Source organism: Flavobacterium sp. CG_9.1 (assembly GCF_015751645.1).
Lineage (GTDB): Bacteria > Bacteroidota > Bacteroidia > Flavobacteriales > Flavobacteriaceae > Flavobacterium > Flavobacterium xanthum.
Genome location: NZ_JADOVC010000016.1, coordinates 1 through 57,671 on the forward strand (window position 1 = coordinate 1; position 57,671 = coordinate 57,671).

General features: G+C 34.1%; 50 protein-coding genes, 1 other RNA gene and 1 pseudogene. 18 read left to right on the plus strand and 34 right to left on the minus strand.

From position 1 onward, the window contains the following. Positions 1 to 3,164: DUF11 domain-containing protein (locus IWX83_RS09870; RefSeq protein ID WP_196829373.1), on the minus strand; the 3,164-nt coding region annotated here is incomplete at its 3' end. A 33-nt stretch (positions 3,165 to 3,197) separates the two neighbouring features. Continuing rightward, positions 3,198 to 3,692 carry a hypothetical protein gene (locus IWX83_RS09875; RefSeq protein WP_196829375.1) on the minus strand — a complete coding sequence of 165 codons (495 nt, stop codon included), beginning with the start codon at positions 3,690 to 3,692 and terminating at the stop codon, positions 3,198 to 3,200. Positions 3,693 to 4,180: 488 nt separating this feature from the next. Here IWX83_RS09875 and IWX83_RS09880 point away from each other — a divergent pair, with 488 nt between their 5' ends. The 3 genes from IWX83_RS09880 (at position 4,181) to IWX83_RS09890 (ending at position 7,734) form a co-directional block, all read left to right on the plus strand. After that, entirely contained in the window at positions 4,181 to 4,666 is a 486-nt protein-coding gene (locus IWX83_RS09880) for a histidine phosphatase family protein (RefSeq protein ID WP_196829377.1), read from the plus strand. Then, positions 4,663 to 6,750 (plus strand): polyphosphate kinase 1, encoded by a 2,088-nt coding sequence (ppk1, locus tag IWX83_RS09885; protein ID WP_073355503.1) that lies wholly within the window; start codon positions 4,663 to 4,665, stop codon positions 6,748 to 6,750. Before IWX83_RS09880 ends, ppk1 begins: the two co-directional genes overlap by 4 nt. A 93-nt stretch (positions 6,751 to 6,843) precedes the next feature. Beyond that, positions 6,844 to 7,734: a Ppx/GppA phosphatase family protein gene (locus IWX83_RS09890; protein ID WP_073355504.1), complete on the plus strand. Its 891-nt coding sequence runs from the start codon at positions 6,844 to 6,846 to the stop codon at positions 7,732 to 7,734. A 15-nt stretch (positions 7,735 to 7,749) separates the two neighbouring features. Here IWX83_RS09890 and IWX83_RS09895 read toward each other — a convergent pair whose 3' ends face one another. From IWX83_RS09895 to IWX83_RS09905, 3 genes are all read right to left on the minus strand, one after another. Then, a complete protein-coding gene (locus IWX83_RS09895) occupies positions 7,750 to 8,166 on the minus strand; it encodes a DNA polymerase III subunit gamma/tau (protein WP_073355505.1) in 417 nt (138 codons plus the stop codon). Between the two features lie 233 nt (positions 8,167 to 8,399). Continuing rightward, the gene (dnaX, locus tag IWX83_RS09900) at positions 8,400 to 9,485 is read right to left on the minus strand and encodes a DNA polymerase III subunit gamma/tau (protein WP_073355506.1); all 1,086 of its coding nucleotides are present in this window, start codon (positions 9,483 to 9,485) and stop codon (positions 8,400 to 8,402) included. Between the two features lie 240 nt (positions 9,486 to 9,725). Then, on the minus strand, positions 9,726 to 10,022 hold the full coding sequence (locus tag IWX83_RS09905; protein WP_196829379.1) for a hypothetical protein: 297 nt from the start codon (positions 10,020 to 10,022) through the stop codon (positions 9,726 to 9,728). A gap of 118 nt (positions 10,023 to 10,140) precedes the next feature. Here IWX83_RS09905 and rnpB point away from each other — a divergent pair. Then, positions 10,141 to 10,467: RNase P RNA component class A (rnpB, locus tag IWX83_RS09910), an RNA gene on the plus strand. 79 nt (positions 10,468 to 10,546) lie between these two features. Here the strand turns inward: rnpB and IWX83_RS09915 are convergent. The 5 genes and pseudogenes from IWX83_RS09915 to IWX83_RS09945 all read right to left on the minus strand — a co-directional run bounded on the left by IWX83_RS09915 (position 10,547) and on the right by IWX83_RS09945 (position 17,220). Then, complete coding sequence (locus IWX83_RS09915; RefSeq protein WP_073355508.1) at positions 10,547 to 12,331, minus strand: chloride channel protein; 1,785 nt, start codon at positions 12,329 to 12,331, stop codon at positions 10,547 to 10,549. 42 nt (positions 12,332 to 12,373) lie between these two features. Continuing rightward, positions 12,374 to 13,042: pseudogene (locus IWX83_RS17230) on the minus strand (DNA alkylation repair protein). 53 nt (positions 13,043 to 13,095) lie between these two features. Next, complete coding sequence (gene ggt / locus IWX83_RS09935; RefSeq protein WP_196829385.1) at positions 13,096 to 14,781, minus strand: gamma-glutamyltransferase; 1,686 nt, start codon at positions 14,779 to 14,781, stop codon at positions 13,096 to 13,098. An 18-nt stretch (positions 14,782 to 14,799) separates the two neighbouring features. Next, the gene (gene ggt, locus IWX83_RS09940; RefSeq protein ID WP_196829387.1) at positions 14,800 to 16,485 is read right to left on the minus strand and encodes a gamma-glutamyltransferase; all 1,686 of its coding nucleotides are present in this window, start codon (positions 16,483 to 16,485) and stop codon (positions 14,800 to 14,802) included. Positions 16,486 to 16,635: 150 nt separating this feature from the next. Next, on the minus strand, positions 16,636 to 17,220 hold the full coding sequence (locus tag IWX83_RS09945) for an ACP phosphodiesterase (protein ID WP_196829389.1): 585 nt from the start codon (positions 17,218 to 17,220) through the stop codon (positions 16,636 to 16,638). Positions 17,221 to 17,338: 118 nt separating this feature from the next. Here IWX83_RS09945 and glmM point away from each other — a divergent pair, with 118 nt between their 5' ends. Further along, positions 17,339 to 18,727 (plus strand): phosphoglucosamine mutase, encoded by a 1,389-nt coding sequence (glmM, locus tag IWX83_RS09950; RefSeq protein ID WP_196829391.1) that lies wholly within the window; start codon positions 17,339 to 17,341, stop codon positions 18,725 to 18,727. Positions 18,728 to 18,798: 71 nt separating this feature from the next. On the opposite strand, the gene IWX83_RS09955 is transcribed toward glmM, so the two are convergent. The 3 genes from IWX83_RS09955 to IWX83_RS09965 form a co-directional block, all read right to left on the minus strand. Beyond that, entirely contained in the window at positions 18,799 to 21,252 is a 2,454-nt protein-coding gene (locus IWX83_RS09955) for a carboxypeptidase-like regulatory domain-containing protein (protein ID WP_370568407.1), read from the minus strand. Positions 21,253 to 21,322: 70 nt separating this feature from the next. Next, on the minus strand, positions 21,323 to 22,237 hold the full coding sequence (locus IWX83_RS09960; RefSeq protein ID WP_196829395.1) for a FecR family protein: 915 nt from the start codon (positions 22,235 to 22,237) through the stop codon (positions 21,323 to 21,325). A gap of 61 nt (positions 22,238 to 22,298) precedes the next feature. Next, positions 22,299 to 22,814 carry an RNA polymerase sigma factor gene (locus IWX83_RS09965; protein ID WP_196829509.1) on the minus strand — a complete coding sequence of 172 codons (516 nt, stop codon included), beginning with the start codon at positions 22,812 to 22,814 and terminating at the stop codon, positions 22,299 to 22,301. Between the two features lie 260 nt (positions 22,815 to 23,074). Here IWX83_RS09965 and IWX83_RS09970 point away from each other — a divergent pair, with 260 nt between their 5' ends. From IWX83_RS09970 to IWX83_RS09980, 3 genes are all read left to right on the plus strand, one after another. Further along, positions 23,075 to 24,118, plus strand: coding sequence for a hypothetical protein (locus IWX83_RS09970; protein ID WP_196829397.1), 1,044 nt, complete (start codon positions 23,075 to 23,077; stop codon positions 24,116 to 24,118). A gap of 86 nt (positions 24,119 to 24,204) precedes the next feature. Then, on the plus strand, positions 24,205 to 24,981 hold the full coding sequence (locus tag IWX83_RS09975; RefSeq protein WP_196829399.1) for a membrane metalloprotease: 777 nt from the start codon (positions 24,205 to 24,207) through the stop codon (positions 24,979 to 24,981). 232 nt (positions 24,982 to 25,213) lie between these two features. Beyond that, a complete protein-coding gene (locus IWX83_RS09980; protein WP_196829401.1) occupies positions 25,214 to 26,701 on the plus strand; it encodes an aminotransferase class V-fold PLP-dependent enzyme in 1,488 nt (495 codons plus the stop codon). A 193-nt stretch (positions 26,702 to 26,894) separates the two neighbouring features. Here IWX83_RS09980 and IWX83_RS09985 read toward each other — a convergent pair whose 3' ends face one another. Continuing rightward, complete coding sequence (locus IWX83_RS09985) at positions 26,895 to 27,764, minus strand: lysophospholipid acyltransferase family protein (RefSeq protein WP_073355315.1); 870 nt, start codon at positions 27,762 to 27,764, stop codon at positions 26,895 to 26,897. 115 nt (positions 27,765 to 27,879) lie between these two features. Here IWX83_RS09985 and IWX83_RS09990 point away from each other — a divergent pair, with 115 nt between their 5' ends. From IWX83_RS09990 to msrB, 8 genes are all read left to right on the plus strand, one after another. Then, a complete protein-coding gene (locus tag IWX83_RS09990) occupies positions 27,880 to 28,518 on the plus strand; it encodes a rhomboid family intramembrane serine protease (protein WP_073355316.1) in 639 nt (212 codons plus the stop codon). A gap of 51 nt (positions 28,519 to 28,569) precedes the next feature. Further along, positions 28,570 to 29,259 (plus strand): SIMPL domain-containing protein, encoded by a 690-nt coding sequence (locus IWX83_RS09995; RefSeq protein WP_196829403.1) that lies wholly within the window; start codon positions 28,570 to 28,572, stop codon positions 29,257 to 29,259. A 223-nt stretch (positions 29,260 to 29,482) separates the two neighbouring features. Then, complete coding sequence (locus IWX83_RS10000; protein WP_196829405.1) at positions 29,483 to 30,181, plus strand: DUF2064 domain-containing protein; 699 nt, start codon at positions 29,483 to 29,485, stop codon at positions 30,179 to 30,181. A gap of 42 nt (positions 30,182 to 30,223) precedes the next feature. Then, the gene (locus tag IWX83_RS10005) at positions 30,224 to 33,199 is read left to right on the plus strand and encodes a TonB-dependent siderophore receptor (RefSeq protein WP_196829406.1); all 2,976 of its coding nucleotides are present in this window, start codon (positions 30,224 to 30,226) and stop codon (positions 33,197 to 33,199) included. A gap of 170 nt (positions 33,200 to 33,369) precedes the next feature. Beyond that, complete coding sequence (locus IWX83_RS10010; RefSeq protein ID WP_196829408.1) at positions 33,370 to 34,359, plus strand: phosphotransferase; 990 nt, start codon at positions 33,370 to 33,372, stop codon at positions 34,357 to 34,359. Between the two features lie 243 nt (positions 34,360 to 34,602). Continuing rightward, on the plus strand, positions 34,603 to 35,565 hold the full coding sequence (locus IWX83_RS10015; protein ID WP_196829410.1) for a nucleoside hydrolase: 963 nt from the start codon (positions 34,603 to 34,605) through the stop codon (positions 35,563 to 35,565). A gap of 137 nt (positions 35,566 to 35,702) precedes the next feature. Beyond that, a complete protein-coding gene (gene msrA, locus IWX83_RS10020; protein ID WP_196829412.1) occupies positions 35,703 to 36,335 on the plus strand; it encodes a peptide-methionine (S)-S-oxide reductase MsrA in 633 nt (210 codons plus the stop codon). 5 nt (positions 36,336 to 36,340) lie between these two features. Continuing rightward, the gene (msrB, locus tag IWX83_RS10025) at positions 36,341 to 36,883 is read left to right on the plus strand and encodes a peptide-methionine (R)-S-oxide reductase MsrB (RefSeq protein WP_196829414.1); all 543 of its coding nucleotides are present in this window, start codon (positions 36,341 to 36,343) and stop codon (positions 36,881 to 36,883) included. 80 nt (positions 36,884 to 36,963) lie between these two features. Here the strand turns inward: msrB and IWX83_RS10030 are convergent, their stop codons facing one another. The 19 genes from IWX83_RS10030 to IWX83_RS10120 all read right to left on the minus strand — a co-directional run bounded on the left by IWX83_RS10030 (position 36,964) and on the right by IWX83_RS10120 (position 53,298). Further along, entirely contained in the window at positions 36,964 to 37,653 is a 690-nt protein-coding gene (locus tag IWX83_RS10030; RefSeq protein ID WP_196829416.1) for a haloacid dehalogenase type II, read from the minus strand. 14 nt (positions 37,654 to 37,667) lie between these two features. After that, complete coding sequence (locus tag IWX83_RS10035; RefSeq protein WP_196829418.1) at positions 37,668 to 38,696, minus strand: hypothetical protein; 1,029 nt, start codon at positions 38,694 to 38,696, stop codon at positions 37,668 to 37,670. A gap of 69 nt (positions 38,697 to 38,765) precedes the next feature. Continuing rightward, positions 38,766 to 39,446 carry a hypothetical protein gene (locus tag IWX83_RS10040; protein ID WP_196829420.1) on the minus strand — a complete coding sequence of 227 codons (681 nt, stop codon included), beginning with the start codon at positions 39,444 to 39,446 and terminating at the stop codon, positions 38,766 to 38,768. A gap of 127 nt (positions 39,447 to 39,573) precedes the next feature. Further along, the gene (locus tag IWX83_RS10045; protein ID WP_196829422.1) at positions 39,574 to 40,122 is read right to left on the minus strand and encodes a carboxymuconolactone decarboxylase family protein; all 549 of its coding nucleotides are present in this window, start codon (positions 40,120 to 40,122) and stop codon (positions 39,574 to 39,576) included. Positions 40,123 to 40,211: 89 nt separating this feature from the next. Beyond that, positions 40,212 to 41,066 carry a helix-turn-helix transcriptional regulator gene (locus tag IWX83_RS10050; RefSeq protein WP_196829424.1) on the minus strand — a complete coding sequence of 285 codons (855 nt, stop codon included), beginning with the start codon at positions 41,064 to 41,066 and terminating at the stop codon, positions 40,212 to 40,214. A 71-nt stretch (positions 41,067 to 41,137) separates the two neighbouring features. Further along, on the minus strand, positions 41,138 to 41,407 hold the full coding sequence (locus IWX83_RS10055) for a hypothetical protein (RefSeq protein WP_196829426.1): 270 nt from the start codon (positions 41,405 to 41,407) through the stop codon (positions 41,138 to 41,140). Positions 41,408 to 41,430: 23 nt separating this feature from the next. After that, complete coding sequence (locus IWX83_RS10060) at positions 41,431 to 42,012, minus strand: sigma-70 family RNA polymerase sigma factor (protein WP_073355223.1); 582 nt, start codon at positions 42,010 to 42,012, stop codon at positions 41,431 to 41,433. Positions 42,013 to 42,049: 37 nt separating this feature from the next. Then, complete coding sequence (locus IWX83_RS10065) at positions 42,050 to 43,378, minus strand: glycosyltransferase 87 family protein (protein ID WP_196829428.1); 1,329 nt, start codon at positions 43,376 to 43,378, stop codon at positions 42,050 to 42,052. Continuing rightward, positions 43,375 to 44,856 (minus strand): cellulose synthase family protein, encoded by a 1,482-nt coding sequence (locus tag IWX83_RS10070; protein ID WP_196829430.1) that lies wholly within the window; start codon positions 44,854 to 44,856, stop codon positions 43,375 to 43,377. Before IWX83_RS10070 ends, IWX83_RS10065 begins: the two co-directional genes overlap by 4 nt. Before the next feature lies 1 nt (position 44,857). Next, entirely contained in the window at positions 44,858 to 45,550 is a 693-nt protein-coding gene (locus IWX83_RS10075) for a glycosyltransferase family 2 protein (RefSeq protein WP_196829432.1), read from the minus strand. 101 nt (positions 45,551 to 45,651) lie between these two features. Then, positions 45,652 to 45,948 carry a toxin-antitoxin system YwqK family antitoxin gene (locus IWX83_RS10080; protein WP_231379928.1) on the minus strand — a complete coding sequence of 99 codons (297 nt, stop codon included), beginning with the start codon at positions 45,946 to 45,948 and terminating at the stop codon, positions 45,652 to 45,654. A gap of 1 nt (position 45,949) precedes the next feature. Then, positions 45,950 to 47,542 carry a 4Fe-4S dicluster domain-containing protein gene (locus IWX83_RS10085; protein WP_196829434.1) on the minus strand — a complete coding sequence of 531 codons (1,593 nt, stop codon included), beginning with the start codon at positions 47,540 to 47,542 and terminating at the stop codon, positions 45,950 to 45,952. A 1-nt stretch (position 47,543) separates the two neighbouring features. Beyond that, positions 47,544 to 48,839 carry an NAD(P)/FAD-dependent oxidoreductase gene (locus IWX83_RS10090; RefSeq protein ID WP_196829436.1) on the minus strand — a complete coding sequence of 432 codons (1,296 nt, stop codon included), beginning with the start codon at positions 48,837 to 48,839 and terminating at the stop codon, positions 47,544 to 47,546. An 88-nt stretch (positions 48,840 to 48,927) separates the two neighbouring features. After that, the gene (locus tag IWX83_RS10095) at positions 48,928 to 49,683 is read right to left on the minus strand and encodes a DUF6503 family protein (RefSeq protein ID WP_196829438.1); all 756 of its coding nucleotides are present in this window, start codon (positions 49,681 to 49,683) and stop codon (positions 48,928 to 48,930) included. A gap of 65 nt (positions 49,684 to 49,748) precedes the next feature. Further along, on the minus strand, positions 49,749 to 50,441 hold the full coding sequence (locus IWX83_RS10100; protein ID WP_196829440.1) for a TIGR04283 family arsenosugar biosynthesis glycosyltransferase: 693 nt from the start codon (positions 50,439 to 50,441) through the stop codon (positions 49,749 to 49,751). Continuing rightward, positions 50,434 to 51,192 carry a DUF547 domain-containing protein gene (locus tag IWX83_RS10105; RefSeq protein ID WP_196829442.1) on the minus strand — a complete coding sequence of 253 codons (759 nt, stop codon included), beginning with the start codon at positions 51,190 to 51,192 and terminating at the stop codon, positions 50,434 to 50,436. The genes IWX83_RS10100 and IWX83_RS10105 overlap by 8 nt, the downstream gene beginning before the upstream one ends. 65 nt (positions 51,193 to 51,257) lie before the next feature. Then, positions 51,258 to 52,130 (minus strand): sterol desaturase family protein, encoded by an 873-nt coding sequence (locus IWX83_RS10110; RefSeq protein WP_196829444.1) that lies wholly within the window; start codon positions 52,128 to 52,130, stop codon positions 51,258 to 51,260. Between the two features lie 63 nt (positions 52,131 to 52,193). Then, a complete protein-coding gene (locus tag IWX83_RS10115) occupies positions 52,194 to 52,814 on the minus strand; it encodes a TIGR04282 family arsenosugar biosynthesis glycosyltransferase (protein WP_196829446.1) in 621 nt (206 codons plus the stop codon). After that, positions 52,804 to 53,298, minus strand: coding sequence for a rhodanese-like domain-containing protein (locus tag IWX83_RS10120; protein ID WP_196829448.1), 495 nt, complete (start codon positions 53,296 to 53,298; stop codon positions 52,804 to 52,806). The genes IWX83_RS10115 and IWX83_RS10120 overlap by 11 nt, the downstream gene beginning before the upstream one ends. Positions 53,299 to 53,538: 240 nt before the next feature. On the opposite strand from IWX83_RS10120, the gene IWX83_RS10125 reads away from it, so the two are divergent. Continuing rightward, entirely contained in the window at positions 53,539 to 54,015 is a 477-nt protein-coding gene (locus IWX83_RS10125) for a hypothetical protein (protein WP_196829450.1), read from the plus strand. 462 nt (positions 54,016 to 54,477) lie between these two features. Here IWX83_RS10125 and IWX83_RS10130 read toward each other — a convergent pair whose 3' ends face one another. Further along, the gene (locus IWX83_RS10130) at positions 54,478 to 55,008 is read right to left on the minus strand and encodes a CIA30 family protein (RefSeq protein ID WP_073355250.1); all 531 of its coding nucleotides are present in this window, start codon (positions 55,006 to 55,008) and stop codon (positions 54,478 to 54,480) included. Positions 55,009 to 55,352: 344 nt separating this feature from the next. Between IWX83_RS10130 and IWX83_RS10135 the strand changes: the two genes are divergently transcribed. Then, complete coding sequence (locus IWX83_RS10135) at positions 55,353 to 56,630, plus strand: amidohydrolase family protein (protein WP_196829452.1); 1,278 nt, start codon at positions 55,353 to 55,355, stop codon at positions 56,628 to 56,630. Positions 56,631 to 57,671 lie beyond the last annotated feature (1,041 nt).

Here is a 57,671-nt window from a genome sequence, read left to right on the forward strand (position 1 = left end):
TCATTAAAAGTCCAAGTGATGGTGTAGGTTCCTTGAGTGGTATAAGTTAAAGGATCAGAAGTAGTTCCAACAATTGCATTTCCACTACAAACATCTGTAGTTGTTGGAGCAGTAACAGTCGCAGCACATTCTCCGGTTACATCTGCCAAAACAGGTTTAACAGGCGCAACAGTATCTTTTACAATTACTTTTTGAGTAGCGGTCGTTGTATTTCCGTTTCCATCATTAAAAGTCCAAGTGATAGTGTAGGTTCCTTGAGTGGTATAAGATAAAGGATCAGAAGTAGTTCCAACAATTGCATTTCCACTACAAACATCCGTAGTTGTTGGAGCAGTTACAGTCGCAGCACATTCTCCGGTTACATCTGCCAAAACAGGTTTAACAGGAGCAACAGTATCATCTATTATAATCTTTTGAATTAATGTAGTTTGATTATTACATTTGTCAGATATTGTATAAGTTCTAGTTATTAAAGTAGGTAAATTTCCACTACTAACATCTGAACTGGAAACACTGATGTTTGAATCACTTGTGCAATTATCGCCAATTGATAAACCTAAGGATTCTAAAGTAGCTACTGTTTTTAAAGCAGGAGGAAGGTCGTCAAGGGAACAGCCTTCTATATTTGAATCAGATAATGTACCTGTGATAACTGGTGCGGTAGTATCTTGAATTTTAATAGTTTGTTTTGCTACAGTAGCACCACAAATTGTTGTGATTTTGTATACTCTTTCTACTACTATTGGACAATCTCCATTTTTTGAATCCTGATAAGAAATAGAATATGTTCCAACAGAATTATTATTTGTAAATGTCCCTCCTGCCGTTGTAAACTGTGATAGTGTAATGTTGACCTCAGTTTCGCTGTATGTTAAACCTGTTATTGCACTCGTTTCACATCCTTCAAATGTTTTGATTGCAGGTGCAGTAACCATTGGTTTTGGATAAATAGTTACTTTAATTGGTTTTTTAGGACCAATACAAGAATTAGTTTGACCTTCTGCAACATAGAATGTGGTTTCGCCAACAGTTGTTGATGAAGGAGTAATAGACATTTGAGCTGATGAAGTTTCACTGGTGTAATAATATAAATTATACGAAGGATTACTTGCTGTAGCACTTAAAGGTACTGTATTCTCTCCAATACAATATTTTACATCTGTTACAGTAGGTAGAGATGTAATGCTTGAAACTGTAATAGTAAATTGAAAATAGCAACCACTACTTACCCCCGGAGGTACAGCATAATAGGTAGAAGTCCCTACAGTTGCAGGAAATGGTTTATTTATTGTATACTGAATTGTTGTTCCACTTACAACTGGATACGAGTTGTAAAATGTTGCTCCAGTTGGAAATGCTCCGGCTACAGCGGTAATTGGAATGGAACTACCAGCGTTACAAAATGTAAAAGCAGTGATTGGTGGAGTAGCTTGACAATTTGCATTAACATAATTTGCAGCATCAATTGTTGTTATGTATGGTGTTGGAATGGCAGTTCCTTGACAATTACCTCCTGAGGTATAGCCTTGAATTAAAGATTTGTCTATAACTTTTACTGTAGATACTGATCCGGCACCGCTTAAAAAACCTATTACTGAAACAACATTATTACAATTAGCATTTTTTAATAATGTACAATCTTCGGTTACTTTAAATTTAAAACTAAGTTCTGCTAATACACTATTGATATCGCCATTAGAAGGAAGCGGTAAAGTACCAAAATCCCAAACAATTGAACCATTTGCTCCAACTGTAGGTTCATAAGTTAAAGTATTAGGAGAAGGGTTAGGGGTGAAATTAATGATTTTAGAAGCACTATTTGGAACATAAGTGACATTGTAAGGTATTGGAATAACAACTTTTGTATTGTTTATGGCTTCAGTACCCCTATTTTTTATTTGAATTTTATACTCTAACTCTTCACCAGGTAAAGCGGTTGTCGGGTTAGTGCCTGAAACAGGAAGGTTATTGATTTTAGTGGCAGTGATAATACCTTCTATATCTGGCACATAAGCATCAACGGCCATTGCTATTGCAAAAATTACATAAGTATCCTGTGTTGAACCGTATTTGAATTTTGTTGATGTCTGGTTATTACCGATTATTGAATTATCTGTGTTAGGAATGGTAAACATGTTAATGTCTAATCCCGTATTATTCAGTAAAGATGGATTCCTTTGATTCCCTCCGGTCTGTATCGAAGAATTGAAAAAATTGTTTGTGGAGTTTGAGCTGTGGTTGAGAGTTACATAGTCAGTAGAGTTCTTTTTTTGTATCTGAAAATAATCCCCAGATATTCCTCTATCGCCTTCTCCTGCAATCATTCCAAGTTTAACTCCTACATTTCCAGAAGGAACAGCATTAAAACCTGTTACATCAATCTGGTGATTTATTGTTGTAGAACCTTGAACATAAGCATGACCATCAAAAATAGTGATATCACGATTCTTCATGCTTGAATTTTCGTAAATTACAATTAATCCCCAACCGCCATAAAAACCAGTTCCACCGCCATTACCTTGTTTAAGAGCAATATCTGCAGCAAAATATTCTCCAACTCCATGATCTTTGACATATTGTGTAACCTCTGCATAAGCAGAATACATGTACCCATCTGAAGTAGTTGGGTAGTAAATTTCATTAACATTTCCAATTGAACTTGCAGTTATATTAGTATAATTGGACTCTCCAGGCCCTTTTAGGGAAATGTTTCTTTTGTCGAAATCTCTATTGGTATTGCCTTTAGTTGCAGTTACAATATAACCACTTGTATTACTGTCTGATGCTCTACCTGTCCAATATAATCCTGCATAAACAATGTTTGAACATGAAGATGCAACTCCATTATCTGTAGGTAATGATAATGTTGAAGAAGATGAATTCCAAGTATTTGAATCATTATCGATATCAACATAAACCATTGGGTTATTATTGGTTTCATTGTCGGCGTAATTTTGTAATGTTAGATTGGTATTACCAATCATGGTGAAATCACCTTTTACATTATACGTTTTCTTTAGTGGTGTAAACGTTGAAGTTCGTTCTTTAAAAGGAACTTTTACCTGAGCATTTAAAGAAAATGCAAGTCCTAAAAAAAAGATTGCTGTAAAAATAATTCGATTTAATGGATAAACTATTTTAGATTTGGAGTATAGTTTTTTCATAATAATAATTGTAGGTTGTTATCTAATCTAGTTTTATTCGCTTTTGTCTATTTTGTAAAAAACAGTATATCCTGGATTTATGTTTTTTATAAGCTTAATGATTGAAGTGTCAGTGGTACTAATATTTGACAAGATGTAAACGTAATTTAACTTTGAGAAGTTAGAAAGTACTGATAAATCAATTGGAATATTCAAATCAGCGGTGTCATCAATTTTAACAGTTAAAATTTCAATATTTTCGACGCTAATGTTTGACGAGGCAATTGAACTCAAAGAACTTGCATCTGTAAACAATGAATTTGGTTTATTTCCATAACTTTTAACTTTTCCAGAATAAAAGTAAATGGTCTGTTGAACGTCATTCAATAAATTCTCCAAACGTTTAGATTCCGAGTTAGCTGATCTTAAATTTTGCTCAGATTTTTTCATTGCAGCAATCAAAGATTTTACTTCCATCACTTGCGGCGTTTTATCATTCGATTTTGATACTTGAGCGGTTAGTAAAGTCGTCAATAAAGTGAAACACAACAAAACTAATTTTTTGAAAATTTGATCGAATGAGTTTTCAAAGAAATTACAAAATTCGACGTAGAAATTTTTTGAGGTAAAGTATTTTTTTATCATGTAGGTTGATAGTATTAGATTTGTATTTTTATTTTAAACAGGGCGACGTTCAAGGAGCCAAATTAAATGTAAAAAGTTAGAGTTAACTTTTTTTTCTATAAACAACACAAAAAGTCGTTTAAGTACATTTTTATGTTAATTCAATCTTAAAAAATTATATAATATATGTAAAAATCGCTATTACAGAGATATACTTGCTAGTATATTTTTTTTGTTTTTAACATTAATTACATGAAGATTATAATAGCTGTAATTAAATAAAGTAGATTTTTAAGAAACAGCATTTATACGTTATTACAGAATAAAAAGTTAAAAACAAGGATAATAAATTTTAGTTTTGTAAATTGTATTTAATAAATTTTAGTAGTTGATAACAAAATTATTTTCCACTCATGAAAAACTTATTTTTGGTTCGCCATGCAAAATCAAGTTGGGAAGTCCCCACACATGATAAAGATCGCGGTTTGACTTGTCAGGGTGTAAAAGATGCTCATCTAGTATCGTCCGAAGCTAAAGATTCAATTCCGAAAGCGTATGTAATTTTTAGCAGTACTGCAAAAAGAACAACAAACACAGCGTTAATTTTTGCTCAAAATTTAGCCTATCCTATCGAAAGTATCATTTACAAAGATGATCTTTATACATTTGATGAAAATGATTTAGAGAAAGTGATCAAATCCTATAGTAATTCTTATGAAAGTGTCATTCTTTTTGGACATAATGGAGCAATTACAGATTTTGTTAATAAATTTGGGGATGTTTATATCGAAAATGTTCCAACTTCAGGTTTTGTTCATTTAAAATTTGAAGCAGAGGATTGGAAAAAAATAAAGAAAGGTAAAATTGAAAAAATAATATTCCCCAAAAATTTAAGATGAATAAAGTATTAGAATATAAATATATTGATAGAGAAAAAAGTTGGTTGGCTTTCAACGCACGTGTATTACAAGAAGCAGGCGATAATTCAGTTCCATTATTAGATCGTTTGCGTTTTTTGGGTATTTTTTCAAATAATTTAGATGAGTTTTTTCGAGTTCGTTTTGCAGCTATTAGACGATTAAGTTTAACTGGCATCTCTGGAGAAAAATACTTAGGAGGGATTTCAGCACAGCAATTAGTTAAGGATATCACTGAAATTGTTATTCAACAACAATCAGAAAGTTTACGAATTTTAAATATTATTGAAAGTGAACTGGAGACTAAAAATATATTTATTATAACAGAAACTGATATTACTTTTGAACAGGAAATTTTTCTAAAAGATTTTTTTATTCAAAAAGTGAGTCCTGAGTTAGTTACCATTATCTTAAATGATTTGGCAGAATTCCCGGTATTAAAAGACACTTCAGGGTATTTAGCTATTAAATTAGTTATGAATAAAAATTCAGAGGTTCGTTATGCAGTAATCGAAATTCCTAAAACAATTAATCGTTTTGTTGTATTGCCATCCAATAATGAAAAACAGTATATTATACTTTTGGATGACGTAATCAGACATAATTTGAGTAATATTTTCAATATTTTTGATTACAAAAGTGTTTCTGCTCACATGATAAAAATTACGAGAGATGCGCAATTGGATATCGATAGTGATTTGAGTAAAAGTATGATCGAAAAAATATCATTGAGTGTAAAAGACCGACGAATAGGAGAACCGGTTCGTTTTATTTATGACCAACTCATTGAAGAAGATACCTTGCAATTTTTTCTAGATAAAATGAAAATTGTCTCTACAGATAGTATTATTCCAGGAGGAAGATACCACAACAGAAGAGATTATATGGATTTTCCAAATCTAGGTCGATACGATTTATTATACCAAACTAACGATCCATTACCCATTCCAGGATTAAGTTTGGAAGGGAGTATGCTAGAAAAAATAAGTGAAAAAGATTATTTATTGAATGCGCCTTATCAATCCTTTTCCTATTTGACCAAGTTTTTACGTGAAGCGGCGTTGGATCCTAAAGTAATTTCCATAAAAATTACCTTGTACCGATTGGCAAAAAATTCTCAAATCATTAGTTCTCTTATCAATGCGGCTAAAAATGGTAAGAAAGTTACCGTTCAAATTGAGTTGCAAGCTCGTTTTGACGAGGCCTCTAATATTTCCTATGCAGAGCAAATGCAGTTGGAAGGTATTGAACTTATTTTTGGAATAAAAGGGCTTAAAGTACATAGCAAAATATGCGTTATTGAAAGATACGAAAATGACAAAATAAAGCGATATGGTTTTATTTCTACAGGAAATTTCAACGAATCTACCGCTAAAGTGTACACTGATGTTACCCTTTTTACCAGTCATCAACAAATTCTAAAAGATATCATGAGGATATTTGAGTTCTTTGATATCAACTATAGAGTACATCGCTACAAACATCTTATCGTTTCTCCGCATTATACCAGAACAAGATTTGTCAAGTTAATTGACAGAGAAATTACACACGCGTTAGCAGGAAGGAAAACACATATTAAGCTAAAAATGAATAGCTTATCTGATTTTGCAATGATTGATAAATTATATGAAGCCAGTAGAGCAGGTGTAAAAATTCAACTTGAAGTCAGAGGAATTTGTTCGTTGATTCCCGGAATTCCTGGAATGAGTGATAATATTGAAGCAATTAGTATTGTAGATAATTATTTGGAACATTCCAGAATTTATATTTTTGGTAATGCGGGGCAAACAGAAGTGTATATTTCATCAGCGGATTTCATGACCAGAAATCTAGATGGTCGGGTTGAAGTAACATGCCCAATTTATGATCAAGGTATAAAAAACGAACTAATTGATAATTTTGATATTGGTTGGAAAGGTAATGTAAAAGCCCGTTTTCACTCTTACAAATTAGATAATAAGTACCGATATCGCAATCACAATCCTATTTTTAGAGCACAATTAGAAACCTATAAATATTATCAAAGAAAACTCCAAGTAGAGTCCCAAATTGAAACTAAAGTTTAATTATTTAGGGAAGGGTAGGTAGAGCTTTTTTTAAGCAATGATTCAGGAGTGAATAAAATAATTTAGGTAGGAAATAAACGAATTGAAACGAAGATGATTAAAATAAAAAAATATGCAGCAATTGATATTGGTTCCAATGCCATGCGTTTGTTAATTGCAAATATTGTAGAACAAGAAGGAAAAGAGCCTCAATTTAATAAAAGTTCACTGGTTCGCGTTCCCATTCGTTTGGGGCAGGATGCATTTACGGTTGGAGAAATTTCGGAAGAGAATATTGAAAGAATGTGTGATGCCATGAAGGCTTTTAATCTTTTAATGAAGGTGCATAAGGTAGAACGCTACATGGCTTTTGCAACCTCAGCGATGCGAGAAGCGTACAACGGAAAAGAAGTTGTCGAAATAATAAAGAAGAAAGCAGATATAAAAATAGAAATTATTGATGGTAAGAAAGAAGCAGCCATAATTGCTTCTACTGATTTACATCATTTGTTGAAAACTGATCAAACCTATCTTTTTGTTGATGTTGGTGGAGGAAGTACTGAATTTACGTTGTTTTCTAATGGTAAAATGATAAATTCTAGATCTTTCAAAGCAGGAACGGTGCGTTTGTTAAATGATATGGTGTGCGATGTAGTGTGGGATGAAATTGAAAAATGGATTAAAATAAATACACAAGAATACGACGAAGTCACACTGATAGGTTCTGGTGGAAACATAAATAAGTTATTTAAAATGTCTGGCAAATTGCAGGAAAAACCTCTTTCATATATTTATATGAATTCGCAATATGCTTTTTTAAATTCATTATCCTATGAGCAAAGAATATCCGAATTAGGGTTGAATCCAGATCGTGCCGATGTAATTATTCCAGCAACACGAATCTATCTAAATGCTATGAAATGGAGTGGTGCAAGAAATATTTATGTACCTAAAATAGGACTTTCAGATGGTATTGTAAAAGCGATGTATTACAACAAAATATAATTTGTAACTATCCCATTATACATCTAAATCTAATCCAAATGTTGAACGTAATAGTTCAATATTTGGATTTATTTCTAAAAATCTATTATACCTGTCCTGGTCATTAAAACTTCTTTTATTTTCTACGCTTTCATTAACCATCACTTCAATTGTAATATCATGATTGTGTAAATGTCCTTTTAAATGACCTAAAAGCCCATGTATTTCTTTTTCAAAATCTAATTTTGATCCTTCATTTGGTAATTCAATTGTGATGGCAGTTCCATTTAATTTAGGATCGTTAATGAGTAATAAGGATTCCATAATTTTATAGCCTTTCTCCCCTAAACGTTGCGCATATTTATTCCAATACAACAACATTTCTGTTTCGGTGAAAGATTCCGTGGGTAAGTGAAGTACTTCTTTTATTATTCCTTTACTACTTTCTTCCAATGCTTTCTTCGCACGAATACTCGATAATGAAAACGCAGAAACCTTTGGTCCTTCGGATTGTAGAATACTACTTTTTGTTGCGGGAGTAGGAACTGGAATTGACGGAACAGTAGTTGTCGTTTTCAGTTCTTTTGATAGAACTGATTCAACAACTTGTAAAGCAGGTTTCGGATCTTCAATTTTCGGTTGAACCGTTATTGAATAATCATTCTTTCTATAATAAGTAGGTGGAATTATATATTGCTCAACTTTTTTTTTTCTCCATCATAAGTGATAGAGGCCAGTTGCATTAGGCAAAGTTCAACAAGAAGTCGTTGATTTTGACTTAGTTTGTATTTTAAATCACAATCATTTGCAATCTCGATTCCTTTCAAAAGGAAGTCTTGACTGCATTTTTGTGCTTGCACCCCATACATTTGCTGCGCTTGTTCCCCAACTTCTAATAAAGTTAAAGTTGCAGGTGTTTTAGAAACTAATAAATCTCTAAAATGAGAAGCCAATCCGGATACAAAATGGTGCGCATCAAAACCTTTAGCTAGAATTTCGTTGAAAGCCAACAATAAATCTGGAATTTTGTTTTCCAAAAGCAAGTCGGTGATGTTGATGTACGTTTCGTAATCCAACACATTCAAATTCTCTGTAACGGCCTGACGTGTTAAGTCTTTTCCACAAAAAGAAACTACTCGGTCAAAAATAGACAAAGCATCGCGCATGGCACCATCAGCTTTTTGAGCAATAATGTGCAAAGCGTCATCTTCAAAAACTACTCCTTGACTGGTGGCTACTTCGGCAAGATGTTCTTTGGCATCTTTTACGGTAATTCTTTTGAAATCAAATATCTGACAACGAGAGAGTATCGTTGGAATAATTTTATGTTTTTCGGTCGTTGCCAAAATAAAAATGGCATGTTTTGGCGGTTCTTCCAATGTTTTTAGGAAAGCATTAAAAGCTGCCGAGGACAACATATGAACCTCATCGATAATATAGACTTTGTATTGTCCCGTTTGTGGTGGAATCCGCACTTGGTCAATAAGATTCCTAATATCATCAACGGAGTTGTTAGAAGCGGCATCTAATTCGAAAACATTAAAGGCAAAATCTTCAGTGGGATCATCGTATCCTGGCTGGTTAATTTTACGAGCCAAAATACGGGCGCAAGTCGTTTTTCCAACGCCACGAGGTCCTGTAAATAACAATGCTGAAGCTAAGTGATTGCTTTCTATGGCATTCAATAAAGTATTAGTAATGGCTTTTTGTCCTACAACATCTTTAAATGTTTGAGGACGATATTTACGGGCCGATACAACAAATTGTTCCATAGAAATTTTATTCGAAAGCAAATATAGGTTTTAATTTAAAGATGCAAAAATTTAAGGATTGAAAGATTTTATAATTTTCAGAATGGTTTTTATTTCCCAAATTCCCTAGCCCAGATAGAAGTGAAAATCCTTATGCGCCGGGGTTCGGCGGATAAGATTGTAACGAATAGCTGGAAATAGCTTCTAAAAAAAATTGATTATCAACTCTGATTTTTTTAATTCATTTGCTAAAAGGATTTATTATTTTCTTCCTTTGATGGTCAGATCAATTAAAACTCTTGCGGCACCATTATCCGAATTTGCAGCATATCCGGCGACAAACACTCCTTTTTTACCTGAAGAAGATTTGATGCCATAAACTGTTGCCTCATCATCTGGATTGGTGTCTCCTTCGTAACGGTAAATATGCTGAATTTCATAATGACTTGGATTTTTTACAATATCTTCCTCATGAAGATTAAAATCAAAGGTAAATCCCATCTCATTCAAATCATCTAAGGCTTTAGAAACGGTGGCATAATGATACATATTTGACATAATAGAGATTTTTTAGTTATTTACTAAAGGTAACTGTTTTATTATGAATTCATTGTAAAAGGGATGTTAAAGTAAGGAATCTTAAATGTAAAAAAAGAATTAAATAGTGTAAATTTGCACCGCAGACCGCCTTATCGCCGTTTTGAGTAATCAAGAGGGAGGAAAGTCCGGACACCATAGGGAAGCATAGCGGGTAACGCCCGTCGGTTCGCCTCGGCGAATTAGGACAAGTGCAACAGAAAGTATGTACAGGTAATGCTGTAGTGAAACCAGGTAAACTCTATGCGGTGAAATATCAAGTATATCAGCATTTAAGGGCTTCTCGTCCGTTGCTGAAGGGTAGATAGCTTGAGTTACGCAGTAATGCGTAATCTAGATAAATGATAAGGTAACGCTGAAATAAATTCAGTGTTAACAGAATCCGGCTTATAGGTCTGCTTTTTTTTCAATGGGTTGTTAAAATTTACTTTTAAAAGCAAAAGAAATTTATTAAAGCAGCATTCTCCTTTTTGTATCGTGCTATACTATTCAATCGTCATTGATTTTAGTTTTGTTCTATAAGCCTCCAGTGCTATAGATTTAGAAATAAAACCATAGTATTTTTCCTCTTTAAGAACAGGTAAAAATGCTTTTTTTGATTTCTCAAACTTGTTCATGACTATTTCCATGCTGTCATCAGGTGAAATTATTTCAATAGGCGCAAGCATAATCTCTTTGACCAACGTATATTTTACGCGGTAGGAATTAAATATTATTTCTCGAATATCATTAAAGTGAACGATTCCTAATAAGTTTTGTTTTACATCAACTACACCAAATATTACTTGATTGGAATGGGAAATTAAATCTACGAGTCGTTCTAAATTTTCATCAGGAGTAACTGTTAAGAAATCAGTTTGTATGATGGAATTGGTCTCTAAAGTAGATAGTACATTGGTGTCTTTATTACTAGTAAAGGCATGTCCTTTTTCCACTAGCGTTTTAACATCCATTGAATGTTTTTCGAAACGTTTTGAAATCGCAAAACTAATAGAGGCCACAATCATTAGGGGAATCATTAAGTTATAACCTCCAGTTATTTCTGCTATTAAGAATATCGCAGTCAACGGAGCATGAAACAAACCACTCAAGATTCCAGCCATACCAACCATAGTAAAATTACTGATTGGCAAGTTGGTGAGCCCGGTTAAATTTAGAAATTTGGAAAAGAAAAATCCAACATAAGATCCTAGAAACAAGGAAGGAGCAAAGTTACCGCCGTTTCCACCGCTGCTTAGGGTTATCCCTGTGGCAAATACCTTTAGCATCATTGTGCTGCCTACAAAAAGTAATAGCGCCCAACTGTTGTCTCTAAACTCACTAAACAACGTGTTTTCTAATAGTTTTCCTGGATCACTCTCGGACAATGTTTTAATACTTTCATATCCTTCTCCAAAAAGTGTAGGAAAAATAAAAATAAGTACCGCTAAAATGGAAGCTCCAAATAATGCTTTTTTATAGGGTGATAATTTTAGTCTTGCAAAGAAATGTTCTACTTTCTGGAAATTACGGGAATAGTATATGGATATAAATCCTGTTAACAATCCTAACAAAATATAATAAATAATGTTATGATAATCAAAACTTTGTTGTTGTTTGAAGGACAACAAAATTTTCTCGTCTAATGCAATTACGGAGACCAAAGCACCTGTTGCAGCCGCAATCATGATGGGTGTAAAGGCTGCAATACTCACATCTACTAGCAATACCTCAATGGCAAATAAAACACCTGCTATTGGGGCGTTAAAAGCGGCGGCAATTCCGGCAGCAACGCCGCATCCTATTAGTAAAGTTCGGTCTTTGTAACTCAACTTGTATTTTTGTGCGTAATTCGAACCAAAAGCTGCACCAGTAATCACGATAGGACTTTCTAAACCAGCGGAACCTCCTAAACCAACGGTTAATGAACTGGTGACGATTTGAGCGTACATTTGTTTTTTGGGAATAATACTTGCTTTTTTAGCGACAGCGTATAAAATTTGGGAAGTGCCTTTTTGGATTTTCCCTCCTAAAACTTTCTTAACCACTAAAACAGTCAATATGATACCTATGATAGGTAGAATACTATTAATGAATCCTAATTTCAAGATTCCGTTAACGTAAGTCGCGAATGAAAAAACCCAGTGAGCAAATGTTTTTAGCACAATTACAGCAAATGCAGAAGAAATACCCACTAAAACGGCGGATAGAAATATAAACTGTTTTGGAGTCAATAAAGACTGCGCAATTGCAATTACTGTTTCTAGTTTTGAAATATATTTTTTGAACATGATGTTTTTTAAAGGGGATACAAAACTACTATTATTTTAATCCTAACACATATTTTTTAATGCTTCTTTTGTACTTAATTTTTTTAAATCATTGGATTTTACAAACGCTATAACGTCTTCAGGACTTGTTTTTGCATATTCTCGTAACGCCCAACCGATTGCTTTTTAAATAAAAAATTCTTTAGAATGGGAATGCTTTAAACATTCGGAAAATAAAAAATTAGCATTCGTTTTTTGTTTGTAACCCAATTGAAATAAAATTACACTTCGATTCAACCACATATTTTCTAATGTTGAAAATCGTTCTATTACCTTTTTGGTTTCTAATGGGAATTCCGTTAAATACTAACCTAAAATGTACTTTGCAATCGTATCGACACTGTCCCACCAAGAATTGTTGATTAATAGTTTTTCAATCAGTTGAATATCTTCTTTTTTATATTTTCCTTTGCCTTCTTTTATCAAAATTTCAATCGCGCAATAATGAAATTCTCGTTCTATTTTTGAATATAATTCTGATACAATTGCGCCTGTATTTGCTGAAACTTCTTGTTTGTTTTCTTTCCAAATTTCCTTAAAAATACGCCTTCTTTCTTCCGTTTTTATCCCAAAAAAAGTAAAGTTGTTCTTCATGTATTTTGCCATCGCAAATGCGTTTTTTGGATTTTTATTTGCTATAAAAGCGCTTTCTAAGGCAAGTATAAAGTTCATAAGTATTAATTTTTTCCGTCATCGTGAGCGCTTCCGAAGTTTGGGGAGAAGGATTAAAATCCTACGGCTTTATCGTCTCCTCTAAAATCAGCACCACCTTCCATTTTGTTATTTGGTAAAACCAATATGGCATCCACTTTACCTATAACAGGAGTTGTCTTTTCATTGATTAAATATCCTTTTGATTTTAAGGTTGCAAATGTTTTAGTGTCGAAAGTGTTGGGTTCAAATGTGATCAAATCCGGCAACCATTGGTGATGAAAACGAGGCGCATTTACCGCTTCCTGCATACTCATACTGTATTTATAAACATTTAAAATGGTTTGCAATACTGACGTAATGATTGTTGAACCACCAGGAGAACCTACAACCATAAATAATTTACCGTTTTTCTCTACGATGGTGGGAGTCATGGAACTCAACATTCGTTTTTGTGGCGCAATACTGTTGGCCTCATTGCCCACTAATCCAAACATGTTAGGTTCACCGGGTTTGGCACTGAAATCGTCCATTTCGTTATTTAGGAAAAAACCTAATTCATCACAATAATATTTAGATCCATACCCATCATTTAGGGTGGTGGTTGACGAAACAGCATTGCCATACTGATCTACAATTGAGTAATGTGTCGTCTCTGCACTTTCATTATACGTCACTTTTCCTTCTTTTATTTCCGATGATAAAGTGGCTTTTTCAAAACTAAAATTCGACATTCTTTGTTCCAAATAATCATCTGCCATTAAAGCTTTCAAAGGTATTTTTACAAAATCAGGATCGCCTAGATAATAACTTCTATCTGCGTAAGCTCTTCTTTCGGCTTCTACAATAACTTGAATGGCTTCGGTTGAATTATGGCCCATTTTAGCCAGGTCAAAAGGCGCAATCATTTTGAATATTTGAGCCAGACATATTCCGCCACTACTAGGTGGAGGCATCGAAATAATTTTCAAATCTTTATAGTCAAAAGTAAGCGGTGTTCTCCATTTGGCTTCGTATTGAGCTAAATCTTCCAAGGAGATTATCGCTCCTTTTTGCTGCAAGTATTGGACTAATATTTTAGCAGTTTCTCCTTTGTAAAATTCATCTCTGCCGTTTTTTGAGATTCTTTTTAATGTAGCGGCCAGTGCAGGATATTGTATTATATCATTTTCCTTAAAAGCGGTTGCAAATAAGGTCTTGTCTCCATTTACCTTGATGATTTTATCTCGATACGCAGCCAATCGGTCTTCTTGTCTTTTGGTAACAACAACTCCTCTTTTTGCTAGTGCAATAACAGGTTTCAGAATTTCTTCAATTGGTAATGAACCTAATTTTTCATGAACGGCAAAAACACCTGCAATTGTTCCGGGAACCCCAATAGCAAGGGGAGATTCGGTACTTTTCCCTTTTATTACATTCCCTTTTTCGTCTAGAAACATATTTTTTGTTGCTGCTAGCGGGGCTTTTTCTCGATAATCTAGAGAACCAATTTCGCCATTTGCTTTCCGATAAACCATAAAACCGCCACCGCCAAGATTTCCTGCATACGGATAGGCAACTGCAAGAGCCATTTCTGTTGCTACCATCGCATCGAAAGCATTGCCACCTTTTCTCATGATTTCAACACCAATTTTGGAAGCTTCTTCTCGTGCAGAAACAACCATTGCTTGATTGGCAATCAATCCTGTGGGTTGAACAGTATTTTTCTGGGTTTTGCAACCAATAGATAAAACACTCAATAGAATAATAATTTTTTTCATTTTAAGTAATATATAAATTTAAAAACCAACAGCTTTGTTATCACCTCTTTTATCAGCTCCACCTTCTAATTTACTATTTGGCAGGACCAGAATAGCATCGACTTCACCAATAATTTCTTTATTTTTTTCATTGATGATGTATCCCTTGTTCTTCAAATCAATCAATAGTTTTTTATCGAAAGAATTGGGTTCAAAAGTAATCTCATCTGGCATCCACTGATGGTGAAATCTTGGAGCATCTAAGGCTTCTTGCATACTCATTCCAAATTCATACACATTCAATATAGCCTGTAAAACCGATGTGATAATGGTAGAACCTCCCGGCGTACCCACAACCATGAATAGCGAATTGTCTTTTTCGACAATCGTAGGCGTCATAGAACTCAACATTCTTTTTCCGGGAGCGATGCTATTAGCTTCACTTCCCGTAAGACCATATAAATTAGGGACACCTGGTTTTGCACTGAAATCATCCATTTTATTATTCAAAAAGAAACCCAAATCATCACAATATATTTTAGAACCATAGTTATCGTTTAAAGTTGTTGTGGCCGATACAGCGTTTCCAGCAGCATCAACGATCGAATAATGAGTAGTTTGGTTGCTTTCATATCCTTTGATTGTTCCGTGAGCAATATCCGAAGATTTTGAAGCTTGATCAAATGAAAAATCCTTCATTCTTTTTTCTAAATAAGAGGGACTTACTAATTCTTCTATTGGAAGTTTTACAAAATCAGGATCACCCAAATAGTAATTCCTGTCGGCATAGGCTCTGCGTTCTGCTTCTGTTAGTACCTGTATGGTTTTTAAGCTGTTGTGTCCCATTTGTGAAAGATTGAAAGGGGCAATCATTTTCATGATTTGATTCAGACAAATTCCACCGCTACTTGGCGGAGACATCGAAGTGATTTTTAAATTTTTATACTGAAAAGTAATTGGATTTCGCCACTTGGCCGCATACGTAGAAAAATCTTCCATTGTGGCGTTTCCTCCTTTTTTTGCTAAGAACGCAACTAATTTTTGAGCAGTTTCGCCTCTGTAAAATTCATTGCGACCGTTTTTGGCAATTCGTTTTAAGATGGCTGCCAGCGCACGATATTTTATGGTATCATTTTCTTTATAGACTTTGGAAAACAAACTATTAGTTCCATTTCTTTTTATAAAGGAGGCTCTATTGTAAGCCAAACTTTCTGCTTGAAATTTAGTGACAATAACACCTTTTTCAGCGAGTGCAATGACGGGTTCCATAATTTCGCTCATTGGTAAAGAGCCATATTTTTTGTGTACTTCAAATATTCCAGCTATTGTTCCCGGAATTCCAGAAGCGAGTGCTGTTGCCGTACTTTTTCCTTCTATTACATTTCCTTTTTTGTCTAGAAACATATCTTTAGACGCTGCTAATGGGGCTTTTTCTCGGTAATCGATAGCTCCCGTTTCCCCATTGGCTTTTCTGAAAACCATAAAACCACCACCGCCAATATTCCCAGCTTGTGGATGAGAAACTGCCAAAGCTAGTTCTGTGGCAACCATCGCGTCAAAAGCATTTCCACCTTTTTTCATGATTTCAACTCCAATTTTCGAAGCTTCTTCACGAGCTGAAACTACCATAGCTTTTGAAGTAACTAAACCAGTGGGCTCTATCGTTTTTTCATTCGATTTACAGCTCAGAACTGCTAAGGAAAGGAAGAGGATTATTTTTCTCATTTTTAAGATGGTTTTGGTTTTAGGTGTAAAGTTGTCAAAATTGTAATTTTTGTGGACCATTCTAGTGATATAAGCTAATGCCTTTAAAACAATTTTAACAACGATTTTTTATAAAAAAAAAATTTAAATGACTTCTATGTTTAAATGCATTCATTCATCAAGTATTTTTTGTTCTACAAAAGTCCTCAATTCTTCAAAGAATGCCGTAAACTCGTTTTCAAAATCCGTGTAAAACTCTTGTAATTCTGTTGTAGCAAACCGCATGTTTGATTGATTTTTCGTTCGGCTATCCATTTGCGTTAAAATGTGGTCAATTCCATTGATTGTTTGGTAAATAACTAACCAATTTTCCTTAAATAGAATAGGCATTATTTTGATGGTTCTTTCCGAAAGTACGTTGTTGTTATCCCGTAAAGATTGATAAAAATGTTCAACGAAATCCTCCAGTTTTTCATCGGAATAGTTATTCCAGTTTTTAGCCAAAAAATGATCGTAAAAAATATCTACAATCACTCCAGCATAGTGGTGATAATGCTGATGTAGCCGTTTCGTGCTTTGTCTAAAAACAGGATGCGCATCTGTAAACGTATCAATGGCACGGTGCAGCATAATTCCTTTTTGAATCTCCAAAGGATAACTTTCAAAATGTTTTCCCCGAATTCCATCCGCCATGAAATTACCAATTTTAAGTAATTCATTGTCGCCGGAAAGATAAATGTGTGCTAAAAAGTTCATTCGCCTAATTTAAGAATTTAAATGATGAATTTGAATTCTAATTGACTTTTGTAATCCGTCAATTATTATATTTGTGGGCAATTTAAAATTTACTATTCAAAAATTAAAATAATAATCAATGACTTTAATAAAATCAATATCGGGAATTCGCGGGACAATAGGAGGGAAAGTAGGTGATAATTTGACTCCAGTTGATGCAGTAAAATTTGCCTCTGCTTATGGAACTTGGTTAAAAAATTACATTGGAAAAGAAAAGTTAACCGTTGTTGTAGGTCGTGACGCTCGTATTTCTGGGCCCATGATTCACAATTTGGTAGTGAACACTTTAATTGGTTTAGGAATTGATGTGATTGATTTGGGATTGTCAACAACACCAACGGTTGAAGTTGCGGTTCCTTTAGAGAAAGCTGATGGTGGAATTATCCTTACGGCTTCGCACAACCCGAAACAATGGAATGCGTTGAAATTATTGAATGAAAAAGGAGAATTTTTAAATGGTGCAGAAGGTGAAAAAATCCTTGCTATTGCTGAAGCGGAAGCTTTTAATTTCTCTGATGTAGATGATTTAGGGGAAATAATGATTAATGATGCTTACATGGATATTCATATTGATGAAGTATTGAATTTACCTCTTGTAGATATTGAGGCGGTTAAGGCAGCAAAATTCAAGGTAGTAGTTGATGGCGTAAATTCGTCTGGTGGAATTATTATTCCACGATTATTAGAATTAATGGGTGTTGAAGTAGTGGAATTATACTGCGAACCAAACGGACATTTTCCGCACAATCCAGAACCGTTAAAAGAGCATTTAACTGATATCTCCGAATTAGTTGTCAAAGAAAAGGCCGACTTAGGCATAGTGGTAGATCCTGATGTAGATCGCTTGGCTTTCATCTGTGAAGACGGTGAAATGTTTGGTGAAGAATATACTTTGGTGGCTTGCGCCGATTATGTATTGAGTAAAACGCCAGGAAATACAGTATCGAATATGTCTTCCTCTCGCGCATTACGTGATGTGACGAATTTGCATAAGGGAAGCTACGAAGCTAGCGCTGTAGGCGAGGTGAATGTGGTGGAATTGATGAAAAAAAATAATGCTGTAATAGGTGGTGAAGGAAACGGAGGTATTATTTATCCTGAATTGCATTATGGTCGTGATAGTTTGGTAGGAGTGGCATTGTTTTTAACACACTTGGCTAACAAAAAAATGAAAGTTTCTGAGTTGCGTGCCTCCTATCCGCAGTATTACATGAGTAAAAACAAAATCGAATTGACACCGCAAATCGATGTTGATGCCATCCTTGTTGCGATGACAGAAAAATACAAAAACGAAGATATTTCAACAATTGACGGTGTGAAAATTGACTTTGATGAAAACTGGGTACACCTTAGAAAATCAAATACAGAACCTATTATTCGCATTTATACTGAAGCTTCTTCTCAAGAAAAAGCTGATGCACTGGCAGAAAGAATCATTGACGAAATAAAGGCAATTGCTGGAATTTAATACCTTTTTTTGTATCAAAACCCTTTCAGTACTAGATTTGAAAGGGTTTTGTATTTAAGAGAAAACAATCCTTAAAAATGTACTCTGAAGCTTATATTTGGTGTTAAGCCCAATGATTTATTGTCCACCTGTATGGCATCTTTGGAATTACTGGGATTGACTTTGTAATATCTATTGATCACATTATTTTGATTTGTAGCATTTATAACACCGGCCGTAAACGAAGCTTTTACTAAAGATGACAAATTGAAGTTATAATTCAACGAAGCATCTAAGCGCATAAAATCATCTAAGTTTGTACTGTTTGGCGAGCCATAATTTACCATGGTGTTATTTCCGCTTTGAGTGGTTTCATTATCTTGACTTGGAGTAGTATAAGGGGTGCCATTTCTCCAAATGCCACCAACGGCTATTTTTAGATTTTTTAGAAGAAGATAGTAAAAACCAAACGATGCTGAATGCCTTATGTCTGCATTGTTAGGGAAAGTGATCGGTGTAAAAGTATCAAATTCATAATTATTAGTGCTAAAAGTATAACTAGCCCAAATGCTATAATGACGCGCTGTTGTATTGGCTAAAAATTCGATGCCTTTTGCCGTATAGCTTCCGTGTGCATTTTTATATTGAAAACTATTATAAAATCCTTGGTTAGAAGCTGTAATTCCATCCACAATTTTATAGAAAGTAGTGGCCTCTATATTGAGTTTTTTGGTATTAAATTCAACACCAAAAGAACCTTGTTTGCTTGTTGCAATGGGAATGTCTTTGTTATTAACTAAAATCCAGCGTCTTTTTTCGACACCTAAAAAATCATCTTCAAAGTCTACTATTTGAGTCGTAGATTGATTCTTGAACTCTCCCTCCAATTTTAAAGCAATTTGATCAGATACTTGTTGTCGAATATTTATTCTTGGCTCGACTAAAAACTTTTCAAATTTTTGAAAATAATTCAACCGCATACCCATTCGCAAATACGTATTCTTTTTATTGTATTCCACTTCTGAAAATAAGGCATGATTCAATAAAACCTCTTTTTTAGTGCTGGAATAGATGGGATTGCTTACCGTGGTTTGATTGAGCATTCCTGTTTCATTAAATTGGTACCCTAACAAGAAATTTAAATGATCGTTCGTTTTATAATTGGCATTTACTTTAATACCAGTTTCTTGAACTTCATTAGCTTCTGTTAAGTGCTGATCCGTTTCCAAACGGTAATCTGAAGCGTCAATGTTGTATTTAGAGAAATAAGTAATGAAGTTGGTACTCAATTTTGAAGTCCATTGCGCTTTCCAATTGCCTCCGTAACCGCTATTTTTTTGAGATAAATTACTGGTTTTAGATTCGGTTTTATTTGCATTTGTTATGAAACGCTCCGAATAATCCAAAGCGTTGTTGATACCAATAATATTGGCTCTAAATTGATGTTTTTCGCTTAAATCAAAAAGCACTTTAGCGGTATAATCATAGAAATAAAAATCTGAAGCTGTTTTACGCTGTTCGCTATTCGCATTGATTTCAGTATCCTGAAAACTACGATCAAAATATTTAGTATAGGTAGGAGTGGTAAACAAATCAGTGATGGAACGACGTCCTGAAACATGAAGTTCTACTTTTTTAGTTATCGGTATTTCGAGAAAAGCATCAGTGCTGATGGAGTTAATTCCTGCTCCACCTGAAAAGGTATTAGTAACTAAATCTTTTGTATACATGTTGATGGTGCTGGAAACACCATCACTGTATTGCGCACTAGTTCCGTTCTTACTGACGATGACTTTGTTAGTTAGATTGGGATTATAAGCGGATATTAGCCCAAAAAAATGACCTGAATGATACATTTTTATATTATCCCATAGGACTAAATTTTGATCGTTGGTTCCTCCGCGAACATTAATATTAGCAATACTTTCATTCGTGCTTTCTACACCTGGAAGCGCTTGTATAGATTGCAAAATATCAGGATTTATCAATCCGGGTAGGATAGCAAATTTTTTAGTGTTTAATACCGTGCTTCCATCCAAGTATTTCTGCAATCCAGGCGTTAAATAAACGGGTATTAAAACCTGATTCAACTCTTCGTTTCTTGTGGTAAGAACGATCTCTTGGCAGTTATTTTGCACAGAAAATAATTCTTGCGCAGTAAAATTTCTGGATTCAAATCCTATATACGAAATAGTTAGAGTGGCGGTTATTGAAATATTCTTCAGGCTGAATTTTCCATTTTCATTAGTGATAGTGCCTCTTTTTATGTTGTTTACAAATACCGAAGCCCCAATTAACGGTGATTTATTTGCATCAGCTAACACTATTCCGCAAACAGATACAGTTTTGTTTAGCACAGAAACAGTAACATAACGATCGTTTAAGGCTTTAAAATTTAAAAGCGTTTTAGAATTAAGATAATCAATAGTTTCTAGTAAGGTCAACGAAGTTTTTGGTTTGTCAATTGTAATGGTGGCCACATCTTCAACAGCGTACGAAAACTTGATGTTGAATTGCTTTTCCAAAGCAATTATGACCTCGCTCAAAGGAGTTTTTTTACTTGTATCTTGTCCATGACAAATACAGCTCATGCAGAGCAGCAAAAAAACAAGCCATTTACTGCGCACCATAATTATAAAATATAATGGTTTTGCCTTCAATTTTATAGCTTAATTTAAGCGGAATTGTAACTGCTTGCAGCGCTATTTCTTTATCAGTATGAGTAAAACTTCCTGTAAATAGTTTTGAAGTATCAATACCATCTACTTTAATTTTTAAATCATATTGCCGCTCTAATTCTGCAATAACCTGATCTAATGGAATTTTATTAAAACTCGATTCTTGTTGAATCCACGAAGGATTTATGGCATAAAAATCTTCAACATTTTCGACTTTTCCATTCATAACGCGTAAGGTCTTTCCGGGAGGTAATTTAGTCGTTTTATTATTGTGTGTAACGCTCACTAAACCTTCATAGCAATGCACTTCAAAATAGTTTTTACGTTCCTTTACATTAAATTGTGTTCCTAATACGGTAACGATTCCATCCGTTGTTTTTACGCTGAATGTTTGCCCTTTCTTCACTTTAAAAAAAGCTTCACCCTCTAAGGTTAAAGTTCTTTTGTTAGCCCACTTTTTTTCGTTAAAACTGATTTTTGATGAGGCATTTAAAACGACTTCAGAATTGTCTGGAAGTGTAAAGATTTTTCTTTGTGCTATTTGGGTTTCAAAAGAGGTGTTGTTACTATAAAAGAAGAAATAACCAGAAGTTATTGCCAGTACTAAAACTGCCGCAACTCTGTAAAATATTTTGAAGTTTATAGTTCTTACTTTTGGTTTACTTTTAGAATGGTTTCTAGATTTTAATGTTTCCAATGCAGCTTTCGCATCTACTTTTGGAGCTTCTAATTGTGACGCGTAGTGAGCAATCTTTTCAAGTGTCTGCAAATCTTCAGATTGTTTTAAATCCTCCATTTCTTTACTTGAAAGGTCATTGTTCAACCATTTTAATATCTCTTTTTCCTTTTTCATGTTATATCTCTGTGTTTATAAGACAACTAACTTTAAAATTACCCTACAGCTAAATGATTAATTATATATTTTCTATTTGGGCTTTTAAAATTTGTAGAGCAGCGGACATTCTTTTTTCTACAGTTTTTTGCGAAACACCCAGTAAATCAGCTATTTCTCTGTATTTTTTACCATCTATTCGATTCAATAAAAAAACTTCCCGTTGCGTTTCGCTTAAAGATGCAATTGCTCTAGTAAGTTTTTGTTTGAATTCTTCTTCTTCTAATAAATATTCGGGACTTTGATTATTGGAATCTAAATTAGGGGCGTCTTTAGCATACTGAAGTACAACTTTTTGATGTTTTATCGTATTAAGAAATAAATTAGTAATACTTGTAAACAAATAGGTTTTGGCTTTGTTAAAGTCAATTTTGGAACAATTTTCCCAAATTTTAGTAAATGCATCTTGTACTAAATCTAATGCAGCCTCACCATCACCACATTTGTAGTAAGCAAAATTACTTGCGGATTGCACCTGCTTTAAGTAAAAGTCTCTAAAGTGATTTTCGTCGCAAAGTGTGGTTTCATCGTCGCTCATGTAATGTAATTTCATTATTTCGTAGGTTGTAAATGTAAATTAATTTTTTAAAAAGTAATTCGGATTACTGAAATTGCTTTTTTATGAATTGCTACTTAAAATTTAAAGCGCTGAATAGATGTGTTTTATGTTATAGTATTATAATTTATATATTTTTATAATTTTTTTTGTAGGGTAAAAGTAAAGGTAGTTGTCTTACTTACAGAAAGGCGTTATAAAAGATCGCTTGTAAATATAAAAATACCTTAAATTTGAAAATTATGAAAAAGTTAAAAACAGTTACCGGAATTGCATTAATGGCGATATTAGGTTTTACTTCATGTCAAAATGAAATAGATGACGTGCAAGGAGAAAACCCCAATACAAATTCAGCAAATTCAACGACAACAAGTTATCTAAAACGTACGTCGATGTACGATGGTTCCTTTGATGATTTCTTAGATGGAGCCTCTTGCTCTTCTATTCTGTTGCCCTTTTCTGCCAAAGTAAATGGTGTTCAAGTTTCTATTTTTAGTCAATTAGATTACCAGCAAGTGCTTTCTATTTTTGGACAGTCAAATACCGATCAAGATGCGGTTGTATTGCAATTTCCGTTTAAAGTAAAATTGAGTAATTATACAGAAGCAAACGTTACCAATCAAACGGAGTATAATGCTATTGTAAACGCATGTTCATCTGCAGAAGCTTCTGGTCAAGGTGCGATTTCTTCGGTTAATATTAGCTTTCCAATTACAATTTTAACCTATAATCTAAGCCTTCAACAAACAGGAAGCATTGTAATAACATCCGAACAGCAATTATATACGTATATGTCTAATGTAAGTAGCTCAGAACTGTATTCCGTTAACTACCCCATTTCAACAACAATTGCAGATGGAACCAAAATGACGATTTCTAGTGATGCTGAATTACAAGCAGCGATTAATGCGTCGCTAAAAACGGAAGCAACAATGGCTGAAGCAACTCAAAATTCAAAAAAATTGGAAACAATTTTAGTAAATGGAAAGTTCAAAGTCGATTCGTTTGTAAGTGCTGGTGTAAATTCTGCAAGTAATTATAAAGATTTTACAATAGATTTTGCAAATAATTTATCAGTTACTGCAGTAAACCTATTAAGCACGACGGTTAACGGCACGTATGCTGTGAGTTCAGAATTAAGTGTTTTTCTAAAATTGAATTTTTCGGGTAACGCTACATTTACATTATTAAATAATACGTGGAAAGTAACGAGTTTTACGGCGACAACAATCACCTTGCAAAGTACAACTAATGCAGCAGTAACATTAGTTTTGAAACAAATATAGCTCGATTTAGCTAGGTAGTTTATGAAGAACAGCTACCTAATATTCCGTAGCTGTTCTTATAAATAATCTTAAAAATTAAAACAATAATGAAAAAATTAATTTCGCTATTTGCAATTGGTCTGTTCCTTTCCGTAGCATCTTGTTCAAAAGACGAGGATCCTTTAGATAACGCCGTTGTAATAAATCCCAATACAAATAAACAGCAAACAGGAAGCTCGGCAAACGATTTATTGTCGGATAAAAAGTTTAAGAGTATGGTTGTTGAAGTGGTGTATGTAAACGGTTTTGAACCTAGTCCCCAAGCAATTAGCAATTTTGTTGCCTTTCTAACCGCAAGAACATACAAGCCAGGCGGAATTAATGTTGTTAAGCGGTCTATACCATCACCGGGGAATGCGCCCTATACTAATGAGGAGATTGTAAGTATTGAGGATGCGAATAGAACAAGATACAACAATGCGGATGAAATTGCAGTTTGGGCATTTTTTGCAGATGGAAAATCAGATAACGATACGGACACATCCGTGATTCTTGGAACGGCTTACCGAAATAGCTCTTTTGTCATTTTCGAACAAACCATTCAAGGTTTAAGTAATAGTCCTTTCGAGCCCAACAGAAGTTTATTAGAAACAACAGTAATAACGCATGAGTTTGGACACATACTAGGATTGACAAATCTAGGTACGGCTTTGCAAAGCAATCATGAGGATGCGACCCATCCCAAACATTGTATCGAAAAAACCTGTTTAATGTATTGGTCTTCGGAATTAGGGGGCGGTATTGGAAATATGGTTTCGTCAGGTTCAGCACCGCAACTCGATAGTCAATGTATTGCAGATCTTCGAGCAAATGGGGGAAAATAAAAGTGCATTAGAATCAACACTTATTACAGAATAAAAATGCTTAAGAGATTTTCTTAAGCATTTTTATTTTTATACCCACAACTAGACTGCTACTATGAAAATAATACCCACGTTGAATTTCAGCGTAAGCAATTACTGTAGATTGTTATTTTTGTTTAAAATTCAGTATTTAATCAATTTGAAAAAGACTATTTACTAAAAATCAATATCTTTGAACTCAAATTAAACGCAAATGATTACCAAAGAAGCGCCAACACAATTAGAGCACTATTTTCAACAGTATCGCGACAACATAATCGGAATAAACCAAAAGTTTGAATCTCCTTATGGACAGAAACAAATTGTTTATACAGATTGGACTGCCAGCGGTCGATTGTATCGTCCGATTGAAGAGAAATTAATGAATCAATTTGGTCCTTTTGTAGCCAATACCCATACTGAAACCACCGTTTCTGGAACTGCCATGACCAAAGCGTATCACCAAGCGCGTCATATCATCAAACACCACGTGAATGCCAGTGCAGACGATGTTTTAATTACTGACGGAACCGGAATGACAGGCGTTGTCAATAAATTTCAACGTATATTAGGGTTGAAAGTACCCGAAAGCTTAAAAAATTTCATCACTATACCAGCCGATAAAAAACCGATTGTTTTTATATCACACATGGAACACCATTCCAATCAAACGTCATGGCTCGAAACTATTGCTGATGTGGAGGTTATTCCTTCAACAGAGGACGGTTTATTCAGCATAGAAAATTTAGAATTCTTATTAGATAAATATAAAGAGCGGCCTTTTAAAATCGCTTCAATCACTTCTTGTTCGAATGTTACGGGAATCCGAACTCCCTATCACGAAGTGGCCAAAATAATGCATCAACATCACGGACTTTGTTTTGTGGATTTTGCTTGTTCTGGGCCTTACGTGAAAATTGATATGCATCCTGAAGACGCTGAAAGTTATTTGGATGCTATTTTCTTTTCACCTCATAAATTCCTTGGCGGACCAGGAACTTGTGGTGTTTTGGTTTTTAATAAAAAATTATATCAAAATTTAGTTCCTGATAATCCAGGCGGCGGAACCGTAAGTTGGACGAATCCTTGGGGCGAGCATAAATACATCGATAATATTGAAGATAGGGAAGATGGCGGCACACCCGGTTTTCTTCAGGTGATAAAAACTGCATTGGCTGTTCAGTTGAAGGAGCAAATGGGAATTGATAATATCTTGAAAAGAGAGCACGAAATTGTAGATTATATTTTCGCAGCATTAGGAAATGTTTCCAATATTAAAATCCTTGCTGGACAGCATCAGGATCGGTTAGGAGTACTTTCTTTCTTTATTGAAGATTTACATTTTAACTTGGGCGTGAAACTATTGAATGATAAATTTGGGATTCAAACACGTGGCGGTTGTAGTTGCGCAGGAACCTACGGACACTTTTTATTGCATGTAGATCAGGAAACATCCCATAAATTAATTGACGAAATTACACTTGGAGATTTAATCAGAAAACCAGGTTGGATCAGAATGTCTATTCATCCAACAACTACAAATGCCGAAATTGAATTTGTATGTAACGGGATAAAAGCATTGGCCGAAAATCATAAAACTTGGGCATTGGATTATAAATATAATTCAGGAACTAATGAGTTTCTGCATAAAAACGCACAGCCTTTAGAAGAGGAATTGGTAAAAAATTGGTTTTCTTTATAAAAAGTATCCTTTTAATAAAAAAATCACATAAGGGCAGAGCCACAGAGGTATTAGTGAAATAACAGCCACAGATTCACAGATTTTCAATAATATTTTTTAATCTGTGAATCTGTGGCTAAAAAATCGAAACAAAGCTTCGAGGAATTAGACCAAAAGAGATTAAACACTATAACTATAAACTGCGAACAGATTACTATCTTCTGTGTTTCCATCTTTTATGCGTCCAGAAGTAATATTCAGGAGCTTCTAGAATTTGTTTTTCTACTTCTTTAATATACTGATTTGTAATTCCAAAATTAGGGATCGAATTTGGATTGTCACTAATAGGAATAATAGTAAGTTCATAATACCCTCTTTTCACTTTTTTCACTTTAGCAAAAATTACAGTCATATCGTATTTTTTTGCTAGCATTTCAGGTCCTGTATGAACAGGAACCTCAATTCCCATAAAACTTTCCCAGTGAAATATTCGATCCGCTTTGGGGGATTGATCACTTGCTAATCCGTAAACGCATCGAATATTATTTTTTTGATTTTCAGCAATTAACGGAATGGTCTTACTTGTGGAAACTAATTCGGTGTTGTATTTTGATCGAATATCTCTGACCAATTTATCGAAGTACTTATTTGCTAGTTTTTTATAGACAGCAACACCGCGCAAAGATAATTTTTGGTTCAGGGCAAGCAACCATTCCCAACTCGCATAATGGGAAGCAATAAGCATAATACTTTTTCCTTTATTCTCATATTCTTTAATAACTTCCAGATTTGTAATGGTAAATCGTTTGTTCATTTCGTCTGAGGAGATGGTCATCGTTTTTATCATTTCCATAAACATGTCGCATAAATGATGATAAGATTTCTTTTCGATAATAAGGCGTTCGTCATCACTAAGATGCGGTAATGCTAAAGCTAGATTGGAGCGAACTACTTTTTTTCGATACCCTATGATATGGTAAACTAAAAAGTACACTACATCAGACAGTACATAAAAAACACGAAATGGAAGAATAGAAATTATCCAAAGGAAGGGGTAAGCAATAATAAAAGCGAGTAATTGCATGCAATATTTTTTTTTACAAATATAAGTCAAAAATGTAGACTGATTTTAATTTTAGCTCAGTACTGAATGGGCATTAGAGAATGACTATCTTTACAAATCACAATAAACATACTTTATGAGTACCATTTTAATAGCAATAATTATTGTAAATGTTTTGATTAGTTACAAAGGTTTTAATGATCTTTCGTTTTTTAGAAAGTACGAATTTCATGTTGGCAGTATTCGTGCAGGAGAGCAAATCCGAATGTTATCTTCTGGTTTTCTTCATGCTGACATGACGCATTTGATTTTTAATATGTTGACGCTTTGGTTTTTTGCTCCAGTAGTTATTAGTTATTTAGGGAGCTTTTCATTTATTTTAGTTTATTTTGGAAGTTTAATTTTTGGAAGTTTACTAACGATGGTTTTTCATAAAAACGATTATGGTTATAGAGCTGTAGGTGCATCTGGAGCGGTTACTGGAGTTTTATATTCGGCAATATTGTTGCAACCAGATATGATGTTAGGAATCTTTTTTATTATTCCAATGCCCGCTTATATTTTTGGAATATTATATTTATTGTACTCTATTTATGGGATGAAGGCTAAAAATGATAACATTGGTCACACAGCTCATTTTGGAGGAGCTATGGGAGGTTATTTGATTACGCTAGTAAAAGAGCCAGCATTATTTGTAGATCACACATTGATGGTAGTATTATTGGCCATCCCGATACTTATTCTTTTTGTAATGGAGAAAATGGGAAAGCTATAGTGGCATAACTTTTGAAAAGGAATTAGTACAAACAATTAAATCAAACAAAAAATGAAAAAAGCACTATTAATTTTGTCAATGTTATTTATCTCCATGTCTTACGGACAAGAAATTAAACAAGTACCACAAATAAATGTAAGTGGAGAAGGAAAAGTTAAGGTTGTTCCAGATCAGGCTTCTATAGCCGTGACTGTAGAAACGAAAGGGAATAATGCTAAAGATGTTAAAAAGCAAAATGATGAAAAGATTGAGGCTGTTTTAAAATTCATCAAAAAAATGAACTTGGCACCAGCAGATTATAAAACACAACGCGTTTCATTAAATCCACAATATGATTACGAGAAAAAGAAACACAGTTATAATGCAACTCAAACTATAGAGATTTTATTGAAAGATTTATCAAAGTATGACGAATTGATGGAAGGTTTAGTAGACGAAGGAATTAACAGAATTGATAATGTTACCTTTCAATCTTCAAAATTAGCTCAACATCAATCGGAGGCTAGAAAATTAGCAATGAAAGAAGCGAAATTGAAAGCAGAGGATTATGTTTCTGTTTTAGGACAAAAAATAGGACGTGCCATGACTATCTCTGATAATTCACAAACCTATTTCCCACAACCTATGTATGCATCTATGAAAACCATGGAAATGAGTGATACTAGTGCTCCTAGAGAAACACTTGCAGTGGGAGAAATAAATATTACGGCTAATGTTACAGTTAGTTTTATTTTAGAATAAAGGAAAGTACAGCTTTTTAAATGAGCTAGTTTAGATAATATTTGTTGAAAACGGAACAGGATTAATCTTGTTCCGTTTTTTTTTTTATTCCTTTTAAACGAAATAGATGACTTAAAGCTTATTTTTATATCCAATATAAAGTCAATGGGTAACGAATGAACCCGTATTTGATTATTTTATCCTTTTTTTGTCAGTAATAACAAAGACTTTCGTCTATAGATTTATGAATTTAATAATGGATTATTCCAGCACCACAGCCATTCTGCTTTTTGCGCAAAGCGAAAAGAAGGTAAGCGCCTTAAAACCAATTGCTTTCTCCTCCAAGCAAAATGTTTTGTTGTGGAAGAAAATGAATGATCATAGTATTAAAATTAGTCAACACACCAAATTACCCTATTTTATTTCAAATGAAAATGATCAGTTGGGTGCCACTTTCGGAGAGAGAATAACGCATTCAATTGAAACTGTTTTTGCTAAAGGTTTCGATAAAGTTATTGTCATAGGAAATGATTGTATTGAATTGAAAGCCCATCATTTGCTTCAAGCTGAACGAGATTTAAGGCGGAATGATTTAGTTATAGGGTCTGATTATTCGGGTGGCGCTTATTTAATAGGTGTTACAAAATTGAAATTTAAGGCCGAGCTATTTAAAACTATTCCATGGCAAACCAAAAGCGTTTTTACTGCTTTACAAACGCTTTACAGAAAGCAATCAATCGCATATCTTCCGTATTTAAATGATTGCAACAACGCCTTCGATTTCAAACAAGCGACTCAAAAATTATCATTCTCTGATAGTTTTAGAAAAATACTACTTTCGTTTTTATCTAATTTTGTAGTTCAAATTGATTTTGAAACAAGATTATATTCTTCGGATTATCATGCTTTTAATTTTAATAAAGGGTCACCGTTTAACGTGTAAAATTTCCGTTTAACCCTTTTTTAAATTAATTATACAAACCAAATGAAGCAATTTTATATTTGGGCATTGCTGTGTATCTCAACAATAGCTATGGCTCAACAAGATTTAACCGTTTCTGTAATTGATGCAGTTACACAAAAACCAGTTTCTAATTTAGCTATAACTTTAGAAAACAAAAGTAGAAATTTACAAGTACGCCAAATTTCAAATACGCAAGGGAAAGTGATTTTCAGAAACCTAGAAGCGCTTGATGGATATCAAGTTAGTGCTGCGGCGACACAAGACTATAGAGCCGAAAGTTCGAATTTTATTGATATTCGTTCCAATCAAAATCCAAATGTGACGCTAGTTTTAAGAGAAAGTGGCACACAAGAATTAGATGAGGTTGTCATCTCGTCTGGATCAAATTCAAAAATAAATCGCCGGGATGCCGAAGTATCTTTTGAAATGAAAGCTGCTGAAATTCAAGAAATTCCAGTAGAAGGTCGCGATATCACCAGAGTTTTATTCCGTTTGCCTAATGTTTCGCAAGCAACAGGTTTCTTTCCAGAAGCGGCAAACGTAAGTATCAACGGAGCGAGTTCTCAATATACGTCCTATTTAATTGATGGAATGGATAATAACGAACGTTTTCTAGGAGGGCAAAAATTTGCAATTCCTTCTGGGTTTGTAAAAGATGTTACGGTTTTGACTAATAATTTCTCTGCTGAATATGGTTTAACAGGAAGCGGAATCATAAATATTACGCCACGTTCGGGTTCAAATGAAACTACAGGAGAGGTGTTCTTTATTACAAGACCTGGACCGTCTATAGATGGAAAATCAAGCTTTGCCCAAAGAGATTTGTCAGGAAACCAAGTTAAAAATGGTTTTTCAAGATATCAAACCGGAGCAGGAATAGGAGGCGCTTTTGCCAAAGACAAAACCTTCTATTATTTTAATTTTGAACATACTACTGATATCAAAGACAACTTGTTAAATGTTCCTCAGTTTGGGATTACAGAAACAGTAAGAGGAACCAATACATTTGATTATTTTTCGTCCAAAATTGACCAAATTTGGAATGCTAATTTCAACTCTTCCTTTCGTGCCAACATTGGTAGAGTAGATGTGGAGCGTCAAGGTGGCGGACTCGATGGTGGTTCGACTTTTAAATCTGCTGGAAACACTCAAGAACGGAATAGTGTTTTATTAGCTTTAAAAAACAGTTATAAATTTGGAAATTTTTCTGGAGAAACAAATGTGCAATACAGTCGTTTTAGATGGAATTATGCCAAACCATTTAATCCGAATAGTTCTCAAGTAACGATTTTAGGTGTTAATGATGAAACATTAGGGGTGATTGGTAACCCAGGTTATGTGTTTGATGCGATTGAAAATACGATACAATTGCAACAAAAAGTAAAATATTATACTGAAAAACATACCTTAAAAGCGGGAGTAAATTTTATCCGAGGGGATCATCAATTGTTTGGAGGTGGGAATCCAGTAGGAAATTATCGAGTAAAACTGAATCAAAGCCAAATTGATGCAATAAGAAATAGTGGTGTAGGCGGAGGTTTGAATGTGAATGATATTCCGCAAGAGGTACAGGTTATCAATTATAATGTAGAATTGCGTCCTACTTCTTTTGGTACCAATCAAGATATTTATTCCGCTTACATAGAAGATTTATGGTCGGTTACGGATCGATTGAATCTTACTTTAGGATTGCGTTATGACTATGATAATTTATCAAAAGGAGGAAGCGACAAAGGCGATTACAACAACTTAGCACCCCGTTTTAATTTTAATTATAAATTAGATAATTCCAGTAGCTTGCGCGGAGGTTACGGGATTTCGTATGATAAAGTAAACTATGCACTTTACAGCGATGCTTTGCAACAAAACACGACTTCACAAAGCTATAAATTACAATTAGAAGAGTTAAAAAGATTAGGAATTTTACCTTCCGACACTAATATTGATCGAATTACCTACAACGGAAACTTAGGGGCAACGGTCTCTGGGGTAAGTTATTTACAAGGGCCTTCTGCAGCCGATTTACAGGGACAGAGAGAGAATATCTTTTCTAACGAGCGCAGAATTTTAAATCCTAATGGCTATAAAAATGCCTATTCTCATGAATTTATGATGGGATACCAATTGCAGCTAACGGATGAAAGATTGTTTTTTGTGGATGTGGTACACAATAGAGGCGAGAATCTTACCCGTTTGCGCAATCTCAATGCAGCTGCTGAATATCCCATTGACCCTACTAATGTGGTCATTAGAACTCAGGCTGAAGCCGATGCGAGCCGACCAATTCCTATTACTAACGGAAGTGCGATCCTCAATGGACAAACGGTTACTGGAATTGCTAGAAATGTAATTGTTAGTGAAAACGAAGGAAAATCGAGATATTACGCCATGAGTTTAAATTATCAAAAAACTAGAGGTACCGATAATTATTCCTATCGACTGAATTATACATTGTCATCGAGTAAAAATGATACCGACGGAATCAACTTTAGACCTTCGGATGCGAATAATTATGCGAATGAATGGGGGCCATCAGTAAATGATAGAACTCATAATATTAATGGAATTTACAGTTATTATCCTTTTAAAGGAACGGCGGTAACTCTAGCTGGTTTATTGCAAAGTGGGCAACCAATAAATAGAATTCCGCTTGGTTTTGGAACAACAGATTTGAATGGAGATGGAGCTAGTTTCTCTGATGCGTATCAAGGAAATAGTGATCGTTTTCCAGGAGAAGGCAGGAATAATGATCGATTACCATGGAGTACGACTTTTGATTTAGGAGTGCAACACCAGTTCAAAATTACAGGAAATAATAAGTTAGAATTACGTGCGGATGTCTTTAATATATTTAATGCTGAAAATTTAAGCGGATACAGTAATAATGCGACACAAAGTAACCAAATTCAAGGCGGCTCTAGTGCAAGCGGATTGTTTACCCAAAGAAATGCTTCGCCTCCAAGACAGTTTCAGTTTGGAGTACGTTATTTATTTTAAAACGGCTATTCTGCGAGGAGTGTGAGATTGACGGGTTTTGAATTTAATACTATACTGCGTTAAGGATAGGAGTGAAAATCCTTTTTTGGGCTTTTTAGGCCAAAAAAGATTGTAGCGGATAGCCTGCCCGCCTTTTTTTGGCGGGAACGCCCCATTAAAAAATAGAAAATATGTTTATACTAAAGGCAAACGAGCCAAAAGAACTGGCTGCTTATTTATACCAACATAAATGGTTAACGGACGGTGAAACGATTGTTTCTGTATCCAAACCAGGTGAGGGAAATATGAATTGTGTGTTGCGAATAGAAACAGCCACGCGCTCTTTTATTCTCAAGCAATCTAGAGGTTATGTGGAGAAATATCCTCAGGTTTTAGCACCTGAAAACCGCGTATTAACTGAAGCTGCTTTTTATCAAAAGATAGCAAGCACTAAAGAAGTGCAGGATATTATGCCAACACTTTTGGGTATTGATGCTGTTAATAATTTAATTGTTTTGGAGGATTTAGGGAAGTCCAATGATTATAACGTTTTGTATGATTTAAAAGAAAAAATACCAGAAGAAGAGTTGCTGCAGTTAGTGCATTATATAAATAGTTTGCACCAAAGTTTTGAAAAAAAGGTTGTTGATGAGGAGCTGGCAAATGCAGCAATGAAAGCATTAAATTACGAACATCTTTTTGAGTATCCTTTTAAAGAAGACAATGGATTTGATTTGGATTTGGTTCAAGTGGGTTTGCAAATGGTAGCGATGCCTTATAAAAAAGACGCTGAATTAAAAGAAAAGATGGAGCGATTGGGTTCGTTGTACCTTTCAAAAGGGAAATGTTTATTGCACGGAGATTTTTATCCTGGAAGTTGGTTAAAAACATCTGATGGAATTAAGGTAATCGATCCAGAATTTTGCTTTTATGGCTTGCGGGAATTTGATTTGGGTGTATTGCTCGCCCATTTGTATTTGACGCAACAACAGGAGTCAACAATTGTTTTTGTAAAGGAAAACTACTCTTCTTTTGACGAGTTAAATACTACTATTTTGAATGGTTTTATTGGAATAGAAATTATGCGTAGAATAATAGGATTAGCGCAACTGCCATTAAAAATGGATTTAAAAACCAAAGTGGATTTATTGGCATTTGCTCGAGAATTAATTTTAAAATAATTTATTTTTGGATCTAAAGTCCAAAATTATGACGGATAAATATCTACATGATACAATCCAAAAGCTAGGAAATAGTACCAGATTTATGGATGATATAAATCAATTTAAATACCTTAATCCATGGTAAAAATTTATTTTAGATTTATGATTATGCGAATTCGATGACAAAGGAAATGATGAAAAGAAATTAGAAAAAATAAAAATTCGCAAATTCGTGGTATAAAAACGTTAAAAAAAAACAGTATGAAAATCAAAATAATAGTATTTACACTTTTACTTGCGGCACAATTGCAAGCACAAACCAAAGTATGGTTTGATACGGATCTTATGATTGGAATGCCCGATAAAACACCACGAGAAGTGGATGATGGCATCACATTGATTATGGCTTTGAAACAACCTCAAATCGATATTGTAGGTATTAGTTCGATTACCTATGTGGATTACAGCTATGATATTATCAATAAAATACTAAAATGGCATCACAAGGGGACAACAATTCCAGTGTATAAAGGTTCGCCAAATGCAGCTGATTTAGGAGTTGAAAATGACGGAACGCGAGCGTTGTATAAAGCTTTGAAGAAAGAAAAACTAACCATATTAGCGTTAGGACCCATGACTAATATTGCTACTTTGATTCAAAACCATCCCGATATTATTCCGCAAATCGAGAAGATTTCTATTTGTGCAGCGAGAACACCTGGCTTGCCTTTCAATCCTGGAAACGGAAAATTGAATGTGTTTGATTACAACTATGAATTTGATACTAAATCAATGGATGTGATTTTGAATTCGCCTATACCACTTGTATTTGCAGGCTATGAACCGAGTTCGTATACGCATATAGGAAACATAGATTTGGCTAGTTTAGATCAAAACGAAGAAGCTGATAAATGGCTGTTTGATATTGTACAACCTTGGATGGAAAAAAACGAGAAGTATTTTGGTGTTAGAGGATTTATACCTTTTGACTGCTCCACCTTGGGTGTGATTACCCATCCTGAATATTTTACGTATTACAGAGACATTCCTATTAAAGTAAATTATAAAAAAAACGATGCGCTTGAAGTACAACCTAAAGTACCTTTTAAAAATTTCCTAGAAGTCTCTTATAAATATAAAACCAAAAAGAAAGTGGATTACGCCATCAGAGCGTTGCAAGGTTTCGAAGAAAAGATTTTAGAGACATTGAGTGTAAAAAACTAACAAAACTTTAGGAATTGTTTTAAAACCAAATCTAGAAATCAGACGTATATTACTTTAGATTGAATTGCGGAGTACGCATAGTAAATAAATAATTAAAAATCAATAGAATAGATTCTAGAAAATAAAAACAATAAAAGATGAAAATGAAATTACTAAGTTATGCCCTCGTGTTGTTTACAATTATAAGTTGTAGCGCACAAACTGAAAAATTGTCTTTAGTGACTAAAAAAGGAAAGGCGGTAGCCGTTTTTGCATCTGGTTGTTTCTGGTGCACGGAGCACGTTTTTGAAGCAGTCGTAGGAGTAGATGATGCCGTGTCAGGATATACAGGTGGGAAAGTTAAAAACCCTACTTATGAATATGTAGGTTCAAACAGAACTGGACATGCAGAGTCAGTGGCTGTTTTTTATGACCCAAAAGTGGTTTCTTATAAAGAATTAGTTACGGTATTTTTTGCATCGCAAGATCCAACAACTCCCAATCAACAAGGACCAGACAAGGGTTCGTCCTATCGTTCTATTGCTTTTTATAAAAATCCTGCTGAGAAAAAAATTATAGAAGATAAGATTAAAGAGCTTACGGCAAATAAAATATTTGCTGCTCCTATTGTAACAGAGGTGAAGCCAGTGGTGGATTTTTATGAAGCAGAATCCTATCACCAAGATTATGTAAAAAATAATCCCAATCAGCCTTATGTGAAAGGCGTTTCAATACCGAGATACAACAAGTTTAAAAAAACATACAAAGGAAAATTAAAACCTAAATCTTAATAATCATGAAGCGATACCAACAACTTTTAATACTACCAGCTATAGCTTTTAGCTTTATGGCGTGTATGCAGTCCAATAAACAAGATCAAGCAACTGTGGAATCAACAACCACAAAACAACAACAGCCCATACTATCATTGACTGATACGTCATTGAAAAAAGTGGCTAAAACGGATGCCCAATGGAGAAAGGTACTTACAGACAATCAATATTATATTCTTCGTAAGCAAGGAACAGAACGACCTTTCCAGAATGAGTTTAATGACAATCATAAAAAAGGAAATTATTTCTGTGCTGCTTGTAAATTACCGTTGTTTTCCTCCAAAACAAAATTTAATTCAGGAACGGGGTGGCCCAGTTTTTATGCTCCAATAAATAATAATAGAGTTAAAGAAGTAGTAGACAAAAGCTTGGGAATGGTTCGTGGGGAAATAGTTTGTGCGCGTTGTGATGGTCATATAGGACATCTTTTTGATGATGGACCTAATCCTACGGGATTGCGTTATTGCATGAATTCTGGGGCCATGTTATTTCAAGAATCAAAATAAATTGTGGTTAATTATTTAGTTCAAAAAAAGGGCGTTTGTTTCAACTGAAACAAACGCCCTTTTGAGTTTTACGATGGATACTATTTGTTATAAACAGCAACTAATTGTTCTGCCATTGCTAAAATATCTTTCGCTTCAAAATCAGGTTTGTTGGACAAAGTATATACAGATTGTCCTTCACGAGCTATAAAACAAGTCTTTAAACCTGCATGCGAAGCACCGGCTAAATCCCAACCATGTGCCGCAATCATCAGCATATCTTTAGGTTGTATGGCTAGTTCTTTTGCTGCCCATAAATAGGTTGCTGCTTCTGGTTTGTATTTTTTAAGACCATCAATACTCAATGCCTGTTCAAAATAATCAGTCAAATTTGAATTGATTAATTGCTGCTTTAGTGCATGCGGTGGCGAATTCGTCAAGGTAATTAATCTAAAACCATGATCTTTTAAGATCTTCAGACCTTTCTCTACATCAGGGTAGGCTTGCAAGGTTTGGATTTTTGAAAGGGTCGCTTTAATTTCATCTTCACTAACTTTTATATGCAGGGACGTGGCCGCCATAGACAAGGTTGCTCCAGCAATTGTCCCAAAATCATGATACGAATCAATGCTATTTGATACAATGGAGTAATGCAATAACATACCAAACCAGATTCTAAATCCCTGCTCATTATCAAGGAGTGCATTTACCGATTTTTTTAAAGGAGTCATGTCGAGTAAAGTTTCGTTTACATCGAAGACGAGGACCGGTTTATTTTTGTGTGAATTCATTTTATTATTTTAAATTATTGGTACCATTTTTTAATAGTTTCAAGTGCAGGTTTTTCCTGTGGTGTGTAATCAATGCTATTTTTTGGCTCTTTATGATACGCATCAGCATACCATTTCCAGGCAAATCCGCCCGCAAACCAGTTCTTTTGCGTTAAGGTTTGAAACAAGGATTCGTAGGCATTGGCTTGCGCCAAATTATTAATTCCGCTTTGATTTTCTTTCCAAGGTTCTTTGGCTGCTTGGTCGGAATTGCGATAACCAAATTCTGTAAAGAGTATTTTCTTGTTGGTTTTAGCTTGCAGCTTTTCCATTTTTAAGATGTGTTGCTGCCAAGCTTCATTAAGATCAGCAACTGCGGGTGTTGTGGCATCAGATAAAGGAAAATACGCATCGATTCCGATGTAATCCAACTCATTCCAGAAAGGGACTTTATCAAAATCATCCCAGTTTGCGGAGTAGGTTAATTTCCCAGTGTAGATTTTTTTAATTTTCTGGATTAATTGCGACCAATATTCGGGTCTTTTGGCCACTGAATTTCCTAATTCCGTCCCGAAACAAAAGAGTTCTATGTTTTCTTTTTGCGCTAATTGAGCAAAATCAAGAATGTACTTTTCATAATCGGATTCCCATTTTTTCCATTCGGCATCCGTTGCAAAATCTAAATTTCCCGTATAAAAATTATGGTTTACCCAAAGATGCGGTTTTAACATAACCGTCATTTTATAATCATGTGCCAGCTGTTTACTAGCTATAATTCCTTCTGTTCTTTCACCCCACCATTGTTTTTTATTGTTATAATGAACAGAAGCATTTTCGACGTCAACAAAAGCATACGGAATCAAGGAGATCGAATTGATATGATTGGCTTTTAATTCGTCAAAAGTGGTGTTTTTTAACTCTTTGATGGGTGCGACCAAATTCATTCCTTTGTACTCTAATTTCGGTTTAAAAGAGATTGCGTCAACCATAGAGGAATGATAGAAAGAAAATCCGCTGGCGACGATCAGTAAAAATGCGGCGAGGATAAAAAAGGTTTTCTTCATAATCGTAAAGTTACTTATTAAAAAAGAGGATACTAACTTCTATGTGAAAATTAATATTTTTTTCAGGTTTTACAATCGCTTGATTTCCTGGTTAAAAAACGAATTTTTGTAAATAAATTTTACCGTTTGAACTGTGGCTAAAAACAAGAATAAAATCATAAAAATGGTATTTATATAAGAACTTATTTTTAACTGATTTGCTTCAATTAAAAATTGTCCAACATGAGCAAAGAGAAACATTCCTAAACCAGTTCCTAATAAAGCACCAAGTATAAATTTATTCGTAGTTTTTATTTGATCGTCTAGTTTAGCTGTTCTAAAAAGATAGATATAAATTCCAGACCAATAGGGCCATTGGATAAAATTTAAAAGATTTAGAAATACAGCCAATAGAAAAGGATATTGAATCAGTATTAGATTCGAAAGACTGACATTTTGATGATTAGCACTACTAGTCATGAAATATAAGCCAATGACTAAAAGAAAGAGTATGGTAAACAGGTCGATAAACAGTAATAATTTCCTTTGGTTGACGAGCCAGCGCGCTATTTTATAAACCATTTTCAAAACAAAATATTGAACAAAAATAATTCCTAAAATAAAGGAGAGTGATGCCCAATTCCCTTGTTCCAATAAAATTTGCAAACTAATTACGTTGGTATATCCTAGTGGTAAAGCGCCTAATAAACTAATTGAAAACCCTAAAAGAATTGGTTTTTTTTTAGAATGTAAAGCAGCAATCAATTTCATATTTATGTAGGCTTGGTTCAAATACAAGTATAGACATGCACATTGCTAATTCCTGACGACAGTAGATAAAAAAAACCAATAAGTGTTTTTGAGGCTTATTGGTTTTCAAATCTAGATAATTTTCAACTTATTTTTTCCAAGCTCTTGAAGTAAAAGGAGCTTCTAATTCAGGATTGGTAATATGGTTTGAATAATTACTGATTAATTTCACAGCAATACCCGCTAAAATTCCCAGAACATGTTGCTCTGTGTATCCAACAGCTAAGAAAGCATCCACTTCTTCTTGCGGTACAATACCTCTGTTTAAAGAAAGGGAACGAGTTAATTTTGATAATTGCTTTAATTTAGGATCTGCAATTTCTGAACCGTTTCGAATAGCATCTGTAATTTCTGTTGGAACCTTAGCCATATCTGCAAGGGTGCTATGAGCAGCAACACAATATTCACAATTATTTTCATAAGCTGCCGTTAGGAATACCACTTCTTGCTCTGTTGCATTGAATCCCGCATTGGCTCTAAAGCTATTGTAAGAGTAGATGTAAGCATCTAACAAAGCGGGATTAGCTCCCATGGTTTTATACATGTTGGGAACAAAACCAAAGGCTTTTTGTGTTTTGTCGAAAATCTCTTGTGTTATTGGAGAAATGGAATTGTTTTCTAATTTTAAATGTGCCATTGTATTTGTTCTTTAATTAATAGAATAGTTTTTATTAACTATACAAAGGTCCGATGAATGCTTAATTAAAACTTTGGCAGAAGGTTCAACTATTTGCTTATTTGGTCCAAACGGTAGTTTGAGGGAGAATTACTGAATTTTTCATGGAAAAGCTTAGAAAAATTAGCCAGATCATTAAAGCCGCAATCAAAAGCAATGGCAGTAATACGTTCTTCAGAAATACGCAAAAGCTCGGCCGCTTTTTCTAATCTTTTATTACGAATGTAACTGGCTGGTGTGGCATTATAATTTTTTTTGAATTCTCTTTTAAAGGAGGATAAGCTCAAATGAGTCATTTCGGCCAATTCTTCGGTGGTGAAATGGTAGTAGAGGTTACTTTCAATAATTTGCTTGAAACTATAACTGCTAGGAGAAAATAGCTGCGATAATATTTGTTGAATAAGAGGCGCATTTTTCGTTTGGCATAATAGCAGAATGATTTCTTTTAACTTAATAATCAATAAATCCTCATTAATAAGGCTTGGATTGTCAAAATAGAACAACAAACTCTCTATATATTTTTCTATTAGAAAATCATTGTTAATTATACTTAAGTCACTATTTGTATCCAGAATAGCAGGCTGTTGAAAAACTTTAGGTAAGTCTGTATCGTATATTTTTTTTAATATCTCAGGATGAAAATGAATCACAACAATTTCATGTTTTTGTGCTTTAACCGTACTTTTTATCTGACTGAAATAAGAACCACATTTTAATAAAACAGCATCATTTTGCGGGATAATCACTTTTTGATTTGGAGTGTCATAATTGATTTGTCCTTGCAACATATAGAGAAAGCAGGCTTCATCAGGCATTGGGTTTGGAATCTTAAAAGGCGATTGAATGAGTAGCTTTTCAAATATTTTTTTACCAAAGAGCTCGTATCGTTTTCGTTCTACTATCATTTTAAAGATCTTGTTTTATTTTTTTAATTGTTAGAACGTGTAAGTAAGAATTGCTAACCAATTAGAGCATATTAGATTTCTTTAATAGCTTTAATGATTTTATTTTTCTTGTCTTCGTCTAATTGAGACATATTTTTATTGGAATCAATTGCAAACCATTTACCTATGAGTGCATCGAGTAATTTGGATTGTTTTTCGTATTCATTACAAGTCCTGCACAGGGCTTTGTGCGCTTGTAATTGCAACTTTTCTTTCAACGTTAAAGGAGTAAACATTTGTTTGTCGATTAACTCTGTTGTCTTTTTACAGGGTCTCAACAATGTTCTCATTACTGTATTCATATTCTTCGAATATTAAAGTTTGGTTAAACCCATTTCAATTCCAGACATTTTTTTAGCAATAGCTTGGATCGATGCACAATCTGCCAATAATTAGACGCAGTAATTTCTAATTCCTGACAAATAGTTTCTGTTTTTTTATCACTTAAATATTTGGATGTTACGGCTAATTTCCATTTCTGTGGCAGGTCATCCATGCAATTTTCCATGATTGAATTGAATTCAGGATTGTCTAGTAATTCTTGGTCTTGATCCCAAGCGGCATTGATATCATTTGATTTCCAGCATCCGTACGTATTAAAAATTCCATCCGAAAGTTCATAACCACTATTTTCAGTCAAACTGAAGTTTTTCTTAGTGGTTCGAGCACTTAATCGATAATAATCAATTACTTTATTATTGAGTATGGAGAACAACCAAGTCTTAGGGTGGCTTTTGCCTTGAAAACTATCTATTTTATAGAATGCAGCCATGAAAGTATCTTGTACTAAATCCTCAGCAACTTCCTTGGAAGATGTTTTGAAAAAGGCCCAAGAATAGAGTTCATCACTAAATTGATTGACCCATTGTTCTAGAATTGATTTTGGATTTTCTTTAATTTGGTCCATTAATTTTACCTTTATTATTTAAAAAATCCAAATATACTCATTTTTCTAACCTTGGAATCTTACTCTTTTCATAAAAAAGGTATAGGATCACCGTGCTGTATTCGATAGCAATAAGCCAATAATTTTCTGAAAACATTATTTTTGAATAGGCACTATAGCTTAAAATAATAGTGTAACTCCACAAAAGAGGATATTTATAGGAGGTAAAAACAGCAATCAAAATTAGATTTATGACATACCAAGGATGCACTGTTGTAGCGGTGAAAAAATAAACCGTCAATGCTAATAGCATACTGTTGAATAAATGGAGACTGTTTTTGTTTTTTTTATGCAAACTTTGTAAAGCAATAAAAGCGACAATAAAAAAAGGGATTATTTTCCCAGTAATGTGAATAATATTGTATCCTGTGATCCAGAAACCAATCTGACGAATGATGTAATAAATACTGGCGTTGAATTCAAAATTAGTAAACCACAGTCCAATGGTTTCGCTATAATTCTGAATTAATTCTTTGGAAAGAAAGGGTAGGAATAGCAAAATATTTGTACCAATAACAATAGCGTAAAACGAAATCGCTTTTTTCCATCCTAATTTTCTAAAAAACAGCGGTAATAACAACAATGGCAGTAATTTGACTGATATAGACAAGGCCAAAATTACGGTGGCTAATTGCCATTTGTTTTGTTCCAAGAGATAAATTGCCCAAACAAAAAAGAACAACATGACTCCTTCAAAATGTAAATTCCCAGTTAGTTCAATCAGCACTAGGGGATTAAGAATATACCAGAAAATGCGGTGTTTCTCCATTCCTAAACGGACTAGTAATTTACTGCCGAAATATAAAGTTCCAAAATCGGCTGCGATGATTAGTAATCGTATCCCAATTGCTGCTCCTAGTATCGATTGATTACTGAAAAAGGCCGCTACAGCAAATAAAAATTGGTTGACAGGGGGATAATTCGAATAATGTCCAGCACTTAAACTTCTCATTCCGTTATATAAATCGTTTGCATTTGGAATAGCAAAGTTACTTTGATTGATAAGGTCTTTTGGTAGCTGTAAGTAGGGATTTATATTTTCTAGGATAAGGTTGCCATCCCATATAAACCGAAAATAATCTTGAGATAAATTGGGTAATGCTACTAGAAAAACCAAACGAAATAGCAGTGCCGCTCCAATTAGAAACGGAAAATTGTCTTTTTGAAGTTTGATAATTTGATAAAAAGAAACAAATAATAAGCTATACGAAACCAACAAATAGAGGAACTCAGATCGATTTAGAGCATAAGCGATATACGCATAAATAAAAGTGCTTAATGCAAGAAAGCCATAAGATTTCGTGTTATTTGAAGCGCTCCAATTCATTTATTTACTTGTATTGATTTTATAAATACAAAACTAAAACCAATGAAAAGCATTAAATGCAGCGCAATTAAGCTATAGTCATTTAACCGAAAAGCACTATAAATCGCAAAAATAAAGTAAAGGATTAAAAGTCCTTCAACAATTATGTTCTTTGAAATAGTATCTGAAATATAACTATTCTGTTTCCATTTTTCTTTGAGGCCTTCGATATTCAATTTTGGAGTGCGAATAAATTCACTTTTCTTGCCACACAAACCTTCTAATACCGCTATGGTGTTGTGAAATGAAAATCCCATGGCGATGGTATAAAATGTAATAAACAAAGCGATATATTTCAGAAAGTTCTTGAAACCTCCTCCATGAATGCTTTTGTAGGTAATCCAATAACTAACAAAAAAAAGAATGGAAGTAATGATAAAAAAGATGAGCAAGTCAAAAACTTTTTCAAATCTTGTAAATTCATTCTTGATGTACAGTATTGGTACACTTAAAATGGCCATTACAAAAATCGCCAAAAACATAGTACTGTTCAATAAATGTAACATTCCGTGAGCCTTGGTCTTGAATCCAATAGATTTTGACTGCAGCACTCGCGCGGCGTTCTTACTAAAATTTTCTGCTCCACCTTTATTCCATCTAAATTGCTGGGAACGTGCTGCACTTATAATAGCTGGCAGTTCTGCAGGAGTAACTACGTTTTCCAGATATTTGAATTTCCAGTCTTTTAACTGCGCCCGATAGCTCAAATCCAAGTCCTCGGTGAGTGTGTCACTTTCCCAGTTTCCTGCGTCAAGGATGCATTGCTTTCTCCACACTCCAGCAGTTCCATTAAAATTAATAAAATGCAATTTAGAATTGCGGCCTACTTGTTCCAGAGTAAAGTGGGCATCTAGTGCAAAAGCTTGAATTTTTGTCAATATTGAATAATCGCGGTTCAGGTGTCCCCAACGGGTTTGCACTACGCCAATTTTAGGATCTTTAAAATAGGGAATCGTTTTGTAGAGCCAGTCTTCTTGAGGAACAAAATCAGCATCAAAAATGGCAATGAATTCTCCTTTGGCGCTAAGCAAGCCTTCCTTCAAGGCTCCTGCTTTATAACCAGCTCTATTGCTGCGTCTAATATGCTTTATGTCCAGCCGTGACTTTGCGATTTTGTGAATCAAGACTTCTGTTTCTAGTATGCTATCATCAGTGCTGTCATCCAGAACCTGAATTTCCAATCGGTCTTTTGGATAATCCATTTTTGCTATTGTTGTCAACAGGCGTTCCACTACATATTTTTCATTATAAATGGGAAGTTGTATGGTTACCAAAGGAATTTCACTAGACTTTGATAAGTCATATTGAACCGATTGATCCACGCTTCTTTTACTTTTTAAATAATTTAGTAATAAGTTAAAGTGGGCTAAACTATATAAAAACAAAAGCAAAATCGAAATGCTGTATAGAATTATGATGATATAAGAAAGTTGTAACATGTTATTTTTTAAAAGTGTATTTGAAAATCCAGCCTATTATTTTTATTCCTGCCATAATGCTTCCTTTTACAGTTCCTGATACTTTTGAAACTCCAATTCTGTTTTTATAACGAACATGAATTTCGACATAGGACATTTTTTGTTTTAAAACCTTAAGCTGCATTTCTACCGTCCATCCATAGGTCTTATCTTCCATTTGTAAAGCGATTAACTTTTCATATTTAATTGCTCTAAAAGGACCTAAATCTGTAAATCGTGCATTAAAGAAGGTTTTCATTAAAGTTGTTGCTAGCCAGTTTCCAAAAATCTGCTGCGGTGTCATCGAATGTTTTTCTCGTAATCGAGCTACTCTTGAGCCAACGACAAAATCAATATTTTCATTTAATATTGGAGCAATAAGTTGGGTTAAATCCTGAGGATAATCAGAAAAGTCTCCATCCAGAAAAACTACAATATCGGGTTTTATTTCTTGGTTCGAAATGTATTCCATTCCTTTTAAGCAAGCGTAGCCGTATCCTTTTCTGTTTTCTGAAAGTACGGTGGCGCCAGCCTCTGTTGCTACTTTAATGGTGTTGTCAGTCGAATTATTACTTATGACAATAATTTCACTAACTAAATTTGGAATTTCCTTAATAACATGGGCAATAGCTTTTTCTTCGTTATAAGCGGGAATAATTACTTTTATTTTACTCATTAGAAAAATAGTGTATTGTCTTTTTTGAATTCACTAATCGAATTCCATTCTTTTATTTTGGTACCCATATCATACTTTTCGGCTCTAATAATTTTATTTTTTTAATAAAACATAGAAAAACCATTTAACTGATCGTTGTCAAACTCACATTTTTTGGCCATTTCCTTATTCGACTTGTAAAAGATCCACCATTTGCATTTTTTATTTGCTGCATAATGACCTTCTTCTTTTTTATTGCCATTTTCGAAATAATAATACCAGTAATCCACTTTCTGATTTTTGTTCAACCAGCCTTCCGATTGTAATTGACCATTTTTAAAATAAGTTTTATGGTAGCTTCTTTGAGCAGATACTTGAATAAATGCAAACAAAATGCAAATGCAAAGTATTTTTTTCATGCTATTTATTGTTGAGTAAATCCATTAAATTTACATCGTTGCCTAATAGTATTTCATTCGAATTGATTCGGCCAGCTGGAGTGTCATTTTCTAGTTTTAGCACGCCACGTGGGCATACAGCAGAACATACACCGCAGCCTACGCAAGAGGAACGTACAATGTTTTCTCCTTTTTGAGCATAACTGCGCACGTCAATCCCCATTTCGCAATACGTAGAGCAGTTTCCGCAAGATATACATTGACCACCATTAGTAGTTATTCTGAATTTTGAAAATAATCGTTGCTGTAATCCTAAGATTGCTGCCATAGGACAACCAAATCGGCACCAAACACGATTGCCTAGAATTGGATAAAAACCCACACCTACAACGCCACTAAAAGCGGCACCAATAGCAAAACCATACCATTCTCTTAACGAATTGCTGTCAATAAAAAGAATGTTTTGATTCCCTGAAAAATAATTAATCAACAACGAAATGATAATAATAGCCACTAAGGAGAGCATAGTATAAACAGCATCGATATCTAATTCTTTGCGTTTAAAAAGATATAAAGCTCCTGTAAACAATATTAAGAAAGCGACAATTCCCCAAATAAAATGGTCTTTGGTAATAAAGCTCATTTCGGGATTATTTGATAAAAAAGTGAAGATAACTGCAATGGTCATTACAAACGAGAATACTAATACTAAGTGGATCATCCAGCGTTCAATTTTCCAAGATGTTTCAGTTTTACTCGACAAGTGTCTAAAGCTATCTCCGGCAGTTTCGGCGAGGCCACCACAACCACATACCCAACTGCAATACCATCTTTTTCCATAAAAATAGGTTAGAATAGGGGAGATGATGAAAATCATAGCGATTCCAAAAAACAACATAAACATCCCAAGATTTCCTCCGTTCAGTAACGCTTTGAGATGCCAATCATTGAAAAAATAATAATTTAATGGCCACATATTTTTTAAATCCTTTGCAAAATAAGCTTTTTCAGGATTTAATTTTTCGAGAATCTCAGGGATTAAAAAAGCAAAACCCAACTGAAAAAACATCACCGAAAGGGTCCGTACCAACTGGTATTTATTATGAAGGTATTTTAAAATAAACTTATAACCTAAACCTAATATGGCAATGGTATATAGCGTGCCGTAAACAAACCATTGGCTGGCTGCCTTTCCATTTAAAACATAACTTAAAGGATCAAAAAAACCAATGATTCCAGTATTAGCACCACCAGCTTGATTGAGTCCCAAGTATTGCGGGTACCAGTATAAAACAATATAAAAAGTGGTTAGTATAATACCCGTCATCCAAGCCCAGCTTCCTCTATTCGTCAGGTTTTTATGCCATACTCCGTTGTTGTTTATTCCTGGAGGTTTATTGAGATATGTTCTATTAGTATAAACGATAATACCTGTAAAAATCGCAACAATGGATCCAGCGAGCCAAATTCCTTTGTTTGGGAAAGAGACATTAAGTAAGGCTAGTGTCATAATGAATAGGCCTAGTAATCCAAGAGTGACACCTAATTTTTGGATTCCGTCCATCTGCTGGTTCTCATGAGAGGCGATGGATATATTTTTGACTGATTTACTCATGTTATAGTGTTTTTGTACCAGTGAATTGGCTGCTAAATTGCTTTTGGATTTCTTTTTCGTGTTTTGTGAAAAATTCGGGATCAAAATTTGCTTTCGCTAAATGTTCAATGACATAATCTACCGTTTCCTTGTTGGTTAAGACTCTGTCGAAGAATTCATGGCGCATTCGGATGCCAAAAGTATTAATACCTAGAAAAGTGCGTTCTTTTTTGTCAAATGAAATTCGGATTGCTTTTTTACCGGATTGATGTTCCCAGTAAAATTGTTCTTCATCTTCTTTGGCTGCAGCCCAAACCCATCCGTAAGTCTGGTACTCGATGTCTAAAAACTTAGCCGAATTGAACCAATGTCCCGGTTTATAAGCGGTGCGTGTACCCGTTACTGTTTGTGCCAATACTTCTCCCATCATACGACCCGTGTACCAAACGGCTTCAATTGGTCTGCGTAAATCAATGGCTTCCTGTTGTTCGGCACAATCGCCTATGGCATAAATGTCTTTGATATTCGTTTCAAGAAAACGATTCACTTTTATCCCTTTTCCTAATTCAATTCCAGAGTCTTTCAAGAAGTCAATATTAGGAGAAACTCCTGCTGTCAGGCCAACAATTTCACATTCGATAGTTTCTCCTTTATCGGTAATGATGGCTCTAGCGTGTCCTTTTTCATCGGAAATAATTTCGACCAAATTCGTATCTAATCTTAAATCAATGTGATGTTCTAGTATGTGTCGGTTAATCATTTGGCTTTCGCCGAAAGGCAAAACACCATCCCAAAAACTTTTTTCCCGAACCAAGAAAGTTACAGCGATATTGCGAGACCGAAGCATTTCAGCTAATTCGATTCCTATTAAACCTCCGCCTACGATCACCGCTCGTTTGGTGGTAGGTGCCCAGTTTTCTAAAGCTTCTAAATCCCGTTTGTGATAAAGACCAGTAACGCCTTGTAAATCTTGTCCCGGCCATCCGTATTTGTTGGGTTTAGATCCTGTAGCTAGTACTAATTTATCGTAAGTTAGTTTGGTATTGTTCTCTAAGATAATTTCTTTTAAATTAGGAACTACAGCAGTTATTAATTCTTGAAGAAGTTCAATTTTGTTTTTTTTCCAAAAATCATTTTCATAAGGTTGTGTGTGTTCCCACTTCATGTGTCCCATAAATACATACATCAAAGCAGTACGAGAGAAGAAAAACTCAGTTTCGGAGGAGACAATAGTAATTTTCGAATCTGATTTTTTCCGAATGTGCTGTGCGAGTGTAACTCCAGCAATACCGTTACCAATAATGACTATGTGTTCCATATAAAATGAATTTGTTCGTTGACTGTTCAATAAAAACAGGCGACTATTGACTTTAAAATTAGTACTTTAAAATGAAAGTAGACTTAGTTTATTTTTTTTTAAAATCAGCAGCAGGTTCAAAATCGGCTGCATCTGCTTTGATGAATTTGATATTTGTCAGCGTTGCTTGTCCTAATTCCTCAGTAAGTCCTTTTCCCTCTTTCCATCCCCAGAAAACCCATTTGGTAGCTATAGGAATTCCATCCACTTCTTTATAGTCTAAATATTGAATCGCATGCGGATTTTTCTCGGCATCTTTTTTACCCGCCTTTAATGTAACAATATAAGCCGCTTTTTCAAGTAAATTTGTCTTTTTATCGGCATAAACCACATACCAGTCATCAGGTGCGTCGCCAGTTCCTGATTTAAAAGTTAGCTTTTCAGTGAGGTAATTTTGTTGGTCTTTTTCTATATTGTCATACGAATTCCAGATTGTCCCTGGATCCATTAATTTATAGGGAAAAAGGAAAAAATATTCCCAAGTGAAGGCATCAAATCGAACAGATTCTTCATTTGGAATTGTTGCAGCGTAGAATACTTTATCTTGATCGAAAATGATTTTCGCTCCATTTTTATACTCAATGATTCCTTTTGTGGAATTAGTAAGAATCGTGAATTTGGCATCCATTCTTTCTGTACCGCCAAAAGCTAATTTTAGATCAAACTGCACTGCTTCTTTAGCTAAGAATTCTCGTTTATGGTGTGCTTTCTCCACTTTGTCCGTAAATTTCAAGTTTTCTTCATTTGGTTTACAGCCTACAAGCGTTAATATGACGGCTGTTAAAGTAAGGGCAATCTTTTTCATTATCTATTGTTTAATTAATGTATTTGTCTTTTTTATGCTCTTCAATTTGTTTTCACATGAAGAGTTTATAGGATGTGTTTTTTATAATACCGAAGCATACTTTCAGCAGGATGACCTAATCTGCGTTTAAAATGAATGATCCCAAAATGGAATTGCAAACGCCAAACCCCATTTTCGCGGTATCTTCTGGCTGAAGTAATAATATAATCCGGAAGTACCACAAATTGTTTTTTGGCGTAAAGCCTCGAAATGATTTCGTTGTCTTCATAAATAATATATTTTTCATCAAAACCTTTTATTTCCTCAAATAAATTTTTAGTTATAAATAAGGATTGGTCTCCACCGCGACATGAAATATGATTGAAGCGAGTGAACCACTGTGAAACCATTAAAAGGGGATGATTGTAATCAAATTTAAGTCTGAAACAGCCTGCCAGATTCCCTTTTTGTATCGTAGTAGTGATGATCTGGTCAAAATGTTGCGGAGGAAAACTATCACAATGCAAAAAATAGAGAATGTTACCAGTTGCTACTTTAGCTCCTGCATTCATTTGTTTCGCTCTTCCTTTCCCAACTTCAATTAAACGTACATTGAAATTTGCATGTAATTTATTTTGCGAGCCATCGGTACTGCCACCATCAACAACGATTATTTCGATTGCCTCTTTTTGGAATATTTTACTTTCAAGATGTAGCAGTAATTTGCTAATGCTATTGACTTCATTAAAAATAGGGATGATGATCGAAATTTTATTCATTCAAACTCCAATTATAGTCTTTGTAATTTACTTTGGCTTTACTACTTATTTTGACTGTGCTGTATTGATTTAAATAATCAATAACAGAACCTTTTTTCTTAAAATCACCAGAGAACCAATCAAATATTTTTGAGATTTCAATTTTATTTGTTGTGATACTATTTTTAGTTTTGTCATTAATAAAACTTTTTGCTGCAGCTGTTAATTGTTGCTCTAATTTTGCCTCGGTATAGGCCTCATTTCGCAAATTGGGACAAGAAAATGAAGCGCAATTAATGGCAAAATGAATTCTAGGTTCGTCCATTTTGCGCAGGATTTCATGTTCGATTTCTTCTAAACTGTATTTTTTGTTTCCCAAGGAAAAGAATTTTTTACCCCAAGGATCACTAATATCCTTGATGCTTTTGGTTGGATAGTTATCTAAAATTAATTGCACCGTATACGCATTGTACGCATTAATCCAATAGGCAAGAATAGCGTTTTTAGACCAGGATTTTGCCGGAACATTGGCAGATAATTCGTTGAGGTACAACTTTAGCTCTTTACTGTCTTTTTGAAATCCTTTGTAATTTACGGTTCCACTTTTAGCAACATTTTTTTGCAATAATACATTCCATTTAGCATGATTCATTGTCGGAGCGGCTGCTGCAACTACAGTTTGGTATGCGGAAGTTGGTATTTCAGGATTATTTTTATTTTTTCCACAGGAAAGCAGTGGTAATAGGAGTAGGGTTAAAAAATATTTTTTCATCAGTACTAATTTTAAATTATACAATATAGACCGTCATCAACCTCGTTCCTGACACAAAATAGTAATTATTTTTTCAAAGGATAGATTTCTTGCGTGATAAAATCTTTTGGAAACTCATTTTCATCGTCAAATCCAAGTTCGATGTCTCTTCCGTCTGAGGGGATGTAGTTGGTTTTGAATATATAGTCCCACATACTCAGTGAAATTCCAAAGTTGGCGCCATATTTATTCGGCATTTTTTTACTGTGATGCCAAATATGCATTTTGGGATTATTTAAGATATATTTTAAAAATCCGTAGCCCCAGCCTACATTAGCGTGGTTCAAATGGCCTATGGCAATCGAAATGAAGTGGACGATAAAGACATCTTGAAGATTTACGCCACCAATAAGAATAATCGGAATGTAAAGTATTGATTTGTAGACCAAAGGTTCCATCCAATTGTACCTAAAATGCGCTGCAAAACCCATTTCCTTCACACTGTGATGAGTTTTATGTATTTTCCATAGGAAAGGAACACTATGGAGTAAACGGTGAACATTCCATTGAATAAAATCGCTAATGATGAAAAACACCAATAATGCTAAGGGTTTAGGTAACTCAGATATAGAAAAAAGCTGAATAGACATAAGTTCTAGTCCAAATACATGCAGTATGTCATTTATAAACTGCTCCATTACATTAGATAGAGCAATGAGTAGAATTAAATTGAGTAAGAAAAAATTAAAAAAAAGATAAAAGAGATCTAGCCAGAAATCTTTTCGGAAAATGGCTTGTTGTTTTCTCCAAGGAAAAACGATTTCAAGGAACCATACGACCAAAGAAATGGCAATTAGTCCATAAAAATAGTTATCCCACTTCCAGTATAAAATTTCGTTTTTCAGATAATTTAAATAACCGCTGTAGGAATTTAGGAATATGTCAATGTATTTTTCCATTTGTGGTATGCAATTGTATTGTTGGTGCTATTTGTGACACCGTTTAATTCACTTTTTTTCATCCTACTTACTTACCAAGACAGGGTTTAACTTGGCCCAATCATAACTACTTCGTTTTAGATCATCAAAGGTATCAATATCATTTAAAGTATCCAAAAGACAAACTTTTAACGTTGCTAAATCCCTTACAGTTGCTTCAAAAACCGTGCTAGTTCCCCAGTCTTTATTTTGGAAAATAAGAGTGTTGTTTTTCTTTAATCCTAATAAATAATAACCGCCATCTTCAGCGGGCCCTATTACAACATCATGATCTTTAAGTTCTTTAAAGGCAGTTTCAATAAGCTTTGCTTTTAAGTCAAATAAATCACTACCGATAATAATACAGTTTTGATAGCCCATTTCAAAAAGAGATGCAAAGGCATCTTGCATTCGTTGTCCTAAATCACCAGTGGATTGCCGTTTTTTTTGATAAAAATCCTGCGACCAAATATCCTCTTTTACAATAACAGAATCATAAAACACAAATTTATCACAATTAATAGCATGTGTTTCATTCTTGGTATGCAAGAGCAAATCGTTGTAAACAATCAATGCTTTTTCGTCTCCTATAGTTTTGGCAAGTCTGGTTTTTACTTTGCCTAATTCAGGGTTACGAGTAAAAATTATAAGTGCATCAGTTTTCATAAACCTTAATTCCTTTTGTTAAATAAATACTCCATGATTTGTTATAAGCGTGTACGCTATCAGTCACTTTATTGTGATTATTTACCACCTTTCCGCCATAATTTTTATATTCAAATATGCCACCGTACAAATTGTAGACATTTTTATAGCCCATTTTGAGAAGTTTTTCACCAATTTTTTCACTGCGAACACCTATGGCACAATAAACAATAATAGTTGCACTTTTATCTTTAACAGTGGCCGTAATAGTGTTGGACTTAAAATGATCAAAGCCCACAGGAATGGCATTTCTGATATGACTAACATTGAATTCTTTGGGTTCTCTGGCGTCCAAAAAGACTAGATTTTTTTTATCTTTAAGGTCTTTCACTTTTATATAAGGAACCGTCTCTTGATTGAGTTTTTTCAATACTTGTGGAATGCTGTTTTGTGCAGACAAAGCAACTGAAAAAAGGAAAGGGATAAAATAAATATAGAAGCGCATGTTTTTTTTATAAAGGTATCTAATTTATTAGACGTCTAAAAACTTATTTACTGACAGTGTACGTTTTAAACAAGACAAAAGAAAAATAGTATGGGTTATAATAGTTCTTCTTCAATCGTGCGGAATCCTTTTTTTAAGGAATTACCCTAAATTTTTATATCAAATCTATAGCAATACACGTTATTTATCTGTAAATTAGCATTAGCTAGTACTAAAATTATTAACTAATAAAAAATTATTATGAAAAATCTAGGCCTTTTTTGTTTGCTATTGACTTGTATTGGACTCGGAAGCTGTAAAAATAATCAAAGTGAAAAAATCATTGAAGCTAAGGAAGCCAAAGAGTTAGTAAGCGAACAGTGCTATAAAGCGGTTTATGAAAAAGACACGCTTGATTTGAAAATTAACACGTTCAAAGATGGAGGAATAACAGGTGATATGGTCATGGCAATTGCTAATATGCCGAAAAAGGTAGGTGAAATTGTAGGGGAATTTAAAGGTGACACCTTATTTGCTAGCTACACTTTTATCCAAGGTACTGATAAAGAAAAAACATTTAAAAATCCTATGGCATTTTTAAAAAGAGGGAATGAGCTCATTTTAGGAAATGGACAAATCCAAATCACGTTGGGAGCTTCTCACTTTGTAAAAGGAGAGCCTATCGATTTTGAGCGAGTAAAATATAAATTTTCCGAAGTGGATTGTATTGAAAAATAATAAAGTAAGGAGGGAGCGAAAGCTCCCTTTTATTTTTTTAATATATACTGGTTTAAGCCTTTATTGTGAGCCTTTAATAAACAAAAAATAGTTTTTGTATATAATTTCATCAATATTTTAAAATGAGTCACGATAGAAATAAAAAAACTTAAAATAATCCTACAAAGTGGGAAGTCCTACCTTTATGGGTTTAGAATACTGCTACAGCACCTAATTAAATTCCCATATCTATCCATGTAAGGGATTGTTTTGACAGTACTAATTGCGCTTTTCGTTTGTTTTCAAAATGTATAAAAGCAATCCGGATACATCTAAAATTTAAAATTCTAAATAATTAAAATAGTTTACGAAGGTCTTTCTCCTCGTATTAACTCGTATTTTAAAATATATTTTGAATAATGACCAGTTATAAAAACGTCCTTTCTTGTTTTGCAAAGTCTTTAAAATTTCAGCTTCGACGTTTTATTTTAGCTCTATCTTATCGATCTGTAGTTTGAAATTTTCATTTTTCTTGTTTCCTATTAAAAAAGTGATTTCGTTTATAAAATCTTCCGAAAAATTAGGCTGGTTGAGCCTTCTTCCGCGCCAGGAAGGATACATGTCTTTTAAGGGTATTTTTATTTCTTGCCATTCACCTGAAGTTGAAAAGGGCATTATATAGGAGTAATAATCACTATAATTGGATTTTATTCTTAATTGATATTCTTTGCCATCCCCCCGAAGTTTAACGACTATAGTAGTAAATTGCTTTAATTCTGTTTTTTGAAACCTATAGCGAACAGATGAAAAGCCTCCATTATTATCCAATGATACGCTGCCTGCGAAAACACCAAAACCATCTTCATTTAATTTAAATGTGCTGAAAGATTCTCCACCCATCACAACGTCATCAATAATAATCCAATCTTTAATATTTGAATTTTTATCAAAATCAAAAATGATCTTGGAGTTTATTGAAGATAATAAAATCATCATAAATAGTACTTTTTTCATAACATTTAAGCTTTTAATTTTTACTATTTTTAGTTGGTAGTTTACATTGATACAATGGTAATTGGAGTATTGCCGCGAAGTTAGTCATTTTTGCAATGCACAAAAGTTATAAAGTGCTAGGGTCTAAAATTGCAAATAAATTCGTCCGTTTTTTATGATTCCCCTTGATTTTTTTAACAATTAAATTATAAATTTTGCTCGACACTAATTTTTTTTCCGTTATCAAGATTATAGACTTTATAATTTTTTTTTAGATAAGAATTAGCTTGGGATAATGAGAAAGAAAAGTAGAAGTGTTGGTTAATATACTATTTTTCATATCTTTAAAAATAAATCAAACCAGTATGAAAAATAAATTAATGCTTTTGCTGCTCTTTAGTAGCACAATTTTGTTGGCGCAAGATACGTATATTCAATGTGGTAAAATTATAGATACCAAAACCGGAAAAGTCCTAACTAATAAAACCATAATAGTTTCTAATAAAAGTATTAAAGCCATTCAAGACGGTTTTGTATATCCTACAAATCCTGCAGACAAAGTCATCAACTTGCAAACCAAAACGGCTATGCCTGGTTGGATAGATATGCACGTACACCTTGAAGAAGAAACCTCTCCAACTCGCTACGTGGAAGAATTTACGCAAAATGATGCAGATGTCGCCTTTAACTCCTTAGGTTTTGCAAAATCAACCCTTATGGCGGGCTTTACTACGGTGCGTGACCTTGGTGGCTCAGGGATTAATGTTTCGCTAAGGAATGCTATTAATCAAGGAAAGGTGGTAGGCCCAAGAGTACTAACTGCCGAGAAAGCACTAGCTTCCACAGGAGGACATGCAGATCCAACAAATGGCTATCGTAAAGACTTAATGGGAAGTCCAGGTCCAAAAGAAGGAGTGGTTAACAGCCTTGAAGATGCAAGACAAGCTGTGCGACAACGTTATAAAAACGGAGCCGACTGGATCAAAATAACCGCAACAGGAGGTGTATTGTCTGTTGCCAAAAGCGGGAGTAATCCACAATTTACTCAAGAAGAAATAGAGGCTATCGTAGGGACAGCCAAAGATTATGGAATGCAAGTTGCCGCTCATGCTCATGGAGATGAAGGTATGCAGCGCGCCATTAGAGGTGGTGTAAAAACCATCGAACACGGAACAGAGATGAGCGAAGCCACTATGGATTTAATGATCAAATACAATGCTTATTATATTCCAACACTTTCAGCAGGAAGTTATGTGGCAGAGAAGGCTCTTATCCCTAATTATTATCCTGCTATAGTGGTACCAAAAGCATTGGCTATAGGGCCAAAAATTAAAGCTACTTTCTCGAAAGCATACAAAAAAGGAGTGCCTATTGGATTTGGTACTGATGCAGCAGTTTTTCCTCATGGCGATAATGCCAAAGAATTTATCTATATGAATCAAGCAGGTATGCCCATTATCAAAGCTATCCAAGCAGCCACAATAGTAAGCGCCAAGATATTGGAGATGGATCAACAAATAGGAGCAATAGAACCTGGCTATTTCGCCGATATAGTTGCCACAAATGCTGATCCCACCGAGGATATCAATACGGTTACTAACGTAGTATTTGTAATGAAAGATGGAGTGGTTTACAAACAATAATTTGAAATACCATTCCAAATGTAATTAGATATTTAAAGGAGTTACCGCAGGAAATATTTCCTGAGGTAGCTTTCTTTCTTAATTTTTGGACTTTTTACCATTTTTAATGTTATAATGCTGCAGAACTTCTTTCAATTTTGCAATTCGAAATACAATAATAAACCAAATCTTTTTTTTTAAATTACCAGGTAAGTAGCTATGTATCTCTTACGTACTATTATTTTATTTGTTTTAAATAGAGCTAAAATTATGCGCTTTATTTCTTATTCATTTATCTTCTAATTTTTTTTCTTGCTGTAAATTACCTCATTTGTTGGCGTCTTGAACCAAGTTTGCAACCCATTAAATTTTAAATTTTGTAAATCTGGATTAAAAATTCATGTTCAAAACGTACCGAATTTTAGTATGCAATAGCAAAAAATGGACTTTAAATCCCAAATTATTTATCCTCATTCAGGCAGATACACTCTTAAATGGGTTTCATTTGCTTAAATACCATATTGATATTTGTGAAAGAAAGGCAAACGAATAATCGAAAATTAAGTAGAGCGTTTATGTTGCTAAATTTGTATTTGAAGGTAAATATATTTTGGAGCAAGTTTGCAAAATCAATAGTAGCAAAAAGAATTTTATCGGCAATTAATATTAATTCAGAAAGAGCAAAAAAGTGCTCAAGCCCTATATAGTTAGGATTTTAATAATCTAATAAAAATTGAAGCATACATTATTAACCAGAATAACAAAGAATTTTGTCAATGACAAATATTAAATTCTCTAATTAAATAGTATAATTTACTGTTGCTTAAACTGAAAAGTGGAACTCTTTTTTTTATAAATACCATCATTTTACCAGTAAAAGGAGAAGTTAGAAGAGAATTTTATATGTTTCTCAAGTTCGCTAAGAAGTAGGTTTGCATTAGTATCGCTGCAAGCGCCCTACTGCAGTGGACTTGTGAAAAAAATATCAAAAATTAAAAAGGAGCTTGTTTGGTTTTTAGTTGTTAATTATGTAGAGGTTATTTAGATTTCAAAAAAGGAATA

What these genes read in the sequence shown, in the direction of transcription:
- ggt (WP_196829387.1), bottom strand. Translation starts at nt 16,485, where the DNA reads ATGAGAAAAATAATCCTCTTCCTTTCCTTAGCAGTTCTGAGCTGTAAA.
- IWX83_RS09965 (WP_196829509.1), bottom strand. Translation starts at nt 22,814, where the DNA reads ATGAGCGACGATGAAACCACACTTTGCGACGAAAATCACTTTAGAGAC.
- IWX83_RS10085 (WP_196829434.1), bottom strand. Translation starts at nt 47,542, where the DNA reads ATGAGTAAATCAGTCAAAAATATATCCATCGCCTCTCATGAGAACCAG.
- IWX83_RS10040 (WP_196829420.1), bottom strand. Translation starts at nt 39,446, where the DNA reads ATGAAATTGATTGCTGCTTTACATTCTAAAAAAAAACCAATTCTTTTA.
- glmM (WP_196829391.1), top strand. Translation starts at nt 17,339, where the DNA reads ATGACTTTAATAAAATCAATATCGGGAATTCGCGGGACAATAGGAGGG.
- IWX83_RS10030 (WP_196829416.1), bottom strand. Translation starts at nt 37,653, where the DNA reads ATGAATTCACACAAAAATAAACCGGTCCTCGTCTTCGATGTAAACGAA.
- IWX83_RS09970 (WP_196829397.1), top strand. Translation starts at nt 23,075, where the DNA reads ATGAAAAAGTTAAAAACAGTTACCGGAATTGCATTAATGGCGATATTA.
- IWX83_RS10065 (WP_196829428.1), bottom strand. Translation starts at nt 43,378, where the DNA reads ATGAATTGGAGCGCTTCAAATAACACGAAATCTTATGGCTTTCTTGCA.
- IWX83_RS09945 (WP_196829389.1), bottom strand. Translation starts at nt 17,220, where the DNA reads ATGAACTTTTTAGCACACATTTATCTTTCCGGCGACAATGAATTACTT.
- dnaX (WP_073355506.1), bottom strand. Translation starts at nt 9,485, where the DNA reads ATGGAACAATTTGTTGTATCGGCCCGTAAATATCGTCCTCAAACATTT.
- IWX83_RS10120 (WP_196829448.1), bottom strand. Translation starts at nt 53,298, where the DNA reads ATGCGCTTCTATATTTATTTTATCCCTTTCCTTTTTTCAGTTGCTTTG.
- IWX83_RS09915 (WP_073355508.1), bottom strand. Translation starts at nt 12,331, where the DNA reads ATGTTCAAAAAATATATTTCAAAACTAGAAACAGTAATTGCAATTGCG.
- IWX83_RS10005 (WP_196829406.1), top strand. Translation starts at nt 30,224, where the DNA reads ATGAAGCAATTTTATATTTGGGCATTGCTGTGTATCTCAACAATAGCT.
- IWX83_RS09990 (WP_073355316.1), top strand. Translation starts at nt 27,880, where the DNA reads ATGAGTACCATTTTAATAGCAATAATTATTGTAAATGTTTTGATTAGT.
- IWX83_RS10125 (WP_196829450.1), top strand. Translation starts at nt 53,539, where the DNA reads ATGAAAAATCTAGGCCTTTTTTGTTTGCTATTGACTTGTATTGGACTC.
- IWX83_RS10090 (WP_196829436.1), bottom strand. Translation starts at nt 48,839, where the DNA reads ATGGAACACATAGTCATTATTGGTAACGGTATTGCTGGAGTTACACTC.
- IWX83_RS10070 (WP_196829430.1), bottom strand. Translation starts at nt 44,856, where the DNA reads ATGTTACAACTTTCTTATATCATCATAATTCTATACAGCATTTCGATT.
- IWX83_RS10130 (WP_073355250.1), bottom strand. Translation starts at nt 55,008, where the DNA reads ATGAAAAAAGTACTATTTATGATGATTTTATTATCTTCAATAAACTCC.
- msrA (WP_196829412.1), top strand. Translation starts at nt 35,703, where the DNA reads ATGAAAATGAAATTACTAAGTTATGCCCTCGTGTTGTTTACAATTATA.
- IWX83_RS10015 (WP_196829410.1), top strand. Translation starts at nt 34,603, where the DNA reads ATGAAAATCAAAATAATAGTATTTACACTTTTACTTGCGGCACAATTG.
- ggt (WP_196829385.1), bottom strand. Translation starts at nt 14,781, where the DNA reads ATGAAAAAAATTATTATTCTATTGAGTGTTTTATCTATTGGTTGCAAA.
- msrB (WP_196829414.1), top strand. Translation starts at nt 36,341, where the DNA reads ATGAAGCGATACCAACAACTTTTAATACTACCAGCTATAGCTTTTAGC.
- IWX83_RS10055 (WP_196829426.1), bottom strand. Translation starts at nt 41,407, where the DNA reads ATGAATACAGTAATGAGAACATTGTTGAGACCCTGTAAAAAGACAACA.
- IWX83_RS09985 (WP_073355315.1), bottom strand. Translation starts at nt 27,764, where the DNA reads ATGCAATTACTCGCTTTTATTATTGCTTACCCCTTCCTTTGGATAATT.
- ppk1 (WP_073355503.1), top strand. Translation starts at nt 4,663, where the DNA reads ATGAATAAAGTATTAGAATATAAATATATTGATAGAGAAAAAAGTTGG.
- IWX83_RS09975 (WP_196829399.1), top strand. Translation starts at nt 24,205, where the DNA reads ATGAAAAAATTAATTTCGCTATTTGCAATTGGTCTGTTCCTTTCCGTA.
- IWX83_RS10075 (WP_196829432.1), bottom strand. Translation starts at nt 45,550, where the DNA reads ATGAGTAAAATAAAAGTAATTATTCCCGCTTATAACGAAGAAAAAGCT.
- IWX83_RS09880 (WP_196829377.1), top strand. Translation starts at nt 4,181, where the DNA reads ATGAAAAACTTATTTTTGGTTCGCCATGCAAAATCAAGTTGGGAAGTC.
- IWX83_RS10115 (WP_196829446.1), bottom strand. Translation starts at nt 52,814, where the DNA reads ATGAAAACTGATGCACTTATAATTTTTACTCGTAACCCTGAATTAGGC.
- IWX83_RS10035 (WP_196829418.1), bottom strand. Translation starts at nt 38,696, where the DNA reads ATGAAGAAAACCTTTTTTATCCTCGCCGCATTTTTACTGATCGTCGCC.
- IWX83_RS10060 (WP_073355223.1), bottom strand. Translation starts at nt 42,012, where the DNA reads ATGGACCAAATTAAAGAAAATCCAAAATCAATTCTAGAACAATGGGTC.
- IWX83_RS09980 (WP_196829401.1), top strand. Translation starts at nt 25,214, where the DNA reads ATGATTACCAAAGAAGCGCCAACACAATTAGAGCACTATTTTCAACAG.
- IWX83_RS10080 (WP_231379928.1), bottom strand. Translation starts at nt 45,948, where the DNA reads ATGAAAAAAATACTTTGCATTTGCATTTTGTTTGCATTTATTCAAGTA.
- IWX83_RS10135 (WP_196829452.1), top strand. Translation starts at nt 55,353, where the DNA reads ATGAAAAATAAATTAATGCTTTTGCTGCTCTTTAGTAGCACAATTTTG.
- IWX83_RS10105 (WP_196829442.1), bottom strand. Translation starts at nt 51,192, where the DNA reads ATGAAAAAATATTTTTTAACCCTACTCCTATTACCACTGCTTTCCTGT.
- IWX83_RS10010 (WP_196829408.1), top strand. Translation starts at nt 33,370, where the DNA reads ATGTTTATACTAAAGGCAAACGAGCCAAAAGAACTGGCTGCTTATTTA.
- IWX83_RS09960 (WP_196829395.1), bottom strand. Translation starts at nt 22,237, where the DNA reads ATGAAAAAGGAAAAAGAGATATTAAAATGGTTGAACAATGACCTTTCA.
- IWX83_RS09905 (WP_196829379.1), bottom strand. Translation starts at nt 10,022, where the DNA reads ATGTCAAATATGTATCATTATGCCACCGTTTCTAAAGCCTTAGATGAT.
- IWX83_RS09890 (WP_073355504.1), top strand. Translation starts at nt 6,844, where the DNA reads ATGATTAAAATAAAAAAATATGCAGCAATTGATATTGGTTCCAATGCC.
- IWX83_RS09995 (WP_196829403.1), top strand. Translation starts at nt 28,570, where the DNA reads ATGAAAAAAGCACTATTAATTTTGTCAATGTTATTTATCTCCATGTCT.
- IWX83_RS10095 (WP_196829438.1), bottom strand. Translation starts at nt 49,683, where the DNA reads ATGAAAAAGATTGCCCTTACTTTAACAGCCGTCATATTAACGCTTGTA.
- IWX83_RS10000 (WP_196829405.1), top strand. Translation starts at nt 29,483, where the DNA reads ATGAATTTAATAATGGATTATTCCAGCACCACAGCCATTCTGCTTTTT.
- IWX83_RS10045 (WP_196829422.1), bottom strand. Translation starts at nt 40,122, where the DNA reads ATGGCACATTTAAAATTAGAAAACAATTCCATTTCTCCAATAACACAA.
- IWX83_RS10050 (WP_196829424.1), bottom strand. Translation starts at nt 41,066, where the DNA reads ATGATAGTAGAACGAAAACGATACGAGCTCTTTGGTAAAAAAATATTT.
- IWX83_RS10100 (WP_196829440.1), bottom strand. Translation starts at nt 50,441, where the DNA reads ATGAATAAAATTTCGATCATCATCCCTATTTTTAATGAAGTCAATAGC.
- IWX83_RS10110 (WP_196829444.1), bottom strand. Translation starts at nt 52,130, where the DNA reads ATGGAAAAATACATTGACATATTCCTAAATTCCTACAGCGGTTATTTA.